The 57,671-nt window shown below is 46.2% G+C and carries 44 protein-coding genes (2 of these 44 cut by a window edge); 21 read left to right on the top strand and 23 right to left on the bottom strand.

Translation table 11 applies throughout. The annotated features are described in order from the left end of the window. Together ABQ275_RS26550 and ABQ275_RS26545 are read right to left on the bottom strand one after the other, a co-directional pair. On the bottom strand, positions 1–2,055 hold the 5' portion of the coding sequence (locus ABQ275_RS26550) for a GH92 family glycosyl hydrolase (protein ID WP_349316180.1). 237 nt of this gene lie to the left of the window's left edge; only the first 2,055 of its 2,292 coding nucleotides appear in the window; the start codon lies at positions 2,053–2,055; its stop codon lies beyond the left edge, outside the window. 234 nt (positions 2,056–2,289) lie between these two features. Further along, positions 2,290–3,306 (bottom strand): LacI family DNA-binding transcriptional regulator, encoded by a 1,017-nt coding sequence (locus ABQ275_RS26545; protein ID WP_349316179.1) that lies wholly within the window; start codon positions 3,304–3,306, stop codon positions 2,290–2,292. A 250-nt stretch (positions 3,307–3,556) separates the two neighbouring features. Between ABQ275_RS26545 and ABQ275_RS26540 the strand changes: the two genes are divergently transcribed. From ABQ275_RS26540 to ABQ275_RS26520, 5 genes are all read left to right on the top strand, one after another. Next, positions 3,557–4,630: a fatty acid desaturase gene (locus ABQ275_RS26540; protein WP_349316178.1), complete on the top strand. Its 1,074-nt coding sequence runs from the start codon at positions 3,557–3,559 to the stop codon at positions 4,628–4,630. 200 nt (positions 4,631–4,830) lie between these two features. After that, entirely contained in the window at positions 4,831–6,093 is a 1,263-nt protein-coding gene (gene fabF, locus ABQ275_RS26535; RefSeq protein ID WP_349316177.1) for a beta-ketoacyl-ACP synthase II, read from the top strand. Between the two features lie 213 nt (positions 6,094–6,306). Beyond that, complete coding sequence (gene uvrA / locus ABQ275_RS26530; protein WP_349316176.1) at positions 6,307–9,186, top strand: excinuclease ABC subunit UvrA; 2,880 nt, start codon at positions 6,307–6,309, stop codon at positions 9,184–9,186. Between the two features lie 24 nt (positions 9,187–9,210). Then, positions 9,211–9,687, top strand: a complete 477-nt coding sequence (locus tag ABQ275_RS26525) for a DUF6452 family protein (RefSeq protein ID WP_349316175.1) — start codon at positions 9,211–9,213, stop codon at positions 9,685–9,687. Then, positions 9,650–10,447, top strand: a complete 798-nt coding sequence (locus ABQ275_RS26520) for a DUF6048 family protein (protein WP_349316174.1) — start codon at positions 9,650–9,652, stop codon at positions 10,445–10,447. Before ABQ275_RS26525 ends, ABQ275_RS26520 begins: the two co-directional genes overlap by 38 nt. Here the strand turns inward: ABQ275_RS26520 and ABQ275_RS26515 are convergent, their stop codons facing one another. Beyond that, entirely contained in the window at positions 10,448–10,891 is a 444-nt protein-coding gene (locus tag ABQ275_RS26515; RefSeq protein ID WP_349316173.1) for a GNAT family N-acetyltransferase, read from the bottom strand. It lies immediately after the preceding gene. Positions 10,892–10,979: 88 nt separating this feature from the next. Here ABQ275_RS26515 and ABQ275_RS26510 point away from each other — a divergent pair, with 88 nt between their 5' ends. Both ABQ275_RS26510 and ABQ275_RS26505 read left to right on the top strand, forming a co-directional pair. Next, a complete protein-coding gene (locus ABQ275_RS26510) occupies positions 10,980–12,470 on the top strand; it encodes an ATP-binding cassette domain-containing protein (RefSeq protein ID WP_349316172.1) in 1,491 nt (496 codons plus the stop codon). 153 nt (positions 12,471–12,623) lie between these two features. Continuing rightward, positions 12,624–18,209: an MG2 domain-containing protein gene (locus ABQ275_RS26505; RefSeq protein ID WP_349316171.1), complete on the top strand. Its 5,586-nt coding sequence runs from the start codon at positions 12,624–12,626 to the stop codon at positions 18,207–18,209. Positions 18,210–18,266: 57 nt separating this feature from the next. On the opposite strand, the gene ABQ275_RS26500 is transcribed toward ABQ275_RS26505, so the two are convergent. From ABQ275_RS26500 to ABQ275_RS26490, 3 genes are read right to left on the bottom strand one after another with little or no spacing between them, the layout of a single operon-like run. Further along, the gene (locus tag ABQ275_RS26500; RefSeq protein ID WP_349316170.1) at positions 18,267–19,187 is read right to left on the bottom strand and encodes a substrate-binding domain-containing protein; all 921 of its coding nucleotides are present in this window, start codon (positions 19,185–19,187) and stop codon (positions 18,267–18,269) included. Between the two features lie 10 nt (positions 19,188–19,197). Continuing rightward, the gene (locus ABQ275_RS26495; protein ID WP_349316169.1) at positions 19,198–19,617 is read right to left on the bottom strand and encodes a DsrE family protein; all 420 of its coding nucleotides are present in this window, start codon (positions 19,615–19,617) and stop codon (positions 19,198–19,200) included. Positions 19,618–19,639: 22 nt separating this feature from the next. Beyond that, on the bottom strand, positions 19,640–20,668 hold the full coding sequence (locus ABQ275_RS26490) for a c-type cytochrome (protein ID WP_349316168.1): 1,029 nt from the start codon (positions 20,666–20,668) through the stop codon (positions 19,640–19,642). A 292-nt stretch (positions 20,669–20,960) separates the two neighbouring features. Here ABQ275_RS26490 and pbpC point away from each other — a divergent pair, with 292 nt between their 5' ends. Next, positions 20,961–23,366 (top strand): penicillin-binding protein 1C, encoded by a 2,406-nt coding sequence (gene pbpC, locus ABQ275_RS26485; RefSeq protein WP_349316167.1) that lies wholly within the window; start codon positions 20,961–20,963, stop codon positions 23,364–23,366. A gap of 96 nt (positions 23,367–23,462) precedes the next feature. Here the strand turns inward: pbpC and ABQ275_RS26480 are convergent, their stop codons facing one another. Genes ABQ275_RS26480 through ABQ275_RS26470 form a run of 3 tightly spaced genes read right to left on the bottom strand, consistent with a single transcriptional unit; the run spans position 23,463 to position 25,576 of the window. Then, positions 23,463–24,719: a replication-associated recombination protein A gene (locus ABQ275_RS26480; protein ID WP_349316166.1), complete on the bottom strand. Its 1,257-nt coding sequence runs from the start codon at positions 24,717–24,719 to the stop codon at positions 23,463–23,465. Positions 24,720–24,728: 9 nt separating this feature from the next. Then, positions 24,729–25,154 carry a group III truncated hemoglobin gene (locus tag ABQ275_RS26475; RefSeq protein WP_349316165.1) on the bottom strand — a complete coding sequence of 142 codons (426 nt, stop codon included), beginning with the start codon at positions 25,152–25,154 and terminating at the stop codon, positions 24,729–24,731. Between the two features lie 11 nt (positions 25,155–25,165). Beyond that, positions 25,166–25,576, bottom strand: a complete 411-nt coding sequence (locus ABQ275_RS26470; protein ID WP_349316164.1) for a hypothetical protein — start codon at positions 25,574–25,576, stop codon at positions 25,166–25,168. A 251-nt stretch (positions 25,577–25,827) separates the two neighbouring features. On the opposite strand from ABQ275_RS26470, the gene ABQ275_RS26465 reads away from it, so the two are divergent. Further along, positions 25,828–27,882 (top strand): M13 family metallopeptidase, encoded by a 2,055-nt coding sequence (locus tag ABQ275_RS26465; RefSeq protein WP_349316163.1) that lies wholly within the window; start codon positions 25,828–25,830, stop codon positions 27,880–27,882. A gap of 111 nt (positions 27,883–27,993) precedes the next feature. Continuing rightward, positions 27,994–28,275, top strand: a complete 282-nt coding sequence (locus ABQ275_RS26460; RefSeq protein ID WP_349316162.1) for a YHS domain-containing protein — start codon at positions 27,994–27,996, stop codon at positions 28,273–28,275. Positions 28,276–28,353: 78 nt separating this feature from the next. Here ABQ275_RS26460 and ABQ275_RS26455 read toward each other — a convergent pair whose 3' ends face one another. The 4 genes from ABQ275_RS26455 to ABQ275_RS26440 all read right to left on the bottom strand — a co-directional run bounded on the left by ABQ275_RS26455 (position 28,354) and on the right by ABQ275_RS26440 (position 34,233). Further along, positions 28,354–29,721, bottom strand: a complete 1,368-nt coding sequence (locus ABQ275_RS26455) for a hypothetical protein (RefSeq protein WP_349316161.1) — start codon at positions 29,719–29,721, stop codon at positions 28,354–28,356. A 91-nt stretch (positions 29,722–29,812) separates the two neighbouring features. Further along, on the bottom strand, positions 29,813–32,635 hold the full coding sequence (locus ABQ275_RS26450; RefSeq protein WP_349316160.1) for a TonB-dependent receptor domain-containing protein: 2,823 nt from the start codon (positions 32,633–32,635) through the stop codon (positions 29,813–29,815). Positions 32,636–32,829: 194 nt separating this feature from the next. Next, the gene (locus ABQ275_RS26445; RefSeq protein WP_349316159.1) at positions 32,830–33,297 is read right to left on the bottom strand and encodes a hypothetical protein; all 468 of its coding nucleotides are present in this window, start codon (positions 33,295–33,297) and stop codon (positions 32,830–32,832) included. Positions 33,298–33,402: 105 nt separating this feature from the next. Further along, positions 33,403–34,233: a UDP-2,3-diacylglucosamine diphosphatase gene (locus ABQ275_RS26440; RefSeq protein ID WP_349316158.1), complete on the bottom strand. Its 831-nt coding sequence runs from the start codon at positions 34,231–34,233 to the stop codon at positions 33,403–33,405. Positions 34,234–34,419: 186 nt separating this feature from the next. On the opposite strand from ABQ275_RS26440, the gene ABQ275_RS26435 reads away from it, so the two are divergent. The 8 genes from ABQ275_RS26435 to ABQ275_RS26400 all read left to right on the top strand — a co-directional run bounded on the left by ABQ275_RS26435 (position 34,420) and on the right by ABQ275_RS26400 (position 41,339). After that, positions 34,420–35,070: a DUF47 family protein gene (locus ABQ275_RS26435; protein ID WP_349316157.1), complete on the top strand. Its 651-nt coding sequence runs from the start codon at positions 34,420–34,422 to the stop codon at positions 35,068–35,070. Between the two features lie 42 nt (positions 35,071–35,112). Continuing rightward, positions 35,113–36,114, top strand: coding sequence for an inorganic phosphate transporter (locus ABQ275_RS26430; RefSeq protein WP_349316156.1), 1,002 nt, complete (start codon positions 35,113–35,115; stop codon positions 36,112–36,114). A gap of 153 nt (positions 36,115–36,267) precedes the next feature. Then, positions 36,268–37,140 carry a glucose-1-phosphate thymidylyltransferase RfbA gene (rfbA, locus tag ABQ275_RS26425; protein WP_349316155.1) on the top strand — a complete coding sequence of 291 codons (873 nt, stop codon included), beginning with the start codon at positions 36,268–36,270 and terminating at the stop codon, positions 37,138–37,140. Positions 37,141–37,170: 30 nt separating this feature from the next. Further along, positions 37,171–38,199: a UDP-glucose 4-epimerase GalE gene (gene galE, locus ABQ275_RS26420; protein ID WP_349316154.1), complete on the top strand. Its 1,029-nt coding sequence runs from the start codon at positions 37,171–37,173 to the stop codon at positions 38,197–38,199. 50 nt (positions 38,200–38,249) lie between these two features. Beyond that, complete coding sequence (locus ABQ275_RS26415; protein WP_349316153.1) at positions 38,250–39,209, top strand: transketolase family protein; 960 nt, start codon at positions 38,250–38,252, stop codon at positions 39,207–39,209. Between the two features lie 260 nt (positions 39,210–39,469). After that, entirely contained in the window at positions 39,470–40,024 is a 555-nt protein-coding gene (locus tag ABQ275_RS26410; RefSeq protein ID WP_349316152.1) for a sigma-70 family RNA polymerase sigma factor, read from the top strand. Between the two features lie 103 nt (positions 40,025–40,127). Next, positions 40,128–40,844 carry a hypothetical protein gene (locus ABQ275_RS26405; RefSeq protein WP_349316151.1) on the top strand — a complete coding sequence of 239 codons (717 nt, stop codon included), beginning with the start codon at positions 40,128–40,130 and terminating at the stop codon, positions 40,842–40,844. 3 nt (positions 40,845–40,847) lie between these two features. Continuing rightward, a complete protein-coding gene (locus ABQ275_RS26400) occupies positions 40,848–41,339 on the top strand; it encodes a hypothetical protein (RefSeq protein ID WP_349316150.1) in 492 nt (163 codons plus the stop codon). Between the two features lies 1 nt (position 41,340). On the opposite strand, the gene ABQ275_RS26395 is transcribed toward ABQ275_RS26400, so the two are convergent. The 7 genes from ABQ275_RS26395 to purD form a co-directional block, all read right to left on the bottom strand. Further along, complete coding sequence (locus tag ABQ275_RS26395; RefSeq protein ID WP_349316149.1) at positions 41,341–42,087, bottom strand: MBL fold metallo-hydrolase; 747 nt, start codon at positions 42,085–42,087, stop codon at positions 41,341–41,343. Between the two features lie 56 nt (positions 42,088–42,143). Next, positions 42,144–43,430, bottom strand: a complete 1,287-nt coding sequence (rodA, locus tag ABQ275_RS26390) for a rod shape-determining protein RodA (RefSeq protein ID WP_349316148.1) — start codon at positions 43,428–43,430, stop codon at positions 42,144–42,146. Between the two features lie 23 nt (positions 43,431–43,453). Next, positions 43,454–45,400, bottom strand: a complete 1,947-nt coding sequence (mrdA, locus tag ABQ275_RS26385) for a penicillin-binding protein 2 (RefSeq protein ID WP_349316147.1) — start codon at positions 45,398–45,400, stop codon at positions 43,454–43,456. A gap of 54 nt (positions 45,401–45,454) precedes the next feature. After that, positions 45,455–45,964: a rod shape-determining protein MreD gene (locus ABQ275_RS26380; RefSeq protein ID WP_349316146.1), complete on the bottom strand. Its 510-nt coding sequence runs from the start codon at positions 45,962–45,964 to the stop codon at positions 45,455–45,457. After that, positions 45,961–46,848, bottom strand: coding sequence for a rod shape-determining protein MreC (gene mreC, locus ABQ275_RS26375; RefSeq protein WP_349316145.1), 888 nt, complete (start codon positions 46,846–46,848; stop codon positions 45,961–45,963). The genes ABQ275_RS26380 and mreC overlap by 4 nt, the downstream gene beginning before the upstream one ends. An 80-nt stretch (positions 46,849–46,928) precedes the next feature. Next, positions 46,929–47,951, bottom strand: coding sequence for a rod shape-determining protein (locus ABQ275_RS26370; protein ID WP_078669179.1), 1,023 nt, complete (start codon positions 47,949–47,951; stop codon positions 46,929–46,931). 228 nt (positions 47,952–48,179) lie between these two features. Further along, positions 48,180–49,457, bottom strand: a complete 1,278-nt coding sequence (gene purD, locus ABQ275_RS26365; protein ID WP_349316144.1) for a phosphoribosylamine--glycine ligase — start codon at positions 49,455–49,457, stop codon at positions 48,180–48,182. A gap of 169 nt (positions 49,458–49,626) precedes the next feature. Between purD and ABQ275_RS26360 the strand changes: the two genes are divergently transcribed. The 3 genes from ABQ275_RS26360 to ABQ275_RS26350 all read left to right on the top strand — a co-directional run bounded on the left by ABQ275_RS26360 (position 49,627) and on the right by ABQ275_RS26350 (position 54,139). After that, a complete protein-coding gene (locus tag ABQ275_RS26360; RefSeq protein WP_349316143.1) occupies positions 49,627–51,333 on the top strand; it encodes a peptide MFS transporter in 1,707 nt (568 codons plus the stop codon). Positions 51,334–51,451: 118 nt separating this feature from the next. After that, positions 51,452–53,500, top strand: coding sequence for an OPT/YSL family transporter (locus ABQ275_RS26355; RefSeq protein WP_349316142.1), 2,049 nt, complete (start codon positions 51,452–51,454; stop codon positions 53,498–53,500). Between the two features lie 126 nt (positions 53,501–53,626). Further along, positions 53,627–54,139, top strand: a complete 513-nt coding sequence (locus ABQ275_RS26350) for a hypothetical protein (RefSeq protein ID WP_349316141.1) — start codon at positions 53,627–53,629, stop codon at positions 54,137–54,139. A 91-nt stretch (positions 54,140–54,230) separates the two neighbouring features. Here the strand turns inward: ABQ275_RS26350 and ABQ275_RS26345 are convergent, their stop codons facing one another. The 3 genes in view from ABQ275_RS26345 to ABQ275_RS26335 are tightly spaced (at most 42 nt apart) and all read right to left on the bottom strand, a layout consistent with a single transcriptional unit that may run on beyond the window. Then, on the bottom strand, positions 54,231–55,433 hold the full coding sequence (locus ABQ275_RS26345; RefSeq protein WP_349316140.1) for a DUF1501 domain-containing protein: 1,203 nt from the start codon (positions 55,431–55,433) through the stop codon (positions 54,231–54,233). Positions 55,434–55,451: 18 nt separating this feature from the next. Then, on the bottom strand, positions 55,452–56,900 hold the full coding sequence (locus tag ABQ275_RS26340; RefSeq protein WP_349316139.1) for a DUF1800 domain-containing protein: 1,449 nt from the start codon (positions 56,898–56,900) through the stop codon (positions 55,452–55,454). Positions 56,901–56,942: 42 nt separating this feature from the next. Then, positions 56,943–57,671, bottom strand: the 3' portion of a protein-coding gene (locus ABQ275_RS26335; RefSeq protein WP_349316138.1) for a molybdopterin molybdotransferase MoeA. The gene runs 480 nt beyond the window's last position; the window shows 729 of its 1,209 coding nt (coding positions 481–1,209); its start codon lies off the right edge, out of view; its stop codon occupies positions 56,943–56,945.

Raw genomic sequence — 57,671 nt, 5'->3', positions numbered from 1 at the left:
GAGCCTGGAGAACAGCGGCGCTCCCAATACATACTGTTGGGTACCGGGTGTAACAGGATAGAATCCCATGGCAGAGAATACATACCAGGCAGAGGTTTGACCATTGTCTTCATCACCACAATAACCATCCGGTGTTGCCTTGTACAGGTTATTCATCACCTGGCGGACCCAGTACTGTGTTTTCCAGGGCTGGCCACCATAGTTATAAAGATAGATCATGTGCTGAATGGGTTGGTTGCCATGCGCATACTGGCCCATGTTCATGATCTGCATTTCCCTTATTTCATGGATAACAGTGCCGTAGTAGCTTTCATCATATACAGGCGGCATTTTGAAAACTGAGTCCAGCATATTGACAAACATTTCTTTGCCACCCATGAGGTCAGACAACCCCTGGATATCCTGAAACACGGACCAGGTATAGTGCCAGCTGTTTCCTTCCGTAAAGGCATCGCCCCATTTGAAAGGATTGAAGGGTGTCTGGAATTTGCCATCTTTATTTTTACCGCGCATCAGTTTTGTTTCAGGATCAAACAGGTTGCGGTAGTTCTGTGAACGTTTTTCAAAACGTTCAATTTCTGCTTTAGGTCTTTTCAGCGCCTTTGCCAGCTCGTAGATGGTAAAGTCATCGTAGGCGTATTCCAGTGTACGGGCGGCATTTTCATTCACATTCACATCGTAGGGAACATAGCCGAGTGTATTATAATACTTCACACCAGCCCTGCCTACAGAGGTTAACGGGCCTTCATTTTCTGAATTTTTCAGGATACCCTCATACAGCGTGTTGATATCATATCCACGGATTCCTTTCAGGTAAGCGTCTGCAATCAGCGAGGCAGAGTTGGAGCCGATCATACAATCACGGTGACCTGGACTAGCCCATTCCGGCAGCCATCCGCTTTCCTTATAGGCATTGGCCAGGCCTTCCATGATATGTGAACTTAATGATGGATACATGAGGGTAAAGAAGGGATGCACTGCGCGGAAAGTATCCCAGAAACCATTGTCGGTAAACATATAGCCCGGTAATACCTCTCCGTTGAAAGGGCTGTAGTGTACGATTTCGTTTTTCGCGTTGTATTCATAAAACTTGCGCGGGAACAGCATGGTACGGTACAAAGAAGAATAGAAAGTACTCACCTGTTCAGAAGAACCACCTTCTACGGACAGTCTGCCCAGTTCCTTATTCCATACATCTTTTGCTTTCTGACGGGTAACGTCAAAAGCATCTTTACCTATTTCACGTTGCAGGTTTAATTCTGCCTGTTCAAAACTGATAAAGGAAGATGCTGCTTTCAGCACTACTTTTTCTCCTTTTGTTGTTTTGAATCCCACGATAGCGCCGGTATGATCAGCCTGGAGTTCCAGTTTCCCGCTCATCAGCGTAGAATCGCGCCAGGCGCTGGCTACGGTGAAAGGCTTATCGAAGTAAATAACGAAGTAGTTTTTAAAATTAGCTGGTACACCGCCGCTGTTTTTGGTGGTATAGCCGATGATCTTTCTTTCTTCCGGTAATATTTTAATATAGGAACCTTTATCAAATGCATCTACTACTACAAATGCGCTGTCTGTAGCCGGATAGGTGAACCGCAATTGTGCCGCTCTTTCTGTAGGTGTGATTTCCGTGGTCACATCCGGATCAGCGAGGTATACACTGTAATAATATGGTTTGGCTATTTCTGTTTTATGGGAGAACCAGCTGGCGCGTGACAGCTGGTCAAACTTAGCTTTCCCGGTAACGGGCATAATGGCAAACTGGCCATAGTCGTTGATCCAGGGAGAAGGTTGGTGTGTTTGTTTAAAGCCCCTGATTTTATCAGCGGTATATTGATACGCCCAACCGTTGCCCATGGTATTGGTTTGGGGCATCCAGAAATTCATACCCCAGGGCAGGGCGATGGCAGGATAGGTATTACCATTGGACAGGCTCACTTTTGAATCTGTCCCCATCAAGGTATTTACCCATTCTACCGGATCAGTTACTTTATTTACTGTCTGGCTTTGTGCGCCATATATACAAAGTAAAGCAGCTGCCAACAATCCAACTTTTTTCATGATGTATTATTAAATAAAAACTAAGGTTCAAATAGTAGAAAATCGATTTAGCATAAGTATCAAAAAAAAAGATTCTGCGAATCCTTTCCCGCTCTTTTTCACCTGATGAATGCTAAATGTATAAATATTTTCGGATCTATTGCAAGGATCGGTCACTTTTTTTACAACCGGCAACCACCCTACACGCAAATGTTGCTGTAAAGGCGCAAGAGTGGTAGCGAAACCGCGTCACCGTCAGGCAGATCCCCGCAGGATCAGTTTTCCCGGCAATTCCACCGCCATTTCCGTGAGCGGACCCTTATCCTTCCCCAGCTGGTGCATCAGCAGGGCGATAGCCGCTTTTGCAATGCCTTCAATAGGCTGCTCTATCACAGATATACCGGGAGGATAAAGCCTGAAAATGTCCTGGTCATCAAAACAAATCACTGCCAGATCGTCCGGCATTTTCAACCCCAGCTTAGCCAGTACCTCCAGCCCCATGATGCCCAGGTAATTGGTGGCAAAGAAAACAGCTTCCAGATCAGGGTTGTCTCCTATAAAGCGTTGCAGCTCCTGTAAAGATTCTTCCCGGGGTTTGTGGTAATCTACCCGGTGGATATATTTCTTTTTTACGGGAATGCCATGCTGTTTCATACTGCTCATATAGCCACGGAGGCGCTCCTCCAATTGAATCAGCTTAACATCTACCGTAACAAAAGCAATTTTTGTAAACCTTTTTTTGATCAGGTGTTCCATTCCCTGTTGCACCCCGTCGAAATTATCGATCAGTACATAAGGCGCCTTGATAGCCGGAAAGTAACTATCCATCAGCACTACCGGCTTATGATGCTGTACCAGCTGCTGGATTTCTTTTTCCATACCTGGTGCTGGGGTGATCAGGTAGCCATCTACCATCTGCCGGCCCAACATGTGTATCAATTCACTTCCTTTCTGTGCATTATTCTCTGTACTGCAATACACCACGTTATAACCCATCAGCTCCGCTTCCGTTTCGATGGTTTTAGCGAGACTGGCAAAAAAACTTCCTGAAATACTCTCTACGATCAGTCCAAGGGTTTTGGACTGGCCGGTACGGAGATTTACCGCTACACGATGAGGTTCATAACCGGATTTTTCCACCACTTTCAGAATTTTGGCGGCTACTTCATCGCGGATCCGCATTTGTTTACCTTTTCCATTCAATACAAAGGATACCGTAGATGGCGCCACACCGGCCATTTTAGCAACATCCTTCAGGGTGAGTCTCTTCATGGGTATATTTTAATATTTGATTGGTGCTCCTGCGTATTTCTTCGTGTACGCATTTGGATTTGCCGGAACTTTATTTGAAGGGCATTGTAGTGGAAAATACAAAATAACAGTTAATTCATATAAAAAAGGAACAAATTGGTTATCTTAGGCTAACAGGAAATATTCTGTTAAACCACGCGTTATTATATAATACAACGGAGCATTAAACTACCTGTATCCAGTACAGCAGACAAATTTAGACAGACAGACTATGAAGCATTTTTCCCAACTTTCTGATCCTGTTTTTGTAAAATCAGCACAGGAAACATACCTAGACAGACTTTTCAAGTCCATGATCAAAGACGAGCGCGATCTGCCATTTGTGTACTTAACGCTGCAAATCACTTTCACTTTATGGCCGTTGGCTATCATCCTTTACTGGCCCGGCGTTAATAACTGGATCTGGTGGGCTGCTGCCATTGCCTACCAGTTTCTTAACAACCTTACTTTCAAAGGTCCGTTCGGACTGATGCTCCACTGTACCAGTCATCGTGTTTTCTTTGAAAAAAAATACCATCTTCTTAATAATTATCTCCCCTGGTTTATAGGCCCGCTCTTTGGTCAAACACCGGAAACCTACTATACGCACCATATTGGCATGCATCATCCGGAGAACAATATGCCGGAAGATGAAAGCTCCACCATGGCGTTTCAGCGCGACTCTATCCGCAGCTTCGCCAATTACCTGGGCAGTTTTGTGGTAGTGGGCGTATATAACCTCGCACGCTATCATCTCCGTAAAAAAAGGAGCAAACTGTTTGTACGGCTGGTAAGGGGAGAGCTGCTATTTATAGCTGCCTGTATTGGTTTATCCTTCATCAACTTCCCGGCAACCTTAGTGGTGTTCATCCTGCCCTATGCTATTTCCCGCGTTATCATGATGGTGGGAAACTGGGCACAGCACGCGTTTATCAGTGCCACAGAACCAGACAACCCTTATAAAAACAGCATTACCTGTATCAATACCAAATACAATCATAAATGCTGGAATGATGGTTATCACATCAGTCATCATGTGAAACCCAATATGCACTGGACCGAACACCCGGTATTTTTCCGGGAAACACTGGCTGAATACATCAGCAACGATGCGATTGTATTTGACGGCATTCACTTTCTGCATGTATGGGCCTACCTGATGGGTAAGCGGTATGACTTGCTGGCAAAGCATTTTGTAAATATCGGCGACCGGTTTCAAACAGATGCGGAAGTTATTTCTTTCCTGAAACAACGTACCAGGCGGATCATCTCCACACCAGCGTCACCGGTGGTAGCGGCAGCCTGATCATCTCCATATCATATTTTTTTTACACTTTATAACACTATCATATCTTATAATGGTAGTGATGCTCGTCAAAATGCCCGTCCATACTACATTTCAGGCCGTCCGCGGAAAGTTATATTATATTATCTTAATGAATATGCATATTCATAACAATAAGTAACTAAATTTGCGCTCTAACTTTTTTTATTAAAGTAAAAAATATGCGTACTGTTACACTGAAAAGGGTTGTGGTTACCGGATTGGGAGCATTAACACCTATCGGGAATGATGTAGAAACTTTTTGGAACAACTTGAAGGCAGGTGTCGGTGGCGCCGGCCCCATCACTAAATTTGACACCACAGAGTTCAAAACAAAATTTGCCTGTGAAGTCAAAGGATTTGATGTAGAAAAATATATGGAAAAGAAAGAAGCCCGCAAAATGGATTGCTTCACGCAGTATGCTATGGTGGCTGCGCAGGAAGCAGTACAACATGCCGGCCTCGATAAAGAAGGGATAGATAAAACTAAAATAGGCGTGATCTGGGCTTCCGGTAACGGTGGTATGCTCACGTTTGAAGAACAGATCGTGGAATTTACACAGGCTAATTTTGTTCCTAAATTCAATCCGTTCTTTATTCCTAAATTAATCTGCGATATCGCTGCCGGCCAGATAGCTATGAAATATGGCTTTATGGGGGTTAACTTCTGTACTGTTTCCGCCTGTGCCTCTTCTACAAGTGCACTGGTAGATGCGTTCAACTACATCCGTCTTGGTAAAGCCAATGCGATCGTTGCCGGTGGCTCCGAAGCACCGGTTACCCGTGCAGGTATTGCAGGATTCAACGCATTAAAAGCATTATCTACCCGCAACGATGATGCAGAACATGCTTCCCGCCCATTTGATGCACTACGTGATGGTTTTGTAATGGGAGAAGGCGCCGGTGCTATCATCCTGGAAGAATATGAACATGCTGTTGCCAGAGGTGCTACCATCTACGGCGAAATGATCGGCGGTGCCATGACCTGCGATGCCTACCATCTTACGGCTACCCATCCGGAAGGCATGGGCGCAAGATTAGGTATGGAACAGGCACTGGAAGATGCTGAAATTACCCCTACAGATGTAGATTATATCAACTCACACACCACTTCCACACCGGTTGGTGACCTGAGTGAGCTGAAAGCAATTGTAGCCGCATTTGGCGACCATACACCCAAACTCAATATCAGTGCTACCAAATCCATGACAGGTCACCTGTTGGGCGCTGCGGGCGCTATTGAAGCCATTGCGTGTATCAAAGCTACCCAGGAAGACATCATTCCGCCTACCATCAATACCCTTTCCCTCGGCGAAGGTATTCCCACTAACCTGAACCTCACCCTGGGCAAAGCACAGCAACGTGTTGTAAACATTGCCATGAGTAATACTTTCGGTTTTGGCGGACACAATGCCATTGTGGTATTCAAGAAATATAAATCTTAATGGATATGATTTCCCTGAAATAAGAAAAATTATTACCAGGAAAAAATAAATATCTCAATAAAATTTAAGATGCCTGTTCCCACTTAAAAGGAACAGGCATCTTCCGTTATTTCACCAACTTTTCACACCTCCTGCACCCATCCTGGTAATCATATCAATCTCATAAATCCTGGTCCAATTCGTAATTATCACGTAGCTTAGTAGTTTATTACTATGGCAAAGAAAAAAGAGAATGTACCCGCTGCTCCCGCTCCAGAAGCCACTGCAGATGACCAGATAGCTGTATTTGGCGCACGGGAGCATAACCTGAAAAACCTGGACCTGCTGTTGCCCAAAAATAAACTCGTGGTGATCACCGGTATCAGTGGAAGTGGCAAATCATCACTGGCATTTGATACAATTTATGCAGAAGGACAACGCCGTTATATGGAGAGTTTTTCTGCTTATGCCCGTCAGTTTATCGGCGATATGGAAAGACCCGATGTAGATAAAATCACCGGTCTTTCTCCCGTTATTTCTATTGAACAGAAAACCACCAATAAAAATCCCCGCTCTACCGTAGGTACCATCACGGAAATATATGATTTCCTCCGGTTGCTGTATGCCCGCGCGGGACTGGCCTATTCTTACAATACCAATAAGCGCATGACGCGCTTCTCGGAAGAAGAAATACTGGATCATCTCTTCAAAAATTATAATAAAAAGAAACTCGTTATACTGGCGCCGCTGGTACGTGGCCGTAAAGGCCATTACCGCGAACTGTTTGAACAGGTACGCAAACAGGGTTACGTGAAAGTGCGCGTGGATGGGGAAATACAGGACCTCAAAGAAAGAATGCAGGTAGACCGCTACAAGATCCACGACATAGAACTGGTGATAGACCGTATCCAGGTGCAGGACGATGCACGTACCCGCATCAGCCAGAGCGTACAAAAGGCGCTCACCATGGGCAAGGGCCTCCTGTTTATCATGGATAATGATACCAACAAGGTAAGCCAGTACAGCAAACAGTTGATGTGTGAAGATACCGGCCTTTCCTACGAAGAGCCATCTCCCAACACCTTCTCTTTCAACTCGCCCTATGGCGCGTGTCCGCGGTGTAAAGGGCTGGGCACCATCTACCAGATCAATATGGACGCGGTCATCCCCGATGAAAGCGTGTCTATCAACGACGGCGGACTGGCCCCTCTCGGCGAAGCCCGCGACACCTTTACATTTAAACAGGTACAGCAACTCGCAAAAAAATATAAATTCTCACTCACTTCCCCTATTTCTTCCATCCCCGAAAAAGCCCGCAACGTACTGTTGTTTGGCGATGAAAACGGTAAGCTGGAAGTTGATATGGCCTTTGAGCAAAACGGCGACGGCAGCCAGTATTCCACCGAATATGAAGGTGTGGTAAACATGGTACGCCGCTATTTCAACGATACTTCTTCCGATCATGTGCGCAACTGGGCCGAAGGCTTTATGCAACTCAGCACCTGCCCGGAATGTAATGGCACCCGGCTGAAGAAAGAAAGTTTGTTTTTTAAGGTAGATGATAAAAATATTTCCGAACTGGGAAATATGGATCTCGACAAACTAGCCGACTGGTTCCTGCACGTGGAAGACAGACTGGAAAAGAAACAGAACCTTATCGCCAAAGATATCCTGAAGGAAATCCGCGAGCGGCTTGGCTTCCTGCTAAATGTAGGACTCAGCTACCTCACCCTGAACCGGCCCACCAGGACCCTCAGCGGTGGCGAATCGCAGCGCATCCGGCTGGCCACACAGATAGGTTCCCAGCTGATGGGCATCACCTATATTCTTGATGAGCCCAGCATCGGCCTGCATCAGCGCGATAACATGCAGCTGATAGCAGCCCTGCGCAACCTCCGGGAAATGGGGAACACCGTAATTGTTGTAGAACACGATAAAGATATTATGCTGAGTGCAGATCACCTCGTGGACATAGGCCCCGGCGCCGGCGTACACGGCGGACAAATCATTGCACAAGGTACCCCCAAAGAGATCCTGAAACTGAATACACCCACCGCCGGTTACCTCAACGGTAAACGCGCCGTGCCCGTTCCTGCCGAACGCCGCAAAGGCAATGGCAACAGCCTTGAGCTGAAAGGCGCTTCCGGCAACAACCTGAAGAATGTAAACGTGAAACTGCCACTGGGCACTTTCATCTGTGTAACAGGTGTTTCCGGCAGCGGTAAGTCTACCCTGATCAACGAAACACTGTACCCCATTCTGTCTAAACATGCCTATGACTCCAAAATGGTGCCCATGCCCTACAAAAGCATTAAAGGGCTGGAGCATATAGATAAAGTCATTGAGATAGACCAGTCGCCCATAGGCCGCACCCCGCGCAGCAATCCGGCTACCTATTGTGGCTTCTTTACGGATATACGCACCCTGTTTGCGATGGTACCGGAAGCCAAGATCAGGGGCTACAATGCAGGTCGTTTTTCTTTCAATGTAAAAACCGGCCGCTGTGATGTTTGTGAAGGCGGCGGCATGCGCGTCATAGAAATGAACTTCCTCCCCGATGTATATGTGCACTGTGAAAAATGTAATGGTCGCCGCTACAACCGGGAAACACTAGAGATCCGTTACAAAGGAAAATCGATCTCCGATGTACTGGATATGACGGTAGACGAGGCCGTAGAATTTTTCCAGGCAGTACCCTGGATCTACCGGAAAATAAAAACACTGCAGGATGTGGGCCTGGGATATATCACCCTGGGTCAATCTGCTGTAACCCTCTCCGGTGGAGAAGCGCAGCGTGTAAAACTGGCCACCGAACTCTCTAAAAAAGATACCGGCAAAACCATCTATATCCTCGACGAACCTACTACAGGTTTACATTTCCAGGATATTTTACTGCTGCTGAAAGTGTTGAACAAACTGGTAGACCGCGGCAATACGGTATTGGTGATAGAACATAATCTCGACGTCATCAAGATGGCAGATTATGTAATAGACCTGGGTCCTGAAGGCGGTGGTGGTGGCGGTACCATTTTATGTACCGGTACACCCGAACAGATCAGCACCTGTAAAGACAGCCATACTGCCAGATTCCTCAAAAAGGAGCTGGGAATTTAATATCTTGCCAACTGTAAACAAGGAATGAAAAGCATTTACCAGATATTACTCACGTGTTCATTACTGGCAGCCATTGCAGCTTGTGAAAATGAAACAAAGATCTGCGACCAGACATTGCGTTCGGACCTGCAGGTATTGTTCCGGCGCGACAGCGCAGGTAAAGTATGGGACACAACCATGCCCAAAGTAACCTTGTATGCACTGGGAAGGGACAGTATCTACAAACAACAACGGCTGAAAAATATATTCCTGACATTGTCGCCCCTGGTGGATAGCAGCCAGTTTTACCTGAAAGTGGACTCCACGCTCACGCCGGACACACTAACGTTCAGGTATACACGCACCACACATTTTATATCACCCGGATGCGGCTTCGGCACTTACTATTACCTGGATACGGTAGTAGCTACACGGCATACAATTGATTCCGTTCTAATTAATTTAAAGACAGTAACCAGCAGTAATGATACGCATCTTACTTTGTTTTTCTTTAATCAGTAGTATCCTGTGGGGCGTTACTGCACAGGCACAACAAAAGCCGGCAGCCGTTAAAACAGATACTATTCATAAACCCGCAGCTGATACCACAGCTGCCATTACTTATAAGGACAGCTCGTACTTCGTACCCGGCGGGTTACGACTGGGGCTCGATCTTGGCCGTATTCTAACCGCCGTGTATTATCCTTACCGGAAAGAAGTAACCGTAATAGCGGATGCCCGAATTAAAAGTGACCTGTATCTCGCCGCAGAAGCGGGTTACACCAATACCCCCTTCAGCGATTCCAACTACACTTATAAAGGAAGCGGCGCTTTTATAACACTGGGCGTGGATTATAACTTCCTGAAAAGACAATACCCGTCAGAAAAAAACATGTTCTATGGCGGCATACGGTACGGCTTTTCCCACCTCACCTATGAAGTACCTTCCTATACGATCAATAGTCCATACTGGGGTAAAAACCTCGCAGGCAGCATCCCTAAAACCAATGTCAATGCCCATTGGGTAGAACTGGTAGTGGGACTGAAAGCAGAAGTATTGAAAAACTTTTTCCTGGGATGGAATCTGCGTGAGCGCATCCTGATCAATAACGTAAAATCTGATGAGATCACACCACTGGTGATACCAGGCTTTGGCAGCGGCTCCAAAAATGCCGTATTTGATATGCAATACACCATATCATACCAGTTTCCGCTGTACAGAATAAAGCAACATCATTTGATACCATCGAAGGTGGAGAAAAAGAAAATACCCAAAAAATAATCAGCGCCGGATCATTTCAATATGCGGTATCCCATCCTCCAGGTACGTATCACTCGTTTGTTCAAATCCAAGCGACGTATAAAAACGCTGTAAATATTGCTGGGCGCCGATCTTTATAGCACCCTTCCCATAATGTTCCTGTACAGTGGCAATGGATTTTTTCATCAGTTCCCTGCCGGCACCAGTGCCCCTCGCCAGCTGAGAAGTGACTACACGGCCTATCGATGATTCAGGAAATCTAATGCCAGGCGCAAACACCCGGGTATAAGCCAGCAACTGACCGTTGGCATCCCTGCCCATCACATGCAACGCTTGCTGATCAGCGTAGTCAATATCCTGGTACAAGCACCGCTGCTCTACCACAAACACCTCGTTCCGCAAATGCAGTATTGCATACAGCTCCTGCGTTGTCAGTTCCCCGAAGGACTTAATTTCCCAATTCATAAACACAACTTTGCTATAAATTTAATGGAAGCTTTCAATAATACTGCTAATTTTATAGCCTATAAATGAATCTTTAGTGTAACCAAGAATGATGGAAGATAAGCAGACGCCGTTCCTTTCACTGGAACACATCACCGTAAGATACCTCGACAAAACACTCTTCAATGCGCTCAGCTGGCAGATCAGCAAAGGAGAACAATGGGCGGTTACCGGCGACAGCGGCTCCGGCAAAACGGCCCTGCTGAATACCATCCTGGGCAAATTCAATATTATCAACGGCAGCATCCATCATCACTTTTATGACGATTGGCGCGCTACGCATACCATCACCGATCCTTATTTCAACTACCGTAACCTGGTGGCGATGGTAGGCCATCATCATACTTTCCGCAACCTCTCCAATACGACCACAGATTTTTACTATCAGCAGCGGTTCAACAGTATGGATGCGGAAAATTCGCCTACCGTGACGGAGTATCTCCAGGTCAGCGAATTGCCTGCACTGGTAGTACCCCTGCGCATAGCCCCACTGCTGGAAAAGCGGCTGATCAAACTATCCAATGGTGAAACCCGGCGGGTAATGATCGCAAAAGCACTCCTGCAACAGCCACAACTGCTCATGCTCGACAACCCGTTCATCGGGCTGGATATACAGGCACGTAAGGACTTCAGTAACATGGTCAATGAGATTATCCGCAACGGCACCACCGTATTGCTGGCTACCGCACCGCATGAAATACCGGATCATATCACCCATGTACTAACGCTCGAAAATGGCGTAATAACGGGTAAGTATACACGCAGTGAATTTATCAAGCGCCCGTTACCTGCGCAAAAGGAACAGCCATTGCCCGAAATGGAAGCGGCTAAAATATCAGCATTGGTGCAACGTACTACCACACCGGACTTTCAGACGATTGTAAAGATGGAAAACGTACGGGTAAAGTATGGAGAGAATGTGATCCTGGATAATATTAACTGGACGGTGAAACCCAATGAGAAATGGGCTTTGCTGGGACATAACGGTGCAGGTAAATCTACCTTACTGAGTCTCATCAATGGTGATAATCCACAGGCTTATGCCAACAAGCTATGGCTGTTTGACCGCAAACGTGGCAGCGGCGAAAGCATCTGGGATATTAAAAAGAAGATCGGTTTTATCTCTCCCGAACTTCATCAGTACTTCACTTCGCGCGATCATTGTTTACAGGTAGTATGTTCCGGTTTCTCCGATATCATCGGCAGCATCCGCCCGGCTACACCCGCCCAGGTGCAGATAGCAAAAGACTGGATGGACATCCTTGGCATCGGCCAGCATACAGCGTCGCCATTCAAACAGGTGCCTGAAAGCGCCCAGCGCCTGGTGCTGCTGGCGCGTGCACTGGTAAAGAACCCGCCACTCCTGATCTTTGATGAACCTTGCCAGGGACTGGATGCACAACAAAAACAACATTTCAAAAAAGTAATAGAACTGCTTTGTGAACATATGCCCGTAACACTCATCTATGTTACCCATTACGAAGATGAACTACCGGCCTGCGTAGATAAATTTATCCGGTTAACTAACGGTAAACAGTGATTTACAATATAACATCATCATCCTGGTTGGCGAATATTGATATATATATTTAAAAAAAATTATCTTCGCTGATCAGGACAACCCATTTAATTACATAAATCCTGTTACATTCGTATTTAATAGTAATAGTTAATCACCATAATCCATTCCCTGATGCACCTGACAAAACGGTTCTTTGCTGTTGTAGCATTATTTGTTTCCCTGGCAGCACTTTCATTGATGAGCGGCTGCCGGACCGCACGAAAAGAAATGAATCCCGAATTTGCCAGATATATTGAGGCATATACCGCGGGGATCATCTCCAAACAAAGCCCTATCCGCGTACATCTTGCCGGACAGGTAAACGTAACACATACGCAGAATGAAGCACTTGAAAAAGAAGTGTTCACCTTTTCCCCGTCCATAAAAGGGAAATCATACTGGATCGATGCCACTACTATCGAATTCCGGCCGGATGAAAATCTGCAACCAGGTAAAGCCTACGAAGCTACTTTTAAGCTGGGTAAGGTCATGGATGTACCGGCAGCACTCAAAGAATTCAACTTTGGGTTCAAGGTGATCAAACCTTCCTTTTCAGTAGATGTATATGGCCTGAAAGCCAGTACCAATACTACCCTGGACAAGATGTCATTTACCGGCGCCGTATATACTTCGGATACAGAAAGTCCGCAGGCCATCGAAAAATTACTGACCGCACAATATAACGGCAAGAAACTGCCGATCACCTGGCAACATAACGCCAACGAACGTACGTCGAAATTTACTGTCGCCAATATTGAACGTGGCAATACAGCCCGCAACCTGGAACTGAGCTGGAACGGCGATGCCCTGAAAGTAAATAATGCCGGCAAAAAAACGGTGGAAGTTCCCGCCATTGGCGACTTCAAAGTACTGGACGTGAAAGCCAAAACTGATCCAGAACTGCACCTGCTGGTACAGTTCTCCGATCCGGTCAGCATGGCGCAAACACTGGAAGGACTGATCAGTATCAGCGGGCAGGCCGATCTTCGCTATACCGTTGATGGCAGCGAAGTAAAAGTATATGCACCCGTACGGCTGGAAGGAAACTACAACGCTATTATCAATGAAGGCATCATTAATATAACAGATAAACGTTTAGGCAAAACTTTCAGCGCCAATGTAAACTTTGAAAACACATTGCCCTCTGTGGAAATCCCCGGCAACGGCGTAATCCTGCCGGAAAGCAACAAGCTGGTGATGCCCTTTGAAGCGGTGAACCTCAACGCTGTGGATGTAACCATCATCAAGATCTATGAAAATAATGTGCCGCAATACCTGCAAAGCAATACCCTCAACGGTGACCAGGAATTACGCCGTGTAGGCAGACCCGTAGTAGAGAAAACCGTCAGGCTGGATTCGGATAAATCAGTAAACCTGCACAAAAAGAACCGCTTCTTCCTGGATCTCGACAAATTACTACGCACAGAGCCAGGTGCTATCTACCGCATCACTATCGGCTTCCGTAAAGCATATGCCATGACTACCTGCGCAGCAGCGGATACCTTAGCAGACGGACAGGCCAATGAAGAAGATGATGAATATGAACGTAATTATTACGGAGATAAGATAGATGAGGATGATGCCTTCTGGCAACGCTATGACAGCTACTATCCATATGGTTACAGCTGGGAACGCCGTAATGATGCCTGCTCCAACTCCTATTATACCTCAGACAAATGGGCGTCCCGCAACGTTATCTCTTCCAACATTGGCCTTATTGCCAAAAGAGGAAATGACAACAGCATGATGATAGCGGTAACGGATATACGCGATACTAAACCCTTGATAGGCGTGGAACTGGAACTTCTCGACTATCAGAACCAGGTTATCTTTAAAACCAAAAGTGATGGGGAAGGTATGGCCACTTTCGACCTGAAACGCAAGCCCTATGTGCTCATTGCTAAAAAAGGAAATGAAAGGGGCTATCTTAAACTGGACGATGGCAGCTCACTCCCTCTCAGCCGGTTTGATGTAAAAGGCGAAGAAGTGCAAAGCGGTATCAAAGGCTTCCTCTATGGAGAGCGTGGCGTATGGCGTCCCGGTGACTCCGTATACCTTACCTTTATCCTGGAAGATAAAGAAAACAAACTCCCCGCCGACCACCCGGTTACACTGGAACTATACAATCCAAAAGGACAATTATATAAACGTATTAACCAGCACGAAAACCTGCATGGCTTTTACAAATTTGCCACCGCCACCGATGCGGATGATCCTACCGGCAGCTGGGTGGCCAAAGTAAAAGTAGGCGGCGCCACTTTCCAGAAAAATGTGCGTATAGAAACCGTGAAGCCCAACCGCCTGAAAATTAAAATGGATTTTGGCAGCAATACCGCGCTAACAAAAGGCAGCGGCTCCCAGGGCACCTTATCTGCTATGTGGCTGTTTGGCGCCACTGCACAGCATTTAAAAGCCAAGGTAGATGTATCGCTGGTACAACAAAAAACCAGCTTCAAAAACTTCGCAGACTATTCATTTGATGATCCGGTAGCGCAGTTTGAAGCAGAGAATAAAACCATTTTTGAAGGTCCGCTGAATGATAACGGTTCAGCACCGGTGAATGCAAACATTCAACTGGGTAAACTGGCCCCCGGCCAGTTGAAAGCCAACTTCGAAGTGAAAGTATTTGAGCCAGGAGGTGATTTCAGTATCGATCATTTCTCCATGCCCTATAATCCATTCACGTCCTATGCAGGGCTCCGCATTCCGCAGGGCGACCGTACCACCGGTATGCTGCTGACAGACAAAGACCACACCATCGATCTCGTGGATGTGGATGACAAGGGTAATCTTACTACCGGCAGCCGCGAAGTACAGGTAGAACTGTATAAGATCAGGTGGAGATGGTGGTGGGATGAAGGCGAGAACGAGAATTTCTCCAACTTTACCCAGGACAGCTACAACCAGCTGCTGACCAAAGAAACAGTGACCCTGCAAAATGGTAAAGGCAAATGGAGCCTGCGCATTAACGCACCCGACTGGGGTCGTTTCCTGATCCGTGTAAAGGACCTGCAAAGCGGCCATACGGCGGGCAAATCTGTGTACATTGACTGGCCCGGATGGGCAGAAAGAATGCAGAAAGACAATCCTGCGGAAGCAGCGATGCTTGTATTCACATCAGACAAACAACAGTATAAAACAGGCGACGACATCAACCTCACTATCCCCAGCAGTGAAGGCGGCAGAGGATTGGTCAGCATCGAATCCGGTAGTAAAGTGCTGAAAACATTCTGGCTCAAAACACAACAGGGACAAACAACATTCAAGTTCAAGGCGGAGAAAAATATGACGCCTAATATATACGTTAACGTTACCCTGCTGCAACCACATGCACAAACGCTGAATGATCTTCCTATCAGGATGTATGGCACCATTCCTATTTCTGTAGAAGATCCCGGCACCATCCTGAAACCGGTGATCACCATGCCGGAGAAGCTGCAACCTGAATCAGAAGGTACTATAACCGTGAGTGAAAGCAACGGTAAGGCAATGACCTACACCATTGCCATTGTGGATGAAGGATTGCTGGATCTTACCCGTTTCAAAACACCGGACCCGCATAGTTCCTTCTATGCACGTGAAGCGTTGGGCGTAAAAACATGGGATCTTTTTGATTACGTGATAGGTGCCTGGGGTGCTGACCTGGACCGCATATTGAGCATCGGCGGTGATGAAGGGCTGGATAAAAATGCCGGCAGCGCCAAAGCAAACCGCTTTAAACCGGTCGTGAAATATATGGGACCGTTCTACCTGAAGGGCGGACAAAAACAAACGCATAAATTCAAACTACCTCCTTACATCGGCTCGGTAAAAGCCATGGTGGTAGCAGGTCAGGAGGGTGCATACGGTTTCGCAGAAAAAGTGGTGGCGATAAAAAAACCACTCATGCTACTCACAACAGCGCCCCGTGTACTGGGACCGTCTGAAACCATTCAGCTACCGGTTACAGTGTTTGGCCTCGAACCAAATATCCGTTCTGTTAATGTAACACTCAGTACCAGCCCATTGCTGGAAATAGTAGGCGAACAAAATAAAACCGTCACCTTCTCCCAACCAGGAGAACAACTGGTGTACTTTGATGTAAAAGTAAAACCGCAGACAGGCATCGCTAAAATTAAAGTAGTGGCCAGCAGCGGCGGCGAGAAAGCAGAAGAAAATATAGAGCTGAATGTACGGAACCCCAACCCGGTGATCACTAACGTGATCGAACACACGCTGGAGGGAAGCCAGCAATGGAACACGCCGTACAGCCCTGTGGGTATGAGTGGTACCAATTCCGGCGTACTGGAGGTTTCTACGATTCCATCGCTCAACCTGGGTAAACGTCTTCAATTCCTGATCGGCTATCCACATGGATGTATCGAACAAACAACTTCCGGTGTATTCCCACAACTGGTATTGAACCAGCTGATGGACCTGAAAGAATCACAACTGGCAGAAATAACGAGGAATGTAAAAGCCGGTATCAACCGCCTGAAAAGCTTCCAGACTTCCGATGGAGGTCTTAGCTACTGGCCGGGTGAAAGCAACTCCGATGAATGGGGTACCAACTATGCAGGGCATTTCATGCTGGAAGCACAGGCGCTCGGTTATACGCTTCCACCGGGATTACTGGACCAGTGGAAGAAATACCAGCGCAATAAAGCCAGCACCTGGGCGCCCAGTACACAGAACTTCTACGGCGGGGATCTTACCCAATCGTATCGTCTCTACCTGCTGGCACTGGCCAAAGCGCCCGAACTGGGCGCCATGAACAGGCTGAAAGAATTCAAATACTTGTCTGTTCCCGCCAAATGGCGGCTGGCAGCAGCTTACAAGCTGGCAGGCCAACCGGAAGTAGCCAATTCACTGGTGCAGAACCTGGGCACAGATGTAAAACCATATAATCAGCTGGGCGGTACTTTCGGCTCCGATCTGCGTGATAAAGCCATGATCCTGGAAACAATCACCATCCTCGGACAGCGTAACCGCGCGAATGAACTGGTGAAACAGATTGCGGCGCAGTTATCACAAAACGACCAATGGTATAGCACACAAACAACTGCCTATGCCCTCATTGCAGTAGCGAAATATTGTGGCAACAATAAAGGTAGCAGCAAAATGAATTTCGCATACACCTTAAACGGCGTTAAAGGCAGCGTAAACGGACAATCTTTCGTAACGCAGGTACCTGTCACCTTTAGCGGCGCAACGGGAAATATAACCATGCAGAACAACGGACAGAATGTATTATACGTTCGCCTCATCCTGCAAGGCCAGCCCGATGCCGGTCAGGAACCGGTGGCCAGCAATAATCCCGATATACTCGGTATGCAGGTACAATACAGCACCCGCGACGGCAAACCGCTGGACCCCGCCACCATGCGGCAGGGCAGCGACTTCATGGCCACTGTTACCATTCACAACCCCGGCAAACGCGGCTACTACGAACAAATGGCACTGTCGCAGATCTTCCCGTCAGGATGGGAAATACTCAATACCCGCTTAATGGATAATGACAGCGCATTCCATTCGTCACCAGCTACGTATATGGATATACGTGATGACAGGGTGTATACTTATTTTAATATTGAAGAAAATAAAACACGTACGTACAACGTGCTGCTGAATGCTGCATACCTGGGCCGGTATTATCTTCCGGCTACTTCCTGCGAAGCGATGTATGATAATACCATACATGCATTTATACCGGGAAAATGGGTAGAGGTAACGAAGTAGAGAAAGGAATAAAAAAAGGGCTGACCGATATGCTTCGGTCAGCCCTTTTTTTATATACTAAAACTCCGGCGGCGTAAAGCCGAAGTGCCGGTAAATACTTTGTCCGCGGTCTCCCAACAGGAAAGCCATGAAATCAGTGGCCGCCTGCTGATGTGGCGCTGTTTTCAAAATACCCGCCCAATAGGATGCTTTGATATTTTCCTTTGCCGGAATAGCTACCGAAGATACCGGATGCCCCAGTAACTGCTGATAGTAGGCTTCCGTAAACCATACAGGGCCTGCATCTGCCTGTTTATATAAAACGCGCAGCGGCGTTTCGCGGTGGTGGATTTTCGTAAGATAAGTGGTACCTGTTTTCACTTTATCTTCCATAATACTATGCTGTAAAGCAGTACCACCGGCTTTTACATATGCTTCTTCTATGCGTTTGCCGATGCCTTCCCAGGCGGGATTGGGCATACTTACCCGCACATCTTTCCGCGCCAGGTCCCGCAAAGAGCGGATCTTTTTTGGATTATCTTTCTGTACCATGATAGCGAGGGTATTACCCGCATAATTTTTCACAACAGAGAAGCTATCACGGAGCTGATCAATACGGCCCTTTCCTGCGGTGTAGATGTCAGGTTTTATTTCAATGCGCAGGTTGCCCATCACCAGCGATCCGGTAGCAATCTGCTGTGCCAGGATGCCCGGCGGCAGCGTTTCTGCAAACACACGTGTATATTGTGGATAAGCCTTTTTAAAGTCGGCGATTAAAGAGTCTATGACCATAAACTGATTACCTGCAAAAAAGATCACCAGCTGCGGGTCAATGATATCGCCAAACAGATCAGGTACATTGTCGATACCAGGTACGGTAAAGTGTACACCACCCTGGGGTGGTGTGTTCCATGGCGGATCAAAGCGATGATCCTGGGCAAAGAGACTACCGGCCAATAGCAGGTTCGCTACCAGCAGTGTTATAATATGTTTCGTCATGGTGTATCGTTTATGGGTGTACGTAAGACCAGCCTTCCTGTTGTTTGATGATCAGCTCACCATTTCCGCTGGGTGTATAATTTACAAAAGGGAAAAGTTCATCTTTACTGATCTTCTTTTCTTTGAGTGTGTTCTCGCATTCTACCAGTATCACTCCTCTTGCTTTCAGGTCCTGGAGCAGTTCTTCATAAGGGTGATCCTTTCTGTATAAAGCTACACCACCACTATGTGCTACCAGTTCAATGGTCAGTTTATTTTGCAGACGTGGATCTTCCAGGGCGTTTTTAATATTACGCAGGGTGCCACGTATTACCTTATCATTGTCACTGTTCAGCTGATACACTGCCTTGTACTTTGTTTTACGCTGGCTCATGGCGTACTGTGTGCCTATCAGGCTGAAGAGGCAGAGCAGCAGGATTCCTTTTCTCATGGTCGGTTTATATTTTATAATGTTAAGGTTTCATCGGTTGGTAAGGGCCATACTTATGCTGTTTTTCAGAGAAAGCATCCGCATAGGGACCAAACGGGAAATCGATCGGCTTCTTTTTAATATCGACCCAGTCGCCGGATTGATCTTTATGTGGCCGTGGCTGCGAGTTAATAAAAGCAGCAACGTCCCAGGCTTCTTCATCTGTCAGCTGTGGGTTTTCGTAAGTTACGCCAAAAGGCATATTATATTTCACATAGCCGGCGAAGTTAGAGAGCCGGAAAAGACCCGCAGCATCATTGTAGCTTTGCGGCCCCCATAGTGGCGGGAAAGTATATACCACGCCATCGGGCTGTAGTAAGCCTTCTCCGTTTTTACCATGACAGGTCTGGCATTTTTGTGTGTAAACCTTGCTGCCGCCGGCAACATCCGCAGCACGGGTAAGCATAGGTACTTTTTTAATACCGCTACCCGCGGGGCTTTCGTCTTTTTTCACACCGGTGCCCACCCATTCAATATAGGCCTTCATGGCCACCATTTCTTTGCTGGAAGTGTCTGGCGCCTTACCGTTGAGGCTCCGCTCAAAACAATCGCTGATACGCTTGTAAACAGATTCGCTGGTGCCGGACCTCGCCCTGAACTTGGGATAGTTGGCAGCTACCCGGCTATAGTTGTTACCAAAGGGGCTGGTGCCTGCATTGAGGTGGCAGTTCTGACAGTTCATTCCATTGGAGAGCTGCAACACACTTCCTTTAGGACCCAGGTAACGGGCCGTTTCACTGATCAGCGCCTTGCCATAACGAATGGCGTCGCCCTTTTCGCCGGCAGGGATGCTGCTTTCCGCAGGCGGCTGCCATAAGGCAGGTTCTTTTGCAGCAACAGCTGATGCAGCCTCTGTAGCGGGTGTATCCGTCTTACCCGATGGCCGCCACCATAGATACCCAAAAATAAAACAGGTTTCCACTACTACCAGCAGCCCTAAAATAAACAGGCAGGTAACCAATCGGAAAATAATACGCCTGTGGCGTTGCACATCATTGTTCTCAGTTTTCATCGCAAATTACAGGTTGGTGTACATTGCAAATGTAGCAGGTACAGCGGGTCGTGTCAAATAACTAATAATTATAGGTAATAACGTCCGGTTATCATTATAACTATAAATTGGTTATGACTGATACAATTACAGGTAAAATCTTTTGTTGTTCAACCGGTTTCTCTTAAATAACTTATTACAAATCTGTCTTTAGCGATGCCAGATCCTTTAAATTTGACTGCAAAATACTCACATTTGCCATTGAATCAAATTGTTCGGCAGATTGAGACAATTATTTTACCAGATTTTACGAATGAACCGATATAAATTCCGACAGTGGTGTATAAAAAAGAAATGGTGGCTTGCCGCAGCAGCAGCGGTTTTGCTGGCCTATTATTTTTGTTTGCCCAGACATCTTTTTACCAGCCCTACTTCTTTTGTACTGGAAGATACCGGTGGCGATCTGCTCAATGCCAGCATTGCACCCGATGGGCAATGGCGCTTTCCTTACAACGCGGATGTGCCGGAAAAATTTGAAAAATGTATTGTAGCCTATGAAGATAAACGCTTCTATTATCACTGGGGCATCGATCCCATTGCGGTAGGCAGGGCGGTAAAACAGAACCTGCGTGGCAGAAAAGTAGTGAGTGGCGGTAGTACACTGACGATGCAGGTGATCCGGTTATCGCGTAATCAACCCCGCACTATCTGGCAAAAGATGCTGGAAGCAGTGATGGCTACCCGCCTGGAATTTGCCGCCTCTAAAAAGAAGATCATCGCCTTATATGCCGCCAATGCACCTTTTGGTGGCAACGTGGTTGGACTGGAAGCCGCCTCGTGGCGCTACTATGGCCGGAAAGCGGATCAGTTGTCATGGGGCGAGATGGCCGCACTCGCCGTATTACCCAACAGCCCCGCACTGGTACATCCCGGTCGTAACCGTACAACGTTAATGACTAAACGAAATCAGCTGCTCGACCGGTTATATCATCGCCACAACATTGACAGTATTACCTGTCAGCTGGCCAAGCTGGAACCCTTACCAGATCAGCCTTTACCGCTGCCGCAATATGCACCGCATTTACTGGACCGTTTCCGGCAGGATTATCAGCAACAAAAATCAGATGCCCCTACCCGTATCAGAACAACCGTAGACATAGCCTTACAACGGAATGTAACTACCATAGCAGAACGCTATCACAACGCCTACAAAGCCAATGGCATCAACAACGCCGCTGTACTGGTACTCGACGTGGAAACAGGCAACACCCTTTCCTATGTAGGCAATATTTATAAACCGGAAGATCCCGAGCTGGAAAGCCATGTAGATATTATCCAGGCGAGAAGAAGTCCCGGCAGTACACTCAAACCCGTTCTTTATGCAGCCATGCTCAATGATGGCCTCATACTGCCCAACACACTGATACCGGACATACCCACACAAATAGCCGGTTACTCACCACAGAACTTTGACCTCAACTATGACGGCGCTGTACCAGCGTCGCGGGCACTGGCACGTTCCCTCAACATCCCGGCAGTACGCATGTTACAGATATACCGCTACGAACGTTTTCATGCACTGCTGCAAAAAATGGGGATCACCACCCTCAATAAACCCGCAGATCATTACGGTCTTTCCCTTATCCTCGGCGGAGGTGAAACCACGCTGTGGGAAATGTGCGGTATGTACGCCAGTATGGCCCGAACATTGATTCACATGGATCAGTACAACGGCAAATATGACATGGATGATATTCATCCGCCTAACTATCAGCGCAACATCCAGCGCAAATCGCAATACGGATTAAGCAAAGAAGGCATCCTGGACGCAGGCTCCATCTGGTACGCCTTCCAGGCAATGACAGAAGTAATGCGCCCCGGTGAAGAAATGCTGTGGCAGCAGTTCTCATCATCCCAGCGCATCGCCTGGAAAACCGGCACCAGCTTCGGGTTCCGTGATGGATGGGCCATCGGCGTCACCCCAAAATATATCGTAGGCGTATGGGTAGGTAATGCAGATGGTGAAGGCAGACCCGGGCTGATCGGTGTTTCCACGGCAGCGCCCATCCTGTTCGACGTATTTCGTTTATTGCACACCGGTAGCTGGTTTAATACGCCGTATGCACAGCTGCATAAAATAGAGGTATGTCGTAAAAGTGGTTACAGGGCCAGCGAACTATGCGATGTAAAAGATTCTATGTATGTACCTGCAGCAGGTATCAGGGTAGGCGTTTGTCCGTATCACCAATTGGTGCATCTCGACAGAACAGGGCAGTGGCGCGTTACGGAAAGTTGTGAGTCGCCGGAGTTCATGCAACATAAATCATGGTTTGTACTGCCGCCTTCACAGGAATACTATTACCGCGGTAAAAACTCGTACGAGCAACTGCCCCCTTACAAACCGGATTGCCTCGCCTCCCTGGGGCAGGATAAAGCCCCTATGGAGCTGATTTACCCCCGTCCTAATGCGCGTATATCCGTTCCCGTAGAAATTGACGGTAAACCCGGTCAAACCATCTTCACCGCCACACACCGCAACAGCACCGCCAAAATATTCTGGCACCTCGATGATCATTTCATCGGTACCACCACCGAATTTCATCAGATGGCTTTACATCCGCCCAGCGGAAAACATACCATCACACTCGTAGATGAAAATGGAGAAAGAATAGAACTACAGTTCACTATCGTACCAGGAGACCAGGATTTACAGGAATAAAAAAGGATTAGCAGGATGGGTGTTTTGTTGTTTATAAATAATGATTTCAACAAAACGCCCATCCTGCTAATCCTTTTTTATTCCTGTAAATCCTGGTCAATAGTTGTATTTCTCCTTCCACAACCCCTTCAAATGCTTTCTCAGCTCATCTTCGCGCTGGTTCTTTCCTGGATCGTACAGCTTTGTTCCTTTGATGGCATCAGGCAGAAATTCCTGTTCTATAAAGTTATTTTCATAACTATGTGCGTAACCGTATCCTTTGCCGTATCCCATCTCTTTCATCATTTTCGTAGGGGCGTTCCTGATATGCATGGGCACAGGCAGATCACCGGTTTGGGATACGAGGGATTGTGCACTGCTGATGGCCACAACAGCCGCATTACTTTTGGCAGAAGCAGCCAGGTAGGTAACGCATTGCGATAAGATAATCCTTGATTCGGGATACCCGATCATGCTAACGGCCTGAAAGCAGCTCGTGGCCAGCAGTAAGGCGTTTGGATTGGCATTACCGATATCTTCAGAAGCGAGGATCAACAGACGCCGTGCAATGAACTTTACATCTTCCCCGCCTTCTATCATGCGGGCCAGCCAGTATACAGCAGCATTGGGATCGCTGCCACGGATCGACTTAATAAAGGCCGAGATGATATCATAATGCTGCTCCCCACCCTTATCGTAAATGGCTACACGCTGTTGCGCAATCTCCATCACCTGCTGATCGGTGATCACAATAGGATCTTCCTGCACGGTGTTGACAACAAGTTCAAACAGGTTGAGCACTTTACGGGCATCTCCGCCGGAAATATTAAACAGGGCAGATGTCTCCTTTATTTCAATGTTTTTGGATTTCAGCCATTCATCACGCTCCATGGCCTGTTTCAACAGTTCCATCAGGGCGTCGTTGTCGAGTGGTTTCAGTACATATACCTGGCTGCGTGACAGCACCGCCGCATTCACTTCAAAAGAAGGATTTTCCGTGGTAGCGCCTATGAGGGTGATGATCCCCTTTTCTACCGCACCCAGTAAGGCATCCTGCTGAGATTTATTAAAGCGGTGGATCTCATCAATAAACAATACCGCATGATGTTGCCGTCTTGCCATTTCTATCACTTCCCGCACTTCTTTTACGCCGGCAGAAATAGCACTGAGCGTATAAAAAGGCACCTGGAGGGTATGTGCAATAATATTGGCGATGGTGGTTTTACCAACACCGGGAGGGCCCCACAGGATCATGGAAGGGATCTTTCCCTGCTGAATGGCCTTCCTTAAAATACTGTCTTTACCGGTAAGATGTTCCTGCCCCACCAGTTCATCTAACGTAACAGGTCTTATCCGCTCTGCTAATGGTTGCATACATGTAAATTATGGGTGATTGCCCGGGTCAACGGGTGGATTTTTTTTATCAGGATGATTGATCTGCTGCATTTTCAGCTGCATGATTCCTTTGATGGACCTGGCACGGGCTACCGCCAGTGCGGCCTTTTCGCCGGTAAAATGTTCTGCTACCGTCGCTTCAAATAATTGCAGCCAGCGATCAAAAAGTGCCGGTTCCAATGCAATTTTTTTGTTCAGCGCAAAATGCGGGTTCATGGCATTCCGGCCATAGCTCCCGGTATCCAGCAACAGGTTCTCCCAGAAATCGTACATAATGGGCAGATGATGCGCCCAGTCTACTTTGGCAATATCGTTAAATATATATCCGATCAGGTCATCTCCCTTTACTTTATCATAAAAACTGTTCACTAACAGGGCAATATCATTTCTGTCTGTAATTTCCTGTTTTCCCATAGCTGATTATTTTATTCCTCTTCCTGTTGGTGATGTTGTTCCTGTTTCCCCAACCATTGCTTCAGATAACTGAAGGAAAGGTTGGCATTAAACGTAAGCAGGAAGCTAAGTACCAGGAAAACAGCGCCCAAAGGCTTCAGGATAGATACATTGATAGCCGCCTGTTCCTGCGGAGGCATCTGTTTTACGGCTTCGGCAATCATTTCCGGGGAAGCTGCCAGCAGGCAAAATCCACCGAAAAACAGGAGCATTCCAAAACCCATGGTAATAGCACCCATAATACGGATGCCTGTCGGTGTATTTTCTTTCAGTGGTACTTCCGGCAGGAGCAGGCTCCGCTGGAGGTATAGCGACAAAATACTATGGATAAAACACGCACCCCAGATCATCAGCGATAGCAGCATCATAATATTTGTACCCACAAACAGAGTCACATATAAGCCAACAAACGTGAAGAAGCCTGATACCATTAGCGTTAATGCTGTCAGTATCCTATATAATTTAAACCTAAAATTCATTATTTACTTATTTTTAGCGACACAAACCTACCTAATTATTCAGAGAATTAACGATTTGATGACGGGAGATTTACCCCCCTATTGCCACTCATAAAAAAGGAGGTATATTGCCTGCCTTGATTTCCCTAACTTTATACACTAAACCTGTCTTAAATATGAACAAAGCAAATGCGGTAAAACTACCGTTGCTGGCTGCCATGGTCACCCTTGCAGCCTGCAATAACAACGGTTCCTCGCAGCAAGCAGCAGATTCAACCCAGGTCCCTGCGTTCAATCTGGCTGACATCGACTCCATCTACAAACCCTGCGATGATTTTGACAACTATGTAAACGGCAATTGGAAAAAGAACAACCCTATCCCTTCTACTGAAAGCCGTTGGGGTGCATTCAACATCCTGGACAAAGAAAACAAGGAAGTCCGCCTGAAAGGAATTATCGCCAACATTTCCAGCAAAAAAGACCTGAAAAAAGGCTCTGAAGAACAACAAATCGCAGATTATTACACTTCTTACCTCGATACCGCTACCATCGAACAACGCGGTATCACCCCATTGCAACCTTATCTTGATAAGATCAATGGCATTAAAACATTGGCTGACTGGGCAGCTGTGACCGGCGAACTACAGAAAATAGGGGTTACCTCTTTTACTGGTTTCGGCGCCGATGCAGACATGAAAGACAGCAAAATGAATATCCTCTACCAGGGACAGGCAGGCCTGAGCCTCGGTGAAAAAAGCTACTACGAAAGACAAGATTCCGCCACTAAAAATGTACGTAGCGAATTTGTTACACACGTAGATAAAATGTTTAGCCTGGCCGGCTTCCCCGATGCAACACCCGGCAACATCATCCTCAACCTGGAAACCAAACTCGCCAAAATCCAGTTATCAAACGTAGAACTGCGCGACCCGGTTAAAACCTACAACAGGGCAGCATTCTCTGAACTGAAAAAACTGGCGCCGGATTTCGACTGGGATGCCTTCGCCCATTCACAGGATATCAAAACAGATACCCTCGTACTGCAAAACAAAGCTTATATCACCAATGCCAACGCATTACTGAAAGCTACGCCACTGGAAACATTGAAAACATATACCAGGTGGCAGTTACTGAGCAGCTTTGCAGGCTATTTACCAAGTGCGCTACAGTCAGAAAATTTCCACTTCTTCGGAACGGTTATGACTGGCAAAAAAACACAGAAAACCCGCGCAGAAAGAGCCATCCGCTCTACTGATTCCAAACTGGGTATGCCGCTGGGTAAACTGTTTGCCAAAGAATATTTCCCCGAAAGCAGTAAAGCGAAAGTTTCCGAGATGATCGAAAACGTGCGCAAAGTATACGGCGAAAGAATCGATAAACTCACCTGGATGGGCGATTCTACCAAAGTAATGGCACACAAAAAACTGGCTTCCTTTACCTACAAGATCGGCTATCCTGATAAATGGAAAGACTATTCTTCTATCGATATCGATAAAGGTAAACTGCTGGAAAATGCTGTTTCCGCAATGCTATATGAGCACAAAGAAAACATTGATAAAATTGGTAAACCGGTAGATAAAAGCAAATGGGAGATGACGCCGCAAACGGTGAATGCCTACTACAACCCGTTGAACAACGAAGTAGTATTCCCTGCAGGTATCCTCCAGCCGCCTTTCTACAACCCCAATGCGGATGATGCAATCAACTACGGTGGTATCATCGCGGTAATAGGCCACGAATTTACACACGGATTCGATGATCAGGGTTCTCAGTTCGATGCAGATGGTAACCTGAAAAACTGGTGGACCAAATCCGACCGCGAAAACTTTGATAAGCTGACAAAACGTTATATCGATTACTTCAGCAATATTGAAGCAGCACCCGGTTTCAAAATCAATGGCGCACTGACCATCGGTGAAAACGTTGCTGACCTTGGCGGTTTAACACTGGCCTATCATGCACTCCTGAAATCATTTGAAGGTAAAGGCGAACCTAAACCAATTGATGGTTTCACCTGGCAGCAGCGGTTCTTCCTCGGCTGGGGACAGGTATGGCACGGTAACATCACTGATGCTGCACTACGCAACCAGATACAAACAGACCCACACTCTCCTGCAAGATTCCGCATCAACGGGCCGCTCCCGCACATGCAGGAATTCCAGGCAGCATGGGGTTGCACTCCTGAGAGCAAAATGGTATTGCCCGATGCGCAACGTGTAGTCATCTGGTAAATTATTTAGTCATTTGATGATTTATTTATTTAGATAGTTTGTTTCAGAAAAAGATCTATGCTGAAACAAACTATCTAAATAAATAAATTATCAAACAATCCAATTAAAATCATGAAACTTTTTATACTGGCCTGTAGCACATTATTCATTTTCGCATGCAATCAAAGCAGCAAACCCACAGACGCACAAGATACGCCCATGCCCGAAGCGCCAGCGCCTGAACAGGCTGTAGTGAGCGACAAATGGCCCGATCCCGTATGCCGCATGCCTTATGACACCAGCTATAAGGAATGGACTGTTTACCAAAGCGACACCATTCATTTTTGCTCCACCACCTGCAAAGGCGTATTTGAAAAAAATCCCGAAAAATTTATGGCAAGGCTGAAGAAATAAAAAAACCGTCCCGGTGAAAACCGGGACGGTATAAATACAGCTTATGAAATCTATAAATATTAAATACTTATACAAATTTTAGTTGCCAAACTTGGCCCAGGTAGCTGTCCAGTCATTAGTCGCATCCATCGCTCCAACAAAAGAAGTCTTGTCAAAGAATGCATGATCCAGACCACCGGTAAATTTACCTGTTGTGGTAAGTGCTACAGAACCCGCCTGTGGCTTCACATTAGGTGCAACGATGTTGAAAGGGTCTGTCAGTTTGATATCAGCAGGATTGGTAAAAAGTTTGCTCATATTCGCGCCTTCTACCATCAGTTTAAGATCAGCAGCAGTCCATACAGCAGCATCCACTAATTTGTCGATTTTGAAAGGTTCCTTAACAGCATGCAGGAAACTATTTTCAAACTTGCTGATACCCGTTTTATAGTAAGTAGCCGTCAGGTCATCATCAAGATCAAGACCAGCCAGTTGACCACCCACTACAATAGAGTTAGCCATTTCAAACTGTGCGCCTCTTCTCCAACGCATACCGTAGCCATAGGAGGCACTGGTATTTGCTGCGTTGTTAGGACCAACCGCCGTAAAGTTTGACAGGATAGGATGTGTGATCGGTGTAGCCGTGTATGGTTTGGAAGTACCATTTGTGTTGTCTACTTCAAAATTGTTGGATATATCTCCCTTGGTTTTATCATCTGTAAAAGCAGGATCCTTAATGGAAATAGCATACTGGATCTTACCACGGTAGCCATCATCAAAATCAAAATCATCATCCGCGCATCTGTAAGCAATGAGGTGTTTGGCATTTACAGTACCACCAAAAAATTCAAAGGCATCATCCAGTCCGCGGATCACCTGTACATAATCGATCTCAGTACCATCACCAACAGCATACAGGGAAAGCCCGTTAATTTCATCATTGGGTGCAGTTGCTTTACCACCGTATTCAATTCTTACATATTTCAGTACACCGGAATTATCGTGATCATCGTTACCACCAAAAGCTTTATGAGCGGCATTTACATCACCTTCTACTTCTGCGTGGTTACCATTGCCGGTTGCTTTACCGATCAATACTACACCACCAAGATCACCTGGTTGTTTATCAGTATGAGCGGAAGTAAATACGATAGGCGCATCTTTTGTTCCATTGGCCATAATTTTGGCGCCTTTATAAATCACGAGTACACCAGCAGAATCTCTGTTACTGATAATCTGTGTACCTGCTTCAATGGTTAAGGTTGCAGGAGCATCAACATACACATAACCGCGCAACCGGTACACTTTATCTTTAGACCAGGTAGTGTTGGCACTGATAGTACCTCTCACACTGATGGTGTCACTATCTGCAGCCGGTGGTGGCGTTGTACCGTTGTTATCATTTTTGCTGCAAGCCGCAAACAGGGATGCAGTTGCTACCAGTAAAAACAAGTTTTTGTTTGTCATTGCTATTATAATAATTTGATTACAAAATTTGGTTTTCTATATTAAACCAACTTTAACGGAGCGTTACGCAATTGTTATTTATCTGTGGTAATTATTTGCTGGAATGGTGCATGAAATTATACCGGAAGGAAACAGAGAAAGTAGTTCCCGGTTTCATCGCATTGATGACCTTATCATTACCGGCATTGTAAGCTGTTTTATCACTACCGGGATACTTGTAATACAAGGCAACAGGTTGCGCAAAAATATCAGCAATGCTTAGTTTCAGTTCTCCCGCATTTCCAAACAATTTTTTACTGATCTGAAAATCCACCACATCACGGGGTTTCTCATAGGTATCCAATCCTTCCTGTTCACCTCTGAAGCGCAAACGCTGTCCTATACGGTTATACAGGAGATTCATAGAGAAGCCGTTGTTGGACGAAGCATAGGTGAGCCCACCATTAACCAGGTAAGGCGACTGCCCTTGTAACGGCGTTTTTTTATTCACACCTTGCAGATCTACAGAGGAATGGATCAGGGCAGCATTCGTGTAAAAAGTTAGTCCCTGGAAAACTGGATGCTGACTGATAAATCCGAGGTTCTTTCTCAATTCAATTTCACCACCAAAATCTGTTGCAGCATCTGCATTACTGAAAGACAGCACATCGTTTCCTTTGTTAACCTGCTCTATCGGATTTTTAAATTTCTTGTAGAACAAAGAAGCAGATAATACCTCGCCGGCGCCCGGGAAAAATTCAAATTTCAGATCCGCATTTGAATTGATGCTACGTTGCAGATCAGGATTACCGGAGATAATAAATTCATTCTCGTAGTCATAATATCTGAAAGAGGCCAGTTCCCGGAACTCCGCTCTGTTCACGGATTTGGAGAAGGAAGCACGCAGGTTGGTTTGCTCGCTCAATCCTATCGTCAGATTAGCAGATGGCAATACATCTGTATTGTTGTAATCCTGTGTTTTTTGATTAACCGCTTTTAATTGCTGGTGATAATTTTCTATTCTCGCTCCCCATACCAGCCGGATGTTATTGGTAAGCCTGTTATCCAGCATCAGGTACCCGGTGCTAAGATCGCCTATGCCTTCATAATCTTTCGTATTCATATCAATCCTGGCGAGGAAGATGCTGTATTTATCCAGGTTGGCATTACTGAAAATATTACCGGGGTTCACGTCTTTATCAAGGTCAATATTTATACCGCTTCCGCCATTGGCATTACTGGCATAACCAAGCGCCACTACAGAAAAATCCCTGTCTCTGTAAACTTTTCCGCCTCCGAATTTAAATTGTTGTGATTCGCCTAACAGTTTGAAAGGCATCGTAAAATTCAGGTTACCACTGAAAATATTTTCTTTAAGATTTGAGAAGACGCGTCCTGCACTGTTTACAGCCGGACTATTTTCATTGGAAAGATGCAGGAAGAAAGGCTGGTCAGGATTGCGCTGGAAAAACGCCAGGATCCGCTGGTCTGGTTGATTTCTGTAGGAACGTCCGTAAGCGGCATTCCAGTCAATGCGCAACTTTTCAGACTTCAATCGATGCTGCCCTTCCAATACAGAATTAAATAATCCGTTTTGGGTGGTTTCATTATTCAAACTATAAACACCTGTGGTGAGGTTGGTGCCATCATACTGGAAACCATTCCTGCGCGTGAAGTTTACATTAAAATCGTTGTTGTAAAAATTCTTCCACGACAACTTGCTTTTACCGTAGGTGTATGCCAGGTTGAGCACACTACCGAGGTTGCGGTTTTTTCCATAAATCTCATCGTGGTAGGAATAGGTATGTTCCTTTGTATTCAGGTAAGCATCTCTTTGCTTAAATCGCAGGGTTTGACTGTTTCCATAATTCACTGCGAAGATATATCCGAACCTGCGGTTGTTCTTCAACGTCCAACTGTTGCCCATAGAGAGTTGTACGCTCAGTGGTGGCAATGCTTGTCCGTCTTTGGTTTCACCATAGGTATTGGAGAAATTTTTCGAGATCGCTATTTTCTGACTTGTTTCGAGATTGGTATAATTGTTTTTAACATTGCTGTATGCAGCAGGCAATTTACGCGATCCATCATCAAAACCTATGAAGTCAAACTTACCTTTAGGCGGACCGGAATAAAAATCTTTAAACGTTGTTTGTGTATTATAACCGGTTCCCAGTGTTAATTCCAGGAATTGCTGATCAGGAAAATCTTTGGTGCTTACTTTGATGGCGCCACCGGAGAAATCACCAGGCAGATCAGGCGAAGCTGTTTTGTAGATCGTGATGTTATCAATCAGGTTAGCGGGGATGATGTCGAAAGCAAACGCTTTTTTATCAGGTTCTGTGCTGGGTAGTACGGAGCTGTTCATCAGCGTGGTGTTGTAACGGTCTCCCAGTCCTCTTACCACTACAAATTTATTATCCTGGATGCTGGTACCGCTGACGCGTTTTAATACTTCACCGGTATTTTTATCGGGCGATTTTTTGATGAGATCAGCAGAGATACCATCGGATACGACGGCACTATTTTTCTGTGCTGCATATAATGCATTGATGGTTTCCTGTTTGAAAGAACCTCTGATCACTACTTCGCGGAGCTCTTCAGACTTGGGTTCATCCATAATGATGTTGAGCTGTGTAGGTGCGGTGGGCTTTACAGCTACTTCAGAAACTGATTTTGTCTGGTAGCCTATGTATTTAAAATTGATGGTGTAAGTTCCGGGTTCAACGATCATGGAATACCGGCCTTCCACATCTGTTACGGCGCCTTTGCCGGTGCCTTGTACCACAATGGTAACGCCGATCAGGGCTTCTCCTGTTTTCTTATCCGTTACTTTGCCGGTAAGCTTGGCAGGATCGCCGGCCAATGCAACATTGGCGATCAGGGTAAATACAGTTAATATCCAGATTTGTACAGAGATAGCGGTTATGCCTTTCACGATATTTCAATTTTGTTTTAATCCGGCTTTAATACCGTTTTAATATCGTTGGCAAAAGTATCTCTGGTGGATTAACGGAGTGTTAAGCCAGTATTACCAGCATGTTAAATGTTAAGATATGTTTATCGAATTGTTAACGGGAAGGGGCACACGAAAAAAAATAACGGTGCGGACTATACGATATATGATAAGCCTTACATCAAAAAGGAGGGTGGTGTTTGCCGGTTATTGTTCAGCAGTATATCAAGGGATATATCCAGCGGGAAAGTACGTTCTTCTTTCTTATCCGGCGCAGCAGCAGATAGCTGGAATAAATGCTGGCTCTTGTTCAAAAAGGGTTTGTTGTCCTTATTGCACAGTTCCAGGCAAAAATTAAAACGTTCTTCCAGTTCTTCTTCAAAGGCCCGTACGCTCAGGGTTTCATCTATCGGAAATTCTACCAGGTCATCTTCCTCAAAACCAACTTCTTTTAAAGTATCAAAAGCATTGGCAAGGGAGTGATGTACATATACGGCCACATTACAGGATAACAAACGCTGGAGCTGCATTTGTAGCAAGGAGATGGTCATCAGCGGATGTAACTTCAGTACTTTCATTGCGTATTGTTCTTCATGTCCAAATGTGTCAATATCGCCACACTTCATTATAATTCCGGCAAACATAACAGTCTACCTTTAATTTAATATTAAGCACTTGTTATGATTATGTGAAAATAATATTAAATTATTAATATATAAAATATATTTAAATATAAATAATAAGAGAGACTAGGAAGCGGGGAATATAATAATCCTGGCGGCATCCCATCCGGGAGCAGCATCATCGTCATCTTCGGGTAACACGATCTTTGTTTTGGTAACAGGATGTTGATAGAGGGACCATTGCCGGTTGGCATATTCCAGTGAAGTGAGACTTTCCACCCAATCGCCGGAATTAAGATAGGTGACTGTTTTGTCGCCCACCTTCATTTCTTTGATCAGCGGCTGGTGGATATGTCCGCAGCAAACCACGTCAAACGCTTTGTCTGCCGCTATTTCAGCCACGGTTTGTTCAAAATCGGAGATAAATTTCACCGCAGATTTTACTCCCTGCTTTACTTTTTTGGAGAAAGACATCTTTTCCCTCCCCATGCTTTCCAACACATTATTTACCAGGCGGTTGAGGATAATCAGCAGATCATAGCCTTTACCCCCCAGCTTCGCGAGCCATTTGGAGTTTTTCATGGTCACATCGTATACGTCGCCATGAAAGAACCAGTGCCGTTTGCCATCTACTTCCAGCACCAGCTTGTTGTCGATGGTAAAGTTACTCAGCTCGAAACCGGCGTACTTACGCAGGGCTTCATCGTGGTTACCGGTGAGATAGTACACTTCGGTTCCCTTGCCGATCATTTTCAGGATCTTCCTGATCACCTTGGTATGTGACTTGGGGAAATACCGTTTACTGAACTGCCAGATGTCGATAATATCCCCGTTCAGCACCATGATCCGGGGATCTATGCTATCCAGGTACTGGATAAGTTCTTTGGCATGACAACCATAAATCCCGAGATGTACATCGGAAATAACGACAATATCTAATGGGCGTTTATCGGACATCAAATTAGCTAAGTATGTACAGGCTGTAGGCTCCTGTCTATGATCCAAATTTTCAATGCAAAGAAAAAAACGCTATATTACTTTTATATTACTCCAGTGTTAAGGAATTATTAATTCGTGTTTTTTTCTGGTTCCAATAGATTCTACAAGCTAATTTTGCCGCAAATTTTATAAACATCAAATCGTATGGGAGGCTTCAATTCTTTTGTTAAACTATTCATGCCGAAAGACCGGGTATTTTATTCTTTGTTTGAAGATGTTGCTTCCAACCTTGTAGAAATGGCGCAGGTGCTTAATGAGCTGGTAGCCACTACAGACCTGGCTGTACGTAAAGATAAAGTACATCTGATAGAAAGACTGGAACACAAGAATGACGATTATACACACCGCATATTTGTTGAGCTGGGGCAAAACTTCATTACACCATTTGACCGGGAAGACATTCATTACCTGGCAGCCACACTGGATGATGTAGCTGATTATATCCACGGATCAGCCAAAAGGATGGACCTCTATAAGGTATATACGCTGAACGAGAGCATCCGCAAACTGGCGGAACTGATCCACCTGGGGGTATTGGAACTCCACAAAGCCATCCCCGAATTACGTACCATGCAGAACATGCGCGTCATTACCGATGCCTGCGTAAAAATCAACAGCCTGGAAAACCATGCAGATGATATTTACGATATGGCCATCGCCGATCTGTTTGATACCGAACAAAATGCCGCAGAGCTGATTAAAATGCGTGAAATCTACCAGGCCCTGGAAATCGCTACCGATAAATGCGAGGACTGTGCCAACGTTATTGAAACCATTATAATCAAATACTCCTGATAAAGGGTAATCTTGTTCTGAACGCATAATTCTCGTGATACCATGACTTTATTAGTAGTGATCATTATACTGGCATTCATCTTTGACTATATCAATGGTTTTCATGATGCTGCCAATTCTATCGCCACAATTGTGTCGACCAAGGTACTGACACCGTTTCAGGCGGTGCTCTGGGCCGCAGTATTTAACTTTGCGGCTTTTTTTATTGCCAAATATGTGATCGGTGAATTTAAAGTAGCCAACTCCGTAGCCAGTTCTGTATTTGAACAGTTTATTACACTGAAAGTGATCCTTTGCGGCCTCGTTGCCGCCATCACCTGGAACCTCTTTACCTGGTGGCTGGGCATTCCTTCCAGTTCTTCCCATACCCTTATTGGTGGCTTCATTGGTGCTGCGGTAACTGCCTCCGGCACCCTCGATGTAATCAACTATCATAAAGTGCTGCCTATTGTGTACTTCATCGTACTGGCGCCACTGATAGGTATGATTGTAGCCTTCATCATCACCATTATCATTGTAAATGTGTGCAGAAAGGCCAATCCCTACCGGGCAGAAAGCTGGTTCAAACGCTTGCAGCTGGCCTCCTCCGCGGCATTGAGCCTCGGACACGGCAGTAACGATGCCCAGAAAGTAATGGGTATCATTTCAGCAGCCATGGTAGCTGCCGGCTATATCCCCAGTATCAAAGAGATGCCGGACTGGATTCCGCTGGCGTGTTTCACCTGTATTGCATTGGGTACGATGAGCGGTGGCTGGAAGATTGTGAAAACAATGGGTACACGTATCACCAAAGTAACATCGCTGGAAGGCGTGGCAGCAGAAACCTCCGGTGCCATCACCCTGTTCCTCACAGAACACATGGGTATCCCGGCCAGTACCACCCACGTTATTACGGGTGCTATTATGGGGGTAGGCGCTACCAAAAGATTATCCGCCGTTCGTTGGGGCGTAACGGTAAGTCTGCTATGGGCCTGGGTTTTAACCATCCCCATCAGCGGTTTACTCGCCGCATTAACTTATTTTATTGTCAGCCTGTTCATTTAAAAAAATGGGCATCCCCGATATTTCAAAAGCTCTCCGTACATTACGGGGAGCTTTTTTTTGTGAAAATAGATGCCAATATGAAAGAGAGCAGCTATTTTTGTGCGGTTTAATAGTGAGAAGCTAACGAGTGTCCATCCTAAACTGAATTGACAAATGAAAGGAATTATCCTGGCCGGTGGCTCCGGTACCCGATTACACCCCATCACCTATGCTATCAGCAAACAGATAATGCCGGTGTATGACAAGCCAATGATCTATTATCCGTTGTCTACACTGATGCTGGCAGGCATTAAAGACATCCTGATCATTTCCACCCCGCATGATCTGCCTTCTTTCCAGCGTTTGTTTGGCGATGGCAGCCAGTTTGGCCTGCACCTCAGTTATGCAGAACAGGCAGTTCCGAATGGGCTGGCCCAGGCATTTGTAATCGGAAAGGAATTTATCGGCAACGATAGCGTAGCCCTGGTATTGGGAGATAATATCTTCCACGGATCAGGATTAGGTACCCAGCTGGCCAACAATGCTACCCCCGATGGCGGTATCGTATATGCTTACCAGGTATCTGACCCCGAAAGATATGGCGTAGTAGAATTTGCCCCCGATATGCGTGTACTCTCTATCGAGGAAAAACCCGCTAAACCCAAATCCAACTTCGCGGTGCCCGGTATTTATTTCTATGATAACAGTGTGGTGGAAATTGCAGAAAAACTAGCACCCAGCCCACGGGGAGAATATGAAATTACAGATGTAAATAAAGAATATTTGCGTCGTGGAAAATTAAAAGTTTCTATCTTGCCACGCGGAACAGCCTGGCTCGATACCGGCACTTTCGATTCATTAATGCAGGCCTCCCAATTTGTACAGGTAATAGAACAACGGCAAGGCATCAAAATAGCCTGCATCGAAGAAATAGCTTACCGTAAAGGATTTATCAATGCCGGTCAACTGAAGGAATTGGCAAAACCTTTACTTAAAAGTGGCTACGGACAGTACCTGGAGACAGTGCTGGAACAAAAAATGATTTGAAATCTCTAAAATCGTAAATCTGAAATTATCATGAAGGTTCTTGTTACGGGTGGTTGTGGCTATATTGGCGCCCATACTATTGTAGATCTGATCAACCATGGCTTTGATGTAGTGTCTGTAGATAGTAACATCAGAAGCAGTACGCAGTTATTGGACGGTATAGAAAAGATAACCGGGAAAAAGATCCGCAACTATAAAGTGGATCTTTGCAACCTGGAAGATACACATGCGGTTTTTCATGAAAACAGGGACATTATCGGTGTGATCCATTTTGCAGCACTGAAAACTGTTCCCGAATCTGTGGCAGATCCCTTATTCTACTTCCATAATAACCTGACTTCTCTGATCAACGTTTTAAAATGCATCAAGGAATTTAAGGTGCCTCACCTGGTATTCTCTTCTTCCTGCTCTGTTTATGGCAATGCCAAAGACCTGCCGGTGGTGGAAGCTACCCCACTGGGTGAAGCGCAATCCCCTTATGCACGTACCAAACAGATGGGCGAACAGATCATCGAAGACTATAGCAAGGTAAATGATACCAAATCTATTATCCTGCGTTATTTCAACCCGGTAGGTGCACACCCCTCCGGCCTCATTGGCGAACTGCCATTGGGTAAACCCGATAACCTGGTACCCGTTATCACGCAAACGGCTATCGGAAAAATACCGAAAATGACCGTTTTCGGTTCCGATTACGATACTCGCGACGGTTCCTGCGTACGCGATTATATCCACGTTACGGATATCGCCAACGCACACACGAAAGCATTACAATACCTGATTGAAGAGCGCAATGCCACCAACTGCGAAATCTTTAACCTCGGCACCGGCAACGGCGTAACCGTACTGGAAGCCATTAAAGCATTCGAAAAAATATCCGGTGTAAAACTGAACTATACCATGGGACCACGCCGCCCGGGTGACGTTATTTCCATTTATGCCAATAACTCCCTCGCCAAAGAAAAACTGGGCTGGCTGCCGGAAATCGGCATCGAAGACTCTATGCGTACCGCATGGCAGTGGGAAGTTAGCCTCCGCAATAAAGTGCTGAGCAATTAGAATCGTCACTATAAATGTTTACTTTTACGCTTCAATTTTAAAAAACCGCCATGGTAAAAGATATTAAACCGCTCAACGAAAAAGAAACCCGCGCCGGTTTCGGAGAGGGCATACTGGAAGTGGGCCGCAAAAACCCTAATGTAGTAGCACTTACAGCAGATTTGCTGGGTTCCATGAAACTGAATGCATTCATCAAAGAATTTCCTGACCGCTTTGTTCAGGTAGGTATCGCTGAAGCCAATATGATCGGCATCGCAGCCGGTTTGACCATCGGCGGAAAAATTCCATATACCACCACTTTCGCTAACTTTTCTACCGGAAGGGTATATGATCAGATCCGTCAGTCTGTTGCTTACTCCAATAAAAACGTAAAAATATGCGCTTCCCACGCAGGGCTTACCCTGGGTGAAGATGGCGCTACCCACCAGATCCTTGAAGATATCGGCATGATGAAAATGCTGCCTGGCATGACTGTTATCGTTCCATGCGATTTCAATCAAACCAAAGCTGCTACCATCGCTATTGCTGATTACGAAGGTCCGGTATATCTCCGCTTTGGCCGTCCGAAATGGCCTAATTTCACAGCGGAAGATCAAAAATTTGAGATTGGTAAAGCACAGGTCCTCCATGAAGGAACAGATATTACTTTATTCGCCTGCGGCCACCTCGTATGGATTGCAGTAGAAGCCGGTAAAATCCTGGAAGAAAGAGGATACAGTGTGGAAATCATCAATATCCACACCATCAAGCCGCTGGACGAAGCTGCCGTTATCAAATCACTCACCAAAACCGGCTGTGCGGTGACTGCTGAAGAGCACAACGTACTCGGTGGTTTAGGCGATAGCATTGCCCAGGTAGCTGCCCGTCACATCCCCGTTCCTATCGAGTACGTAGGTACCAACGATACTTTCGGAGAAAGCGGCAAACCCGTGGAACTGCTGAAAAAATATGGCCTCGATGCAGACCATATTGTAGCTGCCGCTGAAAAAGCCATTCAACGCAAAAAATAACCAGGATTATATTGATTTAAAAGGATTGTCCTGATTGGTATTTTATAGACTAGCGAAGATTATAGGAGAGAGATCAACTATGATCTTCGCTATTTTTTTAACTACATTTTTTTAGAACAACAAATGATCCATCAGGACAATCCTATTAAATCAATATCATCCTGGTTAAACTTTTGTCTTCCTGGAACATCTTATTAAAAGGTTTTTTATTATTTTCATTACATTCATTAATATAAAACCTGTCAAGAACCATTTAACCTATGGCCGTTTTACAGGATGACAAAGCACTTCTGGCACTATACCGTATACCCGAAACCAGGGAAAAAGGATTTACTTTAATAATCCGGAAGTACCAGGAACGGTTGTACTGGCATGTTCGCAGATTGGTGATCGGGCATGAAGATGCCAATGACGTGCTGCAAAATGTATTTATAAAAGTGTGGAAAAGCCTGGAAGGATTCCGGGAGGATGCTCAATTGTATACCTGGCTATATAAAATTGCGACCAACGAAAGCCTGAGCTTCCTGGAGCAACAAAAACGTAAACAATCTATTTCATTGTCCGATGTGGAAGCAGGATTAAGCAATAAGCTAAAAGCGGATACCCAGTTTGATGCCAATAAACTTGAATGGAAACTACAGGCTGCCATCCTCCGCCTGCCCGAAAAGCAGCGGATTGTCTTTAATCTCCGGTATTACGATGAGATGCCCTACGAGGAGATGAGCCGGGTGCTGGATACCTCAGAAGGCGCATTAAAAGCCTCCTATCACCATGCGGTAAAAAAGATCGAGGAATTCATCAAAAACGGAGAATAGCTGAAATAACAAATATTCATTTTAAGCCATCTTTAAAGATATTTACCAAAAGATTAAAATCCCATTAAACTATTATAATGGCTTCCTGTCTAAAAAACAGTGTATGAACAAAGGACCGCACATAGCAAATGAATTAATGCAACTGGCGCCGGATGCCCACTGGCCCGCTGATGCACCCTTTACGGTGCCGGCAGGTTATTTTGAGCAATTCCCGGCAGCCATGATGCAGCATATTCATTTGCTGGAAAACGGTGCTGCAACTTTTGTTGAACCCGGTAACCCGTTTACTGCTCCCGCCGGATATTTTGATGCGTTGCCTGCTGCTATTATGCAACGGATCAACATGCTGGAAGTTGACCCGATCCAGGAAGAACTGGAAGCTATATCTCCGTTGATGGCCGCTATACCACGTCGGCAGCCTTTTTCTGTGCCCGCAGGATATTTCGACTCCCTGCCTGTAGTTATTCCTGCTCCGGCCACCATGCATGTGGTACACAGGAATCCTGCAAATACCTGGGTAAAATGGGCCGTAGCCGCCTGCTTAACCGTATTCGCCGGTACTACAGCCCTCGTATTCCTGCAGAATGAAAGCATGAAAAGCATAGAAAAACAACTGGAAGGCGTTAGCGACCAGGAAATTGTGAACTATCTCCAAACCCATACAGATGCTTTTGATAATGAGGCTATTTTAACCAATCTGGCCGGTTCCAACGCTGCGGAAACGTTGAGTAACCAGCTTAAAGAAGAACCGCCTGCTGCTGCCGTAGAAAACTACCTGCAACAAACCGATTTATCAAAAGAGGTGTTACCTAATCCGTGATGCATGAAAAGCTATAATATTATATGGATTATCCTGTTTGTCCTGCTCGCGGCTACCCGTGCCGGAAGTGCGCAGCAACAACTCCAAACGGATGATGCCACTGAAAAAATAAAAGCATTACAAATGGACTACCTGGCAAAGAAACTGGACCTGTCACCCGACGAAGCCCAGAAATTCTGGCCGGTTTATAAAAACTATACACAGGAAGTAGAACTGCTGATAGCCGAACGGCATAATAAAAAACAGCCCGAAAAAATATCCGGCGGCAATGCCGACGACATCGCCAAAACGAGTATGGACAAGGAACTGGGCTATGAAAAAAGAATGCTCGACATCCGGTCGCGCTATACCCACGAATTCCAGCGGGTATTACCCGCCAGAAAAGCCGGCGTAGTATTCAAAAGTGAAAGAGAATTCCGGTCCCTCATGATCAATCATCTCAACAATCAACGCATCAACAGAATGGGACCGGGCGGTATGCGGAAAAGACAATAATCTAAAATTTTGTAAACGGCTCCTTCGTATCATGATAGAAAAGGAAAGTCCAGCCCTCCTGTTTACCACGCTCCATAAACTGTTGCCGTAACTCCATACTACGCTTGCCATCATAATCATATTTGGCTGCAAAGCGGCTGCGCATCTGCGAAATCTGCGGGGCTACATCTCCTCCGAAAAACACTTTATCATCTCCGTCATCTACCAGGAATACCTGGTGATAAGGACAATGACCACCGGTCAGTTCATAATGAATATAGCCGTCGATAGTGCCATTGCCGGTAGTGAAGATCACATTATCCCGTTGTTGTAATAATGCAATATCTTCTGAATGATACGATTTGCCGGCATGCTCCATTGCATACAGCATCTCTTCGTTATTTACATAATAAGTGGCGCCGGGGAAAGTGAGCGTACGCTCACCCGTAACCGGATCAGCAGCTGATACACCACCCGAATGATCTTTATGCAAATGGCTCATCAACACTTTGGTGATTTCCATGGGATTGATACCATTATCTATCAGATGCTGATGGATCTGCAAAACGCCATCCGGATTACGGAAGCCGAGCCCTGTATCAAATAAAATATAATCGCGGTCAGTGATTACCAGGAAAGGCTGGATTTCTACCAGCAGGGAGCCCTGCGGACGGTCCTGCAACTTATCTGTACCAACCTGGAAAGGAGAAAATATTTTGGTTCCGTCTACCGTAAATGAACCTTCTGATAATGGAATAATACGTGCCATTTTGCAAATATAACCATTAGCTGTCAGCAATGAAATTACCGGAATGCGACCTCTCTTTAGCGTAAAACCATCTGCCTGTCGGCATCCAGCCTGAGCATAATAAAGATCAGCATCGTGAAAGTCATCAGGGAAGACCCGCCATAACTCACCAATGGTAACGGGATACCGATTACCGGCGCCAGACCAATGGTCATAGCAATATTGATGGCCAGGTGGAAAAAGATGATACTGGCCACCCCATAAGAATAGACGCGCGTAAAGGTCGATCGCTGTCGCTCCGCAATAAAAATAATCCGGAAGAGCAGGGCCACATATAAACCCAGGAAGATGACACTGCCAAAGAAGCCAAAATCTTCCCCTACCGTACAAAAGATAAAGTCAGTACTTTGTTCCGGCACAAAATCATACCGGGTCTGGGTTCCTTTCAGATAACCTTTCCCCCAGAAACCACCGGAGCCAATAGCAATCATACTTTGGCGGGTATTATAGGTCGCCTTGGGATCATTCTCTTTACCCAGCATTACTTCAATACGACGCACCTGGTAATCTTTCAGCACTTTGGTAAAGGCAAAAGGAACAATGAACATCACGAAGAGGGAACAAAAAGCATATACGCCGATGATCATCAGCAGCCGCGATCTTTTCCGCTTTATTTCCCGCCGGCTGAAATAGATCACCAGCGCGGTAATAACGGTGAAGATGATAAAGAGAATATATTTATCTACCAGGAGTGCCGATAATACAAGCACAATACAAGAGAAGGCAATCACCAGCAATACGCCGGGCAGCCCTTCACGGTACATCACGAGGAAGAAGGAAAAATATACGAGTGCCAGACCTGTTTCATCCTGTAAAATAATGATACCCGCAGGGATCAGCGCCAGGGCGGCGGCAATAAGCCGCGATCGTAGTTTAGTAAAATCCGTTTCCTGCGAGGACAAGTATTTTGCCAATGCGAGGTTGGTACACAGTTTCGTTAACTCCGCCGGCTGGAACTGGAAACCGCCAATTACCAGCCAGGAATGTGATCCCTTCACATCCTTACCGATAGCCAGCACCAACAACAGCAATACCAGTCCGCCCGCGTACATCAGGTTGGATGTGGCGGTAAAAAATTTACTATCCGTCAGCCAGATAATGGAGGCCAGAATAAGGGAAATGCCGAACCACATGATCTGACGCGAATAGTTTCTGTTCACGTGAATAATATCCTGCCAGATATTATCATCTCCCCGGTATTCCGCAGCAAAAATGGACATAATGCCTATGATCACCAATGCCAGGTACAGGCCTACAATTGGCCAGTCAATCCCTTGTGTCAGTTTGGCTTGCGAGCGGTTCATTATCGGTATCTCAGTTTATTCGTTTATTTATTAATAGTGCTGCCGTTCTTTTTCATGGCGGCACTCTTGTTCAGCGAATCCAGTTTTGATTTGGCCATCATGGCGGCATCAATGGTAACCGTTTCCATCACCGATTTCATCAAAGGCTGCCGTTTGGTGGAAATAGTATCTTTCAGATATTTTTCCATCATCAGACTGGCGATAGGCGCTGCATATCTTGCGCCGAACCCGGAGTTCTCCACAATAACGGCAACGGCTATACGCGCATTTTCTGCAGGGGCAAATGCTACGAATACGGCGTGGTTTTTCAGCTTCACTCTTTTACCATCAACAAAACCATAGTTTTCTACCGTACCGGTTTTACCGCCTACACTAATTCCTTCTATCTGCGCTATCCGGCCGGTACCACTGGTTACCACATCAGTCATACCATGAATTACTGCACTGTAGGCTGTATCCGTGATATTCGCCACTATGTGCTTTTCTTTGTATTTATCCAGCAGGTGGGAATTGTCATTATCAATGCTCTGTACAAAATGGGGTATATAGTAAGACCCACGGTTGGCAATGATACACATGGCATTGGCCATCTGCAGCGGCGACAACGTAAGCTCGCCCTGGCCTATACCTAGAAATACGGATGTACAGGAATTCCAGCTGCCTTTGTACATCTTATCATAAAACTGCGGCGTAGGTACGGTACCTCTTGCCTCACTGGGAACATCCACACCAATGCGGTGCCCGAATCCGAAACTGCTCATATAATCAGACCATTTCTTCAGGCCGCCTACTTTAATACCACCCCATTTGGCGGCATCCACACTCAATCTGTATACGTGTGCAAAATAAGAGTTACAGGAATGCGACAGTGCCAAACGTAGGTTGGCGGCGTGTCCCGCATCATGGTGCTCACATTTGATTGGTCTGCTGCAACCATAATACGCCCCGCTGCAGGGATAGCCGAAGCTAGGTGTAATCACCCCTTCATCCAGTCCTACCAGCGCAATCATTGGCTTAAACGTAGAGCCGGGCGGATATGTTGCCTGGATAGCACGGTTAAAAGTAGGCTTGGTAGTATCCCTGTTAAGCAACACGGAATTGGAGCTGCGGTAAGATCCGGTAAGCAGGTTAGGATCAAAAGTAGGACCGCTCACCATGGCGAGGATGCCGCCTGTTTGCGGATCAATGGCCACAATACTGCCGGACTTACCCTTCATCAGTTGCTCACCTAATACCTGCAGGTCTATATCCAGCGACAGGCGCAGGTTTTTACCAGCTATTGCCGCGCTGTCAAACTCTCCGTTTTCATAAGCACCCTGCGGTCTGTTAAGGTTATCTTTTACCAGGTATTGAATACCGCGCTGTCCCATCAATACCGGCTCGTAGGTTCTTTCAAGACCAGCCAGTCCCAGGTAATCGCCGGAGTTATAGGAGGAATACATGGAGTCTTTCAACCGCTCCGGTGAAATCTCTCCTATATAACCAAGAATATTGGCAGCAGCGGAATACGGATAGGAACGGATCTGTCTTTGTACCAGCTCAAAACCGGGTTGAAACAGGTACATACTCTCCTGTAGCTGGCCAAATACTTCTGCCGGCAACAACGGTGCGAAAACAGATTGCCGCACACGGCCATTCTTCACAATAGAATTGATGATCCGTTTTCTGAATTCTTCCTTATCTATCTTTAAAATATTACAGAGGTAAGCCGTATCAATATTCTTCACACTGGCGGGGGTTACCACCAGGTCGTATAATACATCATTACTGAGGACACTGCGGTTCTTGCGGTCGAAGATGATCCCACGGCTGGGATATACCACCTTACGGAGCACAGCATTGGCATCCGCCAGCTTGGCATACTTCTTTTCAACTATCTGCAAAAAGAATAACCTGGTAATGATCAGCACAACCATCCCAAGTATAATCGCCTGTATTACTCTTTTTCTGGGCTGATTAAAAACTGACATGCTATTGAGGACGGATATATTTTGATTTACAAACCTACATGAAAAAGCGCAGAATTATTTCTTCGTAAAGAAGAGCAATTCATACAGTATGATCAGAAAAAGACTGGCAGCGGTGGATAGCACAATTTTCAGCATCACATACAACGGGTTGGCGAAACCGAAAACTTCGGTTATAAAGTAAACGGTATGATGCAGGAAAACAAGAACAGCTGCATAGATCAGGAATTGCGATACGCCCATGCTTGTCATAGACGGCGTTTTTTGCGTGGTTTCAAAACCTCCCTGTGGCGATAGTACATTGATAATGAACGGGCGCAGATACGCGATAAACACACAGGCTGCAGCATGCATCCCCATGGTGTTCATAAACATATCCAGCGACAGCCCCACGAAAAAACCCAGCAACATCACCACCGGACGTGGCAGGTTAAAGGGTAATGCCAGTATAAAAAGCATGTACAGATATGGGCTCACAAGCTGATTGATCAATATTTCATTGAGCACGAATACCTGTATCAGCAACAGGAAACCAAAACGGATGATATTTCTTAGCAGTATACTCATTTGATCAACTTATACGTTGAATCTTCCAATCGTTGTTGTTCGTCTTTTAATAAATTCTCTATCACATACACATATTGCAGGTTATAGAAATTGGTCGCCAGTTTCAAGCGGATATTGAACGATGTCCCCGATTTATCTGCAATGGTAACACTGTCGATAAAACCGATGGGAATATTTTCCGGAAACAATGCAGAAAAGCCACTGGTGACTACAGTATCCCCTTTATGCACTTTGGCACTTTTAGGAATATCCCGCAGTGTGGCATATCCGGCGCTTTCACCATCCCAGTGTACGGAACCCATCTCCCTGCCCTGTGCAAGGCGGGCGCTGATAGATACCGAGTTGGATTTGGAAAGGATAGACAGTACCACGGCGTAGTTATCACTTACACTTCTTACTACTCCCACCACGCCACTACCGCTGATCACACCCATATTGGGGCGGATTCCCTGCAGGCTGCCGCGGTGAATGGTAATATAGTTAATGGGTTTATTCAGTGAGTTGTTGATCACTTTCGCATCAAAGTATTCATAGCGACGGATCTGTGTGTTGATTACCTTACGGCTGGTATCATCGCTGTATTGGCGGATGGTATCAATCCTCAGCCCTTTGCCGGTAACCATGCTATCGTAACTGGTACCCAGGGCATTGCGCAGGCGTACGTTTTCAGTCACCAGGCTATCATTTGTTGCTTTCAGGTGAAAGTAATACTGTACGTTGTTATACTTGTCATATAACTTGCCACTGGCATTATTGGCGGAGTTAAGGTAGGCTGTTCGCTGAAAATTATTGTTCCTGAATACCAATACAATACAAATCACTTCCAGCAGCAGAAATAAGAAGAAGTTAAAATATCGCCTAAAGAAAATGATTAAATTCCGCACAAGCGCGTTATAATTTTGTGATTCAGAGATTTACGGATCCTGCGATTCAACCACAAAATCCGTAAATCACAAAATGATTTTTATTGCATCAGGAACGGATATTTACCTACATGCTTCAGCGCGATGCCGGTACCTCTTACCACAGCACGCAACGGATCGTCCGCTACATGTACAGGCAGTTTGATTTTCTGGGCAAGGCGTTTATCCAGGCCGCGCAGCAGTGCACCGCCGCCGGTCAGGTATAAGCCCCTGCGGTAAATATCTGATGCCAGTTCCGGTGGCGTTGTTTCCAGCGCCTTCAGGATGGCTTCCTCAATTTTAAAAATAGATTTGTCCAGTGCTTCCGCAATTTCCTGGTAAGATACCATGATCTGTTTTGGAATACCGGTAACCAGGTCACGACCGTTAACGGGGATGTCATCCGGTGGGTTGTCCAGTTCCTTGAGGGCAGATCCGATATGAATCTTGATTTGTTCTGCGGTCCTTTCACCGATCAGTAAGCTGTGATAACGACGCAATGCTTCCATGATATCGGCGGTAAATTCATCACCGGCGATACGGATACTCTGATCACACACAATACCAGCCAGGGCTATCACCGAAATACCGGTGGTACCACCGCCTATGTCAATGATCATATTACCTACCGGTTCTTCTACATCTATACCAATACCCAGCGCCGCTGCCATTGGTTCGTGAAGCAGGTATACCTCTTTCGCACCTGCCTGTTCAGCAGAGTCGCGTACCGCTCTCTTTTCCACTTCCGTAATACTGGAAGGGATACAGATCACCATGCGCCAACTGGGAGCGAATAAAGGTTTTTTTGGATAAACCATTTTTATGAGTTCCCTGAGCATTCCCTCTGCGGCATTAAAATCCGCTATCACGCCATCCTTCAGGGGACGTATAGTACGAAGATATTCGTGTGTTTTTTCGTGCATCATCATGGCCTTTTTACCAACTGCCACAATTTTGCCACTAGCCCGTTCTATCGCTACAATGGAAGGCTCGTCCACTACCACCTGGTCATTATGAATTATCAGCGTGTTCGCTGTACCAAGATCAATCGCGATTTCCTGCGTTAAAAAATTAAAAAATCCCATTGTTGATACGGTCAAAAATTAGAATGCAAAAATGAATAATTCCAACGAATATACGATGCAAAAAATGGATATTCTTGCAATAATACGGCTAAATATTAAAAAAACTTATTTGTTGTATAAATGGCATAGTAACTGCGCTCTCTAACAGACCCCCCTCCTGTATATTTTGGGATTTGAATATCCCGTTATTGCTCTCCCGGATACCCAAATAATCAAGTATCTGCATCTCTAAATAAATTCGAAACCAATATCACGACGATACACCTTACCCTCAAACTGAATTTGCTCCGCTGTTTGCAAAGAATGTACCAAAGCCAGCGAAAGATCGGCGGCGAGCGAAGTAATTGCCAAAACACGGCCTCCGTTGGTCAATATTGTTTTACCATCCTGCCGGGTACCTGCATGAAAAACGATCTGGTCACCTGTGGGTGCAGGAATACCGGTGATCGCCTTATTCTTCTCATATGCTTCCGGATAGCCTTTGGATACCAGCATCACGGTGGCGGCTGTACGTACATCGGCGTAAATGGTTTGCGCCGCCAGTGTACCTTCCGCAACCGCTGAAAACAGCTCCAGCAGGTCGTTTTGCAAACGGGGTATCACCACTTCCGTTTCAGGATCACCCATACGGCAATTGTATTCAATCACCATCGGTTCTCCGTCAATATTAAACAAACCAAAAAAGATAAAGCCTTTATATACAATACCTTCTTTCGATAAACCTTCCACGGTAGGGCGGATAATCCGGTCCTCCACTTTGGCCATAAACGCTTTGTCAGCAAAAGGAACGGGGGATACCGCACCCATACCACCTGTGTTCAGCCCCAGATCACCTTCTCCGATCTTCTTATAATCTTTTGCTTCCGGTAATATTTTATAGGAATGACCATCGGTGATCACAAATGCCGACATCTCAATACCACGTAGGAATTCCTCTACTACCACGGTTTTGCTGGCATCGCCGAACTTGGCCGACTTTATCATCTGCTCAAATTCATCCAGTGCTTCCTCATGTGTAGCAGCTATCACCACACCTTTGCCGGCCGCCAGCCCATCGGCTTTCAGCACAATTGGTAAGGAGTGCTGCTGAAGATAGGCCACCCCAGCTTCATAGCTGGTTGCATTAAACTCCCTGTAAGCAGGGGTAGGGATATTGTGGCGCTGCATGAACAGTTTGGCAAATGCCTTGCTGCCCTCCATCTGTGCACCTTCCCGCGATGGTCCTATTACCGGGATATGCTGTAAAGCTGCGTCTTCACTGAAAAAATCATAGATCCCGTTTACAAGCGCCTCCTCAGAACCAGGTATTACCAGGTTGATGGCATGCTCCAGGCAAAAAGTTTTGATCTGCTCAAAATCACTTACGCCCATCTGCACGTTGGTACCACATTGCGCAGTACCGGCATTGCCAGGTGCTATAAATAACTGACCGCACTGTGTGCTTTGCGACATTTTAAGGGCCAATGCGTGTTCCCGGCCACCACTTCCAAGTAATAGTATGTTCATATGAATTGCCTAATAATGCAGATGCGAAAGAAAATGCAAAGAAAGATCAAAAAAGCGCAAAAAATGAGCATTTGCACCATTTTTTTACCCGGATAACCGAATTTATTTAACTTGCCTGTTTTAAGACTTAACAGAACCTTACAACAATCTTACTAAACGAACCAATTTTATGATGCAAACTGCTGTTGCACAAGAGCCTCCAATTGCCCCGGAGAAAGGGCATCCGAAAGGGCTCACAGTATTATTTGCCACAGAGATGTGGGAACGGTTTAACTTTTATGGAATGAGGGCGTTACTGACGCTCTTTCTGGTAAACGCCCTGGCTTTTTCAGAAGCAGATTCCTCTTATATCTATGGCGGCTTTCTCGGCCTTTGCTACCTTACACCTATGCTCGGCGGATATATCTCCGACCGCTATCTCGGAAACAGAAACTGTATTTTATTAGGTGGCTTTATTATGGGTATCGGGCAATTGCTGATGGTACTCAGTGCCACCGTGTACGCCACAAACGTAGAAACGGCAAAAACAATTGTATGGATCGCCCTCCTGATTATCATCTTTGGTAACGGGTTCTTCAAACCCAATATCTCCTCCATGGTGGGCCAGTTGTATCCTAAAAACGACGGCCGGCTGGATTCTGCCTTCACCATCTTCTACATGGGAATCAACCTGGGCGCCTTCTTTGGTATGCTTATCTGCCCCATCCTCGGTGATGTAAAAATAGAAGGTGTGAGAATGGTAGGCGCTTTCAAATGGGGCTTCCTGGCAGCAGGTCTTGCTATGTTCCTCGGCAGTATCCTGTTCTACTTCCTGAAAGACAAATACGTTGTTACACCGGATGGTAAAGCCATCGGCGCCAAACCGGACTTCAGCAAGCCTTCTTCCCTGAGTGGCGAATCTGATAAAGCAAAATTCAGTCAAACTGCCATCATAGGCGTACTGGTACTCATGGTAGTACTGTTCTTCGGTATCCACTACCTGTCACTCGATCCCAATCCGATCAAATCCTGGTTATATCCTTTTATCTATGCAGCAGGTATTAGTCTGGCTGTTTTGATCCTGACCGATAAATCCATTACCAAAGTAGAAAGACAAAGAATTCTCGTGATCTATTTCGTGGCTTTCTTTGTGATCTTCTTCTGGGCTTGTTTTGAACAGGCAGGTTCCTCCCTGACCTTCGTAGCAGATTACCAGACCGACCGTCGTCTTTTTGGCTGGGATATGCCACCAAGCTTCGTACAGAATGCCAATTCTATCTTTATTATCATATTTGCCCTGCCCTTCAGCTGGTTATGGCTGAAATTGCAGAAGCGCAACCTGGAGCCCATCTCCCCGGTAAAACAATCACTTGGTTTATTACTGTTATCATTGGGCTTCTTCATTATTGCCATGCAGGTAAAAGGTCTTGGCCCCAACGAAAAACTGGGTGTGAGCTGGTTGATCCTGATGTACCTGTTTCATACACTGGGCGAATTATGTTTATCTCCGATCGGTTTATCCCTCGTATCTAAACTGGCTCCCCACCGTTTTTCCTCTTTACTGATGGGTGTATGGTTCCTCGCAAACGCTGCCGGATACGCACTGGCAGGCACATTGGGCGCTTTGCTACCACCTACTTACGACAAATTTGCGCTGGCTACCAAAAACGGTATCGACCTGCAAGGCATCCTGGATGGTACTATTATCGCCACCGCCCAGCAGATAGACAAATTACATGAACTGAAACTGGCAGCGCACTACCCTACATTTGCAGGCTTTACTATCCATAACCTCTATGAGTTCTTTATGGTATTCGTCATCCTGCCCGGTGCAGCAGCCGTACTACTCTTCCTATCCACCAGCTTCCTGAAAAAATGGATGCACGGAATCAGGTAGGGTTTATGAAGTTTAATCCGATTTAATTATTTACGATTTTGGAATTTAAATATCTAAATTCCAAAATCGTAAATTCATTAAAAGGGGTCCTACTCCTTTCAGCAATCCTATCTTACTTATGTCTGAGAACCAATTCAAGCCGTTTGTTGCGCCTGGAGTGCAAATGAAAGAATTCACGCTCAAATCTATTTTACTGGGTTGTGTGTTCGGTATTATCTTCGGCGCTGCTACCGTATACCTGGCGTTGAAAGCAGGTCTTACTGTTTCTGCTTCTATTCCTATCGCCGTGATTGCCATCACGCTGGGAAGAAAATTTTTCAAAACCACCATCCTGGAAAACAACATTATCCAGACTACAGGTTCTGCAGGTGAGTCTATTGCAGCGGGGGTGGTATTTACTTTGCCAGGATTTCTGTTTCTCAGTGATGGCGGTGGTACGGAGTTCTTTAATTATATGACCATCCTGATCCTGGCCATCTTTGGTGGTATCCTGGGTACGCTGATGATGATCCCTTTAAGACGGTCGCTCATTGTAAAAGAACATAAAACACTTCCATATCCGGAAGGTACCGCCTGTGGTGATGTACTGATAGCCGGGGAGAAGGGAGGCGACTTTGCAAAAACCGCCTTCTATGGGCTGGGCTTTGCTTTCTCATATGCTACCCTGCAAAAGATTCTCCACGTTATTGCAGAAACGCCGGAGTACATGACGAAGCAGGCCAGTAAATTTTTTCCTTCCGCCAAGATCAGCGCGGATATTACACCGGAATACCTGGGGGTAGGATATATAATAGGCCCCCGTATTGCGGGTGTCCTGGTTGCCGGAGGGGTATTGTCCTGGCTGGCGCTTATTCCACTGCTGGCATCCCTGTTGCCACCGGATGTAATTGCCACGCAACTGGTGAAAATAGGCTACCTCGCCAACCTGCAAACGCCCGGTGGACAAGGTACCTGGGACCCGGTAGCACATACCTTTGCAGACTTTTCAGCGGCTGTATACTACGCCTACGTGCGACAAATCGGCGCCGGTGCAGTGGCCGCAGGAGGATTCATTACCCTGTTGAAAACAATACCTACCATTATTTCTTCTTTCAAAGGTAGTCTGGGTGCTATTAAAGAAGGGAAGGACAGCACCGGTGCTAAAACAAGTGTGCCCAGAACAGAACGTGACCTGAGCCTGAAAGTAGTGCTGTTTGGCAGTCTTGCACTGGTGTTGCTGATGGCTTTCCTGCCGCAGCTTCCCGGCGACTCTATCGGCAAGAAAATGCTGGTAGGCTTACTGGTGGTGGTATTCGGCGCTTTCTTTGTAACAGTGTCCAGCCGTATCGTAGGACTGATCGGCTCTTCCAACAATCCTATTTCCGGTATGACCATCGCCACACTGATGGGTACCTGCCTGGTATTCATCGCGGTGGGCTGGACCGGCAAAATATATGAGCCAATGGCCCTGGTAGTAGGTGGTATGATCTGTATTGCCGCGGCCAATGCCGGCGGTACTTCGCAGGATCTGAAATCGGGCTATATCGTTGGGGCTACGCCTATGTATCAACAGATTGCGTTGTTTATCGGTGCCATTGTTTCTTCTATCGTGATTGGCCTGACAGTAAAGTTCCTGGATAAGCCTACGGCAGAAATGATCAGCAAAGGCATCACGGAACATGCTATCGGCAGCGCCTACTATCCGGCGCCACAAGGTACGCTGATGGCCACGCTGGCTAAAGGTATCCTGTCCTTCAACCTCGACTGGCAATTCGTGCTGGTAGGTGTTTTCCTGGCGGTAACGATGGAGTTATGCGGCGTAAATTCGCTGTCATTCGCAGTGGGCGCTTATCTCCCTTTATCTACTACGTTGCCTATATTTATTGGTGGTGCTATCCGAGGTATTGTGGAATATAAAAAGAAGCAATCATCCAAAGGGGCATCCGCAGTGGAAGATGAACTGGGCAAAGGCAACCTCTTTGCTACGGGGCTGGTGGCCGGCGGCGCTGTTGCCGGGGTGATTATCGCTATCCTGGCAGGGTTCGACGGATCTGCCGCTGTGCTGGCAAAACTCAACTGTCAAAGCCTGCTTTCCAATGTAATAGGCCACGGTGGCTATTATGTGTTGGGATGCGCCTTCTTTGGCTTTATGGGTTGGTACCTGTATCGCACAGCACGCAAAGCATAACGAATAAACTTATCATGACCTATAGATGCCGGTACCGATGTAACAATCCGATACCGGCATCCGTTTTTATCTGAAATTGTTTAATTTTATCGCGATCTTTATAATATATTTTTATAATAAGTACCTATGCGCATATTTGTAACCGCATTACTCGGCGCCGTTGTGCTCCTGAGTGCATCCTGTGGAAAAACGAAAGAAGATAGCCGCCAGCGAAGATTTGTATCTCTGAAACTTGATAACAGGATCTATCTCTGCGAAGATCCAAAAGGGGTTATTAATTTGCCGGACTTCACCGATCAGGACCCGAACAATGATTATCCAAAAATGGAGATCACCGGGCAAAGTTATAATGCAGACGTGATCCGCTTTACCCTCGTAGCACCTGAAATGCCCTTTAAACCAGGTGTATACCCATGCACCCAGGAAGGCAATGAACTGCTGATGGTATTGAACAGCGCGGCTCCGACTACGCTCTCTTCTCAGGGCAGCACCAACTGCTATATCACCATCACTGCAATAGATAATGTAACCGTAGAAGGCACTTTTAACGGCACCCTGTCTGACGTAACAGGAGCAGGCGGCCCGAGAACAGTGAAAGACGGCGCATTCAGAGCAATTATTACCCAAACCGGCAACTGAGACCAGGATTAAATGGATTTTAAAGGATTAACCGGATTGGCCGGGTTTTCCTTTTATTACTTTTATTTTTTGATTGAAGTATTATAAGATATTATAAGAAAGGAAGGTGCTCGTATGACTGTTTCAGTATTGCTTTGTCATCAGCACCCAGCCACTTATTTAATAAAGTGGCATACACACTTTTGAAATCCACATTGTACCGCAGATCCCCTTCCTGCAGGTGCAGGAGGTCAGGACCATCATTGAGGATACCCTGCTTTTTCAACCCGCCACCCACCAGGAACATATTATTGGCGGTGCCATGATCCGTACCACCGCTGGCATTCTGACTCACCCGCCGCCCGAATTCAGAGAAGGTCATTATTACCACATCCTGGAAACGGTTGTTCTTTTTCAGATCGCCCGTAAAGGTGGTCAGCGCATCACTCAGTTGTTTGAACAGGTTGGCCTGCTGGTTCTGCTGATTTACATGGGTATCAAAACTGCCGTGAGATACATAATATACACTGGTATTGATGTCAGACATCACCAGGTTGGCGATGGTGCGCATATTCCTGCCCAACGCCGTATTGGGGTAGGTTTCCCTGGATTGATATGTTTTAAACTGTTGCTGGATATATGCTGCAGAAGAAATAGTTTCTCCCATTGTTTTATACAGGTAGTCTGCATTCCCGTGTTCATTTTCCGGCGGATGTTGCCGGAGTAGTTCCTTAAAATATTTATCGTTGCTGGTACCGAAAAGCCGCGCGGGATCTGTGAGTGCCAGCCCTTTTACCTCGTCCCCTTTCAATGCCAGACTCAGGGTATCATCTATTTCAAGCGCCTGCGTTGGCTTATCACAACCTTTACACTGTGCATCCAGGTAACGCCCTATCCAGCCATCAGTCCAGTACTGACCGGCATCGCTGGCGGAATGCCAGATATCCATGGAGCGGAAATGCGACCGGTCCGGATTGGGATACCCTACGTTATTCAGTATACCTAAAGCGCCTTCATCATACAAAGTTTTCAATCCCTGCAACGCCGGATGTATACCCAGTTCGTCCGTGAGCGCCAGCGCATCCTCCCGCTTGATGCCCAGTGCCGGGCGTTCCCGGTAATAAATATCGTTGCGGTAAGGAATGATGGTATTAAGGCCGTCGTTACCGCCGGAAAGCTGGATGATCACCAGCACCTTATTGCCTGGAGGCACCAGTGCACCCGTTTCCAGGGCTTTCAGGAATTTCGGCATCATCACGGCGGCGGAAGCCAGGGAGCCCACCTGCAAAAAACGACGCCTGTTGAGTATGATCATACTGATAGCTTTAAACTGTTAACATAGCTGGTACTCAGGTGTACTCATCACATCGATGGTAACTGTTTTGATAAAATTCTCCCGGGAACTGCTGTCTGCATATTTCTCCAGCAGTCCCTTCGTGATGCCATTGGTATGTTGCAACAGTACACCGGCAATTTCATCGGCCAGGTTTTCCCGGCCGATGCTGTCGTAACCCTGCACATAAGGCGCCCAGTTGATGCGGGCATTTATCTTTTTAGCATATTGTTTTTTCAGAAAATTATTGATCTGTAAGGTCATTTTGTAATTGCCGCCTTCGCCCATTTCAGGGATGATTTCTTTAGGTCTGACATCCATAACCTGTGAGTAGAGGATCACCTGCGGTATGCGCAGGCGGAACATCAGGCTGGAACTGTCTATCCAGCTGCGACCTCCCGGCCATCCGGCTACATTGGGCGGATAAAAAAGCAGTTGTCCCAATATACGCTGAAACAATAACGACACTTCCTCCTGCTCAAAATCCATCGGTACAGTTCTGCGGATGCCCACCAGCAACTCTACCGGCGACTTGATCCGGTTGCCGATGTATTTATTATCGTAAAACCAGTCGGACATAAAAATCCCGTGCATCAACGCACCAATATCGTATCCGGAATGATAAAATTTATCTGCCAGTGTTGTAATATGATCATCATCCGGTGTATCATCTATAAAATATTTATAGATTTTTGTGGTGATGAATTTTGCGGTTGCCCGTTGCTCCAACAAAATTTTCAGTACATCATCTCCATTAAAATTTCCGCGTTTCCCTAACAGATTTTTTTCTCCTTCATCATGTTGTTTCGGGCGGAATAAAAAATTGCCTGACTGGTCGAATCCCCAGCCGGTAAAGGCGCGTGCTGCTTCTTTTACATCTTCTTCCGAATAATGGCCGCGGCCCATGGTGAATAATTCCATCACTTCGCGGGCAAAATTTTCGTTGGGATGCTGTTTGCGGTTTTGTTGGTTGTTGAGGAATTGCAGCATAGCGGGACTTTTAGACACCGCGCTGAGCAGGTCGCCAAAATTGCCGAGGGCATTTTCCCGGATAACACCCAGTAATTGCTGGTTATACAATACATTTTGTGTGCGGCAGGCAAAATGCCCATGCCAGAAAAGGCTCATTTTTTCACGTAGCGGATGTTCACTTTTCACCATCATATTCATCCAGGCCACATTCAGGTCTTTGATGCCCTGGTTATTCATTTGCCGCACGTTTTTCCGCTCTTCCGCCGTCATTCCTTTCATCCGTTTGTAGTCTGGCAGGTCTGTAACATTGATGACGTCCACGGATTCTATGCTTATTCCTGTGGGGCCTGTCAATATTTTGCTGACGATCTCTTTACGCCTTTTCTTTTCCCAGCCGGAGATGACTGGCAGCGTTTCTCCAAAGCCGGCGCGCCAGGCCAGGTGTTGCAATTGCAATTTTTCGGCAGCATCGGGCATAAGCAAATATTTTAAAGTAGGACTATTATTCGTCCAACGGGTTTAACGGAACTTCCATACGGGATAGCAGCTATCCTTCGCAAATGCGGACTCATGAGATGGTAATGCCATGAAGCCATCCGCTTTCAACAAACTGGCCAGATCGCCTGATCCGTTGTATGGTTGCGGGATGGCGGTGGTGGTTCCATCGGGCTGTGTTTCCAGTTTCACCGGCAGAAAATATTCCAGCGCCGCTTCAAAAACTACTTCTTCCTGTAATATTGCGTAGGAAGGAGGTGTTACTTCCGCGCCCATTGCTACTTTCAGCCAGGGCTGTACATAGCGGTAGAAACACATGAAGCCGGATACCGGATTACCTGGTAAAGCAAACACCACCGGGCCTTTATCGAAAGTACCGAACAGAAAAGGTTTTCCGGGCTTTTGCTGCACTTTATGAAATACCTGCTGCATGCCCAGTTGCTGCAATACCGCAGGGAGATAGTCATATTTTCCGGCTGATACAGCGCCGGAGCTGATCCACACATCCGTTTCTCCCAGGAGTGCGCGGAGTTGGGTTAGCATCTCTTCCTTATCATCGTTCAGGTGTACATAACGGGCGGTAATGCCCATTTGCTGAAGTGAGGCCATGAGGCTGTATACATTGGACATCCGTACCTGGTGATCTTCGGGGGTGGCGTGTACGGGTACCAGTTCGTTGCCGGTAGCGATCAGGACTACAACGGGCAGTCTGCTCACCAATACCTGTGCTTTGCCAACAGTGGCCAGCACACC

The organism is Chitinophaga sp. MM2321 (genome assembly GCF_964033635.1).
Lineage (GTDB): Bacteria > Bacteroidota > Bacteroidia > Chitinophagales > Chitinophagaceae > Chitinophaga.
Note: the sequence above shows the minus strand (reverse complement) of the source record. Positions and strands in the feature narration are given on the sequence as shown.

Coding starts and splice junctions, on each gene's coding strand:
- ABQ275_RS26460 (WP_349316162.1), top strand. CDS start 27,994: ATGAAACTTTTTATACTGGCCTGTAGCACATTATTCATTTTCGCATGC.
- uvrA (WP_349316176.1), top strand. CDS start 6,307: ATGGCAAAGAAAAAAGAGAATGTACCCGCTGCTCCCGCTCCAGAAGCC.
- ABQ275_RS26540 (WP_349316178.1), top strand. CDS start 3,557: ATGAAGCATTTTTCCCAACTTTCTGATCCTGTTTTTGTAAAATCAGCA.
- ABQ275_RS26410 (WP_349316152.1), top strand. CDS start 39,470: ATGGCCGTTTTACAGGATGACAAAGCACTTCTGGCACTATACCGTATA.
- ABQ275_RS26430 (WP_349316156.1), top strand. CDS start 35,113: ATGACTTTATTAGTAGTGATCATTATACTGGCATTCATCTTTGACTAT.
- ABQ275_RS26395 (WP_349316149.1), bottom strand. CDS start 42,087: ATGGCACGTATTATTCCATTATCAGAAGGTTCATTTACGGTAGACGGA.
- pbpC (WP_349316167.1), top strand. CDS start 20,961: ATGAACCGATATAAATTCCGACAGTGGTGTATAAAAAAGAAATGGTGG.
- rfbA (WP_349316155.1), top strand. CDS start 36,268: ATGAAAGGAATTATCCTGGCCGGTGGCTCCGGTACCCGATTACACCCC.
- ABQ275_RS26350 (WP_349316141.1), top strand. CDS start 53,627: ATGCGCATATTTGTAACCGCATTACTCGGCGCCGTTGTGCTCCTGAGT.
- ABQ275_RS26545 (WP_349316179.1), bottom strand. CDS start 3,306: ATGAAGAGACTCACCCTGAAGGATGTTGCTAAAATGGCCGGTGTGGCG.
- ABQ275_RS26380 (WP_349316146.1), bottom strand. CDS start 45,964: ATGAGTATACTGCTAAGAAATATCATCCGTTTTGGTTTCCTGTTGCTG.
- mrdA (WP_349316147.1), bottom strand. CDS start 45,400: ATGTCAGTTTTTAATCAGCCCAGAAAAAGAGTAATACAGGCGATTATA.
- ABQ275_RS26400 (WP_349316150.1), top strand. CDS start 40,848: ATGAAAAGCTATAATATTATATGGATTATCCTGTTTGTCCTGCTCGCG.
- ABQ275_RS26515 (WP_349316173.1), bottom strand. CDS start 10,891: ATGAATTGGGAAATTAAGTCCTTCGGGGAACTGACAACGCAGGAGCTG.
- ABQ275_RS26520 (WP_349316174.1), top strand. CDS start 9,650: ATGATACGCATCTTACTTTGTTTTTCTTTAATCAGTAGTATCCTGTGG.
- ABQ275_RS26435 (WP_349316157.1), top strand. CDS start 34,420: ATGGGAGGCTTCAATTCTTTTGTTAAACTATTCATGCCGAAAGACCGG.
- ABQ275_RS26445 (WP_349316159.1), bottom strand. CDS start 33,297: ATGTTTGCCGGAATTATAATGAAGTGTGGCGATATTGACACATTTGGA.
- ABQ275_RS26475 (WP_349316165.1), bottom strand. CDS start 25,154: ATGGGAAAACAGGAAATTACAGACAGAAATGATATTGCCCTGTTAGTG.
- ABQ275_RS26525 (WP_349316175.1), top strand. CDS start 9,211: ATGAAAAGCATTTACCAGATATTACTCACGTGTTCATTACTGGCAGCC.
- ABQ275_RS26465 (WP_349316163.1), top strand. CDS start 25,828: ATGAACAAAGCAAATGCGGTAAAACTACCGTTGCTGGCTGCCATGGTC.
- ABQ275_RS26510 (WP_349316172.1), top strand. CDS start 10,980: ATGATGGAAGATAAGCAGACGCCGTTCCTTTCACTGGAACACATCACC.
- ABQ275_RS26360 (WP_349316143.1), top strand. CDS start 49,627: ATGATGCAAACTGCTGTTGCACAAGAGCCTCCAATTGCCCCGGAGAAA.
- ABQ275_RS26500 (WP_349316170.1), bottom strand. CDS start 19,187: ATGACGAAACATATTATAACACTGCTGGTAGCGAACCTGCTATTGGCC.
- ABQ275_RS26370 (WP_078669179.1), bottom strand. CDS start 47,951: ATGGGATTTTTTAATTTTTTAACGCAGGAAATCGCGATTGATCTTGGT.
- ABQ275_RS26505 (WP_349316171.1), top strand. CDS start 12,624: ATGCACCTGACAAAACGGTTCTTTGCTGTTGTAGCATTATTTGTTTCC.
- ABQ275_RS26355 (WP_349316142.1), top strand. CDS start 51,452: ATGTCTGAGAACCAATTCAAGCCGTTTGTTGCGCCTGGAGTGCAAATG.
- ABQ275_RS26480 (WP_349316166.1), bottom strand. CDS start 24,719: ATGCAACCATTAGCAGAGCGGATAAGACCTGTTACGTTAGATGAACTG.
- ABQ275_RS26490 (WP_349316168.1), bottom strand. CDS start 20,668: ATGAAAACTGAGAACAATGATGTGCAACGCCACAGGCGTATTATTTTC.
- ABQ275_RS26455 (WP_349316161.1), bottom strand. CDS start 29,721: ATGACAAACAAAAACTTGTTTTTACTGGTAGCAACTGCATCCCTGTTT.
- ABQ275_RS26340 (WP_349316139.1), bottom strand. CDS start 56,900: ATGCCCGATGCTGCCGAAAAATTGCAATTGCAACACCTGGCCTGGCGC.
- rodA (WP_349316148.1), bottom strand. CDS start 43,430: ATGAACCGCTCGCAAGCCAAACTGACACAAGGGATTGACTGGCCAATT.
- fabF (WP_349316177.1), top strand. CDS start 4,831: ATGCGTACTGTTACACTGAAAAGGGTTGTGGTTACCGGATTGGGAGCA.
- ABQ275_RS26405 (WP_349316151.1), top strand. CDS start 40,128: ATGAACAAAGGACCGCACATAGCAAATGAATTAATGCAACTGGCGCCG.
- ABQ275_RS26495 (WP_349316169.1), bottom strand. CDS start 19,617: ATGAGAAAAGGAATCCTGCTGCTCTGCCTCTTCAGCCTGATAGGCACA.
- ABQ275_RS26345 (WP_349316140.1), bottom strand. CDS start 55,433: ATGATCATACTCAACAGGCGTCGTTTTTTGCAGGTGGGCTCCCTGGCT.
- ABQ275_RS26415 (WP_349316153.1), top strand. CDS start 38,250: ATGGTAAAAGATATTAAACCGCTCAACGAAAAAGAAACCCGCGCCGGT.
- ABQ275_RS26440 (WP_349316158.1), bottom strand. CDS start 34,233: ATGTCCGATAAACGCCCATTAGATATTGTCGTTATTTCCGATGTACAT.
- purD (WP_349316144.1), bottom strand. CDS start 49,457: ATGAACATACTATTACTTGGAAGTGGTGGCCGGGAACACGCATTGGCC.
- galE (WP_349316154.1), top strand. CDS start 37,171: ATGAAGGTTCTTGTTACGGGTGGTTGTGGCTATATTGGCGCCCATACT.